At 49.5% G+C, this 57,671-nt stretch carries 44 protein-coding genes and 1 pseudogene (2 of these 45 only partly in view); 38 read left to right on the top strand and 7 right to left on the bottom strand.

Annotated features, from left to right (window positions below):
- The 13 genes from B4V02_RS20060 to B4V02_RS20000 all read left to right on the top strand — a co-directional run.
- Positions 1-640 carry the 3' end of a glycoside hydrolase family 32 protein gene (locus B4V02_RS20060; RefSeq protein ID WP_094156123.1) on the top strand. It extends 818 nt beyond the left edge of the window, so the window shows 640 of its 1,458 coding nt (coding positions 819-1,458); the start codon falls outside the window, past its left edge; it ends in the stop codon at positions 638-640.
- Between the two features lie 96 nt (positions 641-736).
- On the top strand, positions 737-4,018 hold the full coding sequence (locus tag B4V02_RS20055; RefSeq protein WP_094156122.1) for a glycoside hydrolase family 32 protein: 3,282 nt from the start codon (positions 737-739) through the stop codon (positions 4,016-4,018).
- Between the two features lie 293 nt (positions 4,019-4,311).
- Complete coding sequence (nifB, locus tag B4V02_RS20050; RefSeq protein ID WP_094156121.1) at positions 4,312-5,781, top strand: nitrogenase cofactor biosynthesis protein NifB; 1,470 nt, start codon at positions 4,312-4,314, stop codon at positions 5,779-5,781.
- 6 nt (positions 5,782-5,787) lie between these two features.
- Positions 5,788-6,654 (top strand): nitrogenase iron protein, encoded by an 867-nt coding sequence (gene nifH, locus B4V02_RS20045; RefSeq protein ID WP_007429042.1) that lies wholly within the window; start codon positions 5,788-5,790, stop codon positions 6,652-6,654.
- Between the two features lie 88 nt (positions 6,655-6,742).
- Entirely contained in the window at positions 6,743-8,191 is a 1,449-nt protein-coding gene (nifD, locus tag B4V02_RS20040) for a nitrogenase molybdenum-iron protein alpha chain (protein ID WP_094156120.1), read from the top strand.
- Entirely contained in the window at positions 8,188-9,717 is a 1,530-nt protein-coding gene (gene nifK / locus B4V02_RS20035) for a nitrogenase molybdenum-iron protein subunit beta (protein WP_094156119.1), read from the top strand. Before nifD ends, nifK begins: the two co-directional genes overlap by 4 nt.
- An 80-nt stretch (positions 9,718-9,797) precedes the next feature.
- Positions 9,798-11,159 (top strand): nitrogenase iron-molybdenum cofactor biosynthesis protein NifE, encoded by a 1,362-nt coding sequence (nifE, locus tag B4V02_RS20030; protein ID WP_094156118.1) that lies wholly within the window; start codon positions 9,798-9,800, stop codon positions 11,157-11,159.
- A complete protein-coding gene (nifN, locus tag B4V02_RS20025) occupies positions 11,149-12,456 on the top strand; it encodes a nitrogenase iron-molybdenum cofactor biosynthesis protein NifN (protein ID WP_094156117.1) in 1,308 nt (435 codons plus the stop codon). Before nifE ends, nifN begins: the two co-directional genes overlap by 11 nt.
- Positions 12,453-12,842: a NifB/NifX family molybdenum-iron cluster-binding protein gene (locus B4V02_RS20020; RefSeq protein WP_007429047.1), complete on the top strand. Its 390-nt coding sequence runs from the start codon at positions 12,453-12,455 to the stop codon at positions 12,840-12,842. The genes nifN and B4V02_RS20020 overlap by 4 nt, the downstream gene beginning before the upstream one ends.
- Positions 12,843-12,934: 92 nt before the next feature.
- Entirely contained in the window at positions 12,935-13,699 is a 765-nt protein-coding gene (locus B4V02_RS20015) for a HesA/MoeB/ThiF family protein (RefSeq protein WP_094156116.1), read from the top strand.
- Positions 13,677-14,813 carry a homocitrate synthase/isopropylmalate synthase family protein gene (locus tag B4V02_RS20010; RefSeq protein WP_094156115.1) on the top strand — a complete coding sequence of 379 codons (1,137 nt, stop codon included), beginning with the start codon at positions 13,677-13,679 and terminating at the stop codon, positions 14,811-14,813. The genes B4V02_RS20015 and B4V02_RS20010 overlap by 23 nt, the downstream gene beginning before the upstream one ends.
- A gap of 290 nt (positions 14,814-15,103) precedes the next feature.
- A complete protein-coding gene (locus B4V02_RS20005) occupies positions 15,104-16,840 on the top strand; it encodes an ABC transporter ATP-binding protein (RefSeq protein WP_094157048.1) in 1,737 nt (578 codons plus the stop codon).
- Positions 16,821-18,659 (top strand): ABC transporter ATP-binding protein, encoded by a 1,839-nt coding sequence (locus B4V02_RS20000; RefSeq protein ID WP_094156114.1) that lies wholly within the window; start codon positions 16,821-16,823, stop codon positions 18,657-18,659. The genes B4V02_RS20005 and B4V02_RS20000 overlap by 20 nt, the downstream gene beginning before the upstream one ends.
- A gap of 237 nt (positions 18,660-18,896) precedes the next feature.
- Here B4V02_RS20000 and B4V02_RS19995 read toward each other — a convergent pair whose 3' ends face one another.
- Both B4V02_RS19995 and B4V02_RS19990 read right to left on the bottom strand, forming a co-directional pair.
- Positions 18,897-20,201 carry a dicarboxylate/amino acid:cation symporter gene (locus tag B4V02_RS19995; RefSeq protein WP_094156113.1) on the bottom strand — a complete coding sequence of 435 codons (1,305 nt, stop codon included), beginning with the start codon at positions 20,199-20,201 and terminating at the stop codon, positions 18,897-18,899.
- Between the two features lie 115 nt (positions 20,202-20,316).
- Positions 20,317-21,351 (bottom strand): DctP family TRAP transporter solute-binding subunit, encoded by a 1,035-nt coding sequence (locus tag B4V02_RS19990; protein ID WP_094156112.1) that lies wholly within the window; start codon positions 21,349-21,351, stop codon positions 20,317-20,319.
- A gap of 86 nt (positions 21,352-21,437) precedes the next feature.
- Between B4V02_RS19990 and B4V02_RS19985 the strand changes: the two genes are divergently transcribed.
- The 12 genes and pseudogenes from B4V02_RS19985 (at position 21,438) to B4V02_RS19930 (ending at position 34,618) form a co-directional block, all read left to right on the top strand.
- Positions 21,438-23,036: an ATP-binding protein gene (locus B4V02_RS19985; RefSeq protein WP_094156111.1), complete on the top strand. Its 1,599-nt coding sequence runs from the start codon at positions 21,438-21,440 to the stop codon at positions 23,034-23,036.
- The gene (locus tag B4V02_RS19980) at positions 23,029-23,784 is read left to right on the top strand and encodes a response regulator (RefSeq protein ID WP_094156110.1); all 756 of its coding nucleotides are present in this window, start codon (positions 23,029-23,031) and stop codon (positions 23,782-23,784) included. Before B4V02_RS19985 ends, B4V02_RS19980 begins: the two co-directional genes overlap by 8 nt.
- 140 nt (positions 23,785-23,924) lie before the next feature.
- The gene (locus tag B4V02_RS19975; RefSeq protein WP_094156109.1) at positions 23,925-25,328 is read left to right on the top strand and encodes an NAD-dependent malic enzyme; all 1,404 of its coding nucleotides are present in this window, start codon (positions 23,925-23,927) and stop codon (positions 25,326-25,328) included.
- 127 nt (positions 25,329-25,455) lie between these two features.
- A complete protein-coding gene (locus tag B4V02_RS19970) occupies positions 25,456-26,364 on the top strand; it encodes an AraC family transcriptional regulator (protein WP_094156108.1) in 909 nt (302 codons plus the stop codon).
- A gap of 457 nt (positions 26,365-26,821) precedes the next feature.
- Positions 26,822-27,481 carry a hypothetical protein gene (locus tag B4V02_RS19965; RefSeq protein ID WP_094156107.1) on the top strand — a complete coding sequence of 220 codons (660 nt, stop codon included), beginning with the start codon at positions 26,822-26,824 and terminating at the stop codon, positions 27,479-27,481.
- The gene (locus B4V02_RS19960; protein ID WP_094156106.1) at positions 27,469-28,893 is read left to right on the top strand and encodes a hypothetical protein; all 1,425 of its coding nucleotides are present in this window, start codon (positions 27,469-27,471) and stop codon (positions 28,891-28,893) included. Before B4V02_RS19965 ends, B4V02_RS19960 begins: the two co-directional genes overlap by 13 nt.
- Positions 28,894-28,908: 15 nt before the next feature.
- Entirely contained in the window at positions 28,909-29,337 is a 429-nt protein-coding gene (locus B4V02_RS19955; RefSeq protein WP_007429064.1) for a DUF4280 domain-containing protein, read from the top strand.
- Positions 29,338-29,357: 20 nt separating this feature from the next.
- The gene (locus B4V02_RS19950; protein WP_094156105.1) at positions 29,358-32,555 is read left to right on the top strand and encodes a phage baseplate assembly protein V; all 3,198 of its coding nucleotides are present in this window, start codon (positions 29,358-29,360) and stop codon (positions 32,553-32,555) included.
- Positions 32,552-32,911, top strand: a complete 360-nt coding sequence (locus B4V02_RS19945) for a hypothetical protein (RefSeq protein ID WP_094156104.1) — start codon at positions 32,552-32,554, stop codon at positions 32,909-32,911. Before B4V02_RS19950 ends, B4V02_RS19945 begins: the two co-directional genes overlap by 4 nt.
- 221 nt (positions 32,912-33,132) lie before the next feature.
- Positions 33,133-33,597 (top strand): hypothetical protein, encoded by a 465-nt coding sequence (locus B4V02_RS19940; protein WP_094156103.1) that lies wholly within the window; start codon positions 33,133-33,135, stop codon positions 33,595-33,597.
- A 195-nt stretch (positions 33,598-33,792) separates the two neighbouring features.
- Positions 33,793-34,206, top strand: a pseudogene (locus tag B4V02_RS19935) (hypothetical protein); the annotation flags it as partial.
- A gap of 13 nt (positions 34,207-34,219) precedes the next feature.
- Complete coding sequence (locus tag B4V02_RS19930; RefSeq protein WP_094156102.1) at positions 34,220-34,618, top strand: hypothetical protein; 399 nt, start codon at positions 34,220-34,222, stop codon at positions 34,616-34,618.
- A gap of 443 nt (positions 34,619-35,061) precedes the next feature.
- On the opposite strand, the gene B4V02_RS27250 is transcribed toward B4V02_RS19930, so the two are convergent.
- Positions 35,062-35,238 (bottom strand): helix-turn-helix domain-containing protein, encoded by a 177-nt coding sequence (locus B4V02_RS27250; RefSeq protein ID WP_425270793.1) that lies wholly within the window; start codon positions 35,236-35,238, stop codon positions 35,062-35,064.
- Between the two features lie 152 nt (positions 35,239-35,390).
- On the opposite strand from B4V02_RS27250, the gene B4V02_RS19920 reads away from it, so the two are divergent.
- Complete coding sequence (locus tag B4V02_RS19920; RefSeq protein WP_094156100.1) at positions 35,391-35,723, top strand: Imm8 family immunity protein; 333 nt, start codon at positions 35,391-35,393, stop codon at positions 35,721-35,723.
- A 192-nt stretch (positions 35,724-35,915) separates the two neighbouring features.
- Positions 35,916-36,053: a hypothetical protein gene (locus B4V02_RS25965; protein ID WP_157739758.1), complete on the top strand. Its 138-nt coding sequence runs from the start codon at positions 35,916-35,918 to the stop codon at positions 36,051-36,053.
- Between the two features lie 207 nt (positions 36,054-36,260).
- Here B4V02_RS25965 and B4V02_RS19915 read toward each other — a convergent pair whose 3' ends face one another.
- From B4V02_RS19915 to B4V02_RS19900, 4 genes are all read right to left on the bottom strand, one after another.
- Positions 36,261-37,661 carry a sugar porter family MFS transporter gene (locus B4V02_RS19915; protein ID WP_094156099.1) on the bottom strand — a complete coding sequence of 467 codons (1,401 nt, stop codon included), beginning with the start codon at positions 37,659-37,661 and terminating at the stop codon, positions 36,261-36,263.
- A 228-nt stretch (positions 37,662-37,889) separates the two neighbouring features.
- On the bottom strand, positions 37,890-39,227 hold the full coding sequence (locus B4V02_RS19910; protein WP_094156098.1) for an AraC family transcriptional regulator: 1,338 nt from the start codon (positions 39,225-39,227) through the stop codon (positions 37,890-37,892).
- A complete protein-coding gene (locus B4V02_RS19905) occupies positions 39,202-40,647 on the bottom strand; it encodes a sensor histidine kinase (protein WP_094156097.1) in 1,446 nt (481 codons plus the stop codon). The genes B4V02_RS19910 and B4V02_RS19905 overlap by 26 nt, the downstream gene beginning before the upstream one ends.
- A complete protein-coding gene (locus B4V02_RS19900) occupies positions 40,644-41,642 on the bottom strand; it encodes a substrate-binding domain-containing protein (RefSeq protein WP_094156096.1) in 999 nt (332 codons plus the stop codon). Before B4V02_RS19900 ends, B4V02_RS19905 begins: the two co-directional genes overlap by 4 nt.
- Positions 41,643-41,953: 311 nt before the next feature.
- Between B4V02_RS19900 and melA the strand changes: the two genes are divergently transcribed.
- The 11 genes from melA to B4V02_RS19840 all read left to right on the top strand — a co-directional run.
- A complete protein-coding gene (gene melA / locus B4V02_RS19890) occupies positions 41,954-43,468 on the top strand; it encodes an alpha-glucosidase/alpha-galactosidase (protein WP_094156094.1) in 1,515 nt (504 codons plus the stop codon).
- Positions 43,469-44,095: 627 nt separating this feature from the next.
- A complete protein-coding gene (locus B4V02_RS19885) occupies positions 44,096-46,339 on the top strand; it encodes a glycoside hydrolase family 6 protein (RefSeq protein WP_094156093.1) in 2,244 nt (747 codons plus the stop codon).
- Between the two features lie 174 nt (positions 46,340-46,513).
- Entirely contained in the window at positions 46,514-47,449 is a 936-nt protein-coding gene (locus tag B4V02_RS19880; protein WP_094156092.1) for a nucleoside hydrolase, read from the top strand.
- Between the two features lie 95 nt (positions 47,450-47,544).
- The gene (locus B4V02_RS19875) at positions 47,545-50,220 is read left to right on the top strand and encodes a PAS domain S-box protein (RefSeq protein WP_094156091.1); all 2,676 of its coding nucleotides are present in this window, start codon (positions 47,545-47,547) and stop codon (positions 50,218-50,220) included.
- 160 nt (positions 50,221-50,380) lie between these two features.
- Positions 50,381-50,770: a GntR family transcriptional regulator gene (locus B4V02_RS19870; RefSeq protein WP_007429078.1), complete on the top strand. Its 390-nt coding sequence runs from the start codon at positions 50,381-50,383 to the stop codon at positions 50,768-50,770.
- A complete protein-coding gene (locus B4V02_RS19865; protein ID WP_094156090.1) occupies positions 50,763-51,665 on the top strand; it encodes an ABC transporter ATP-binding protein in 903 nt (300 codons plus the stop codon). The genes B4V02_RS19870 and B4V02_RS19865 overlap by 8 nt, the downstream gene beginning before the upstream one ends.
- On the top strand, positions 51,640-53,736 hold the full coding sequence (locus B4V02_RS19860; protein WP_094156089.1) for an ABC transporter permease: 2,097 nt from the start codon (positions 51,640-51,642) through the stop codon (positions 53,734-53,736). The genes B4V02_RS19865 and B4V02_RS19860 overlap by 26 nt, the downstream gene beginning before the upstream one ends.
- 181 nt (positions 53,737-53,917) lie before the next feature.
- Complete coding sequence (locus tag B4V02_RS19855) at positions 53,918-54,475, top strand: SAM-dependent methyltransferase (protein WP_244188367.1); 558 nt, start codon at positions 53,918-53,920, stop codon at positions 54,473-54,475.
- Positions 54,476-54,617: 142 nt separating this feature from the next.
- Positions 54,618-56,072: a PstS family phosphate ABC transporter substrate-binding protein gene (locus B4V02_RS19850; protein WP_094156088.1), complete on the top strand. Its 1,455-nt coding sequence runs from the start codon at positions 54,618-54,620 to the stop codon at positions 56,070-56,072.
- Positions 56,073-56,221: 149 nt separating this feature from the next.
- Positions 56,222-57,511, top strand: coding sequence for a beta propeller repeat protein (locus B4V02_RS19845; protein WP_094156087.1), 1,290 nt, complete (start codon positions 56,222-56,224; stop codon positions 57,509-57,511).
- Between the two features lie 26 nt (positions 57,512-57,537).
- Positions 57,538-57,671, top strand: the beginning of a protein-coding gene (locus B4V02_RS19840; RefSeq protein WP_094156086.1) for an aldo/keto reductase. Its footprint extends 742 nt past the window's final position; only the first 134 of its 876 coding nucleotides appear in the window; it begins with the start codon at positions 57,538-57,540; its stop codon lies off the right edge, out of view.

Below are 57,671 nucleotides of genomic sequence, written 5' to 3'. Positions count from 1 at the left end.
GTGCTGGTCGGATATCCCGGTGAGGGACGGACGACGCCTGTTTATTGGATGGATGAGCAACTGGAGATATGCCAATCTGACACCGACGGAACGCTGGAGAGGTGCCATGTCCATTCCGAGAGAGCTTACGCTTGAAACGAGAGAGGACAAAGTTGCACTTATTCAGCGGCCTGTCCGGGAACTGGAAGGACTGAGAACTCCCGTCCTGTCCCTGAAAGAGCCGTCTTTGGCGGAAATACGGGCCGCATTTTCGGCCCTGAGGTTGGACTGCTATGAGCTTGCAGCTGAGGTGGCGACCGTCGGAGACTTTGGTTTCAAGCTGCGGGTATCAGATCAGCAGGAGACACTCGTCGGTTATGCATCCGAAACACAGGAGGTATATGTAGACCGGACACGGTCAGGCTGTTCGGATTTTCATAAGGACTTTGCGGGAAGGCACGCCGTCTCGCTGGAAGCGGTAGAAAACCGATTGCACATTCATATCTATGTGGATCGGTCGTCTATTGAAGTGTTTTTTAACCACGGGCAGGTGGTGATTACCGATTTAATATTCCCTGATGCAGCCTCTAATGGTCTTGAAATATTCACAGCGGATGAACAGATTACGTTGTATTCGCTGGAGCTTTATGAGCTGAAATGAATGAGATGTTCTCGATATCAGCTCCACAGCGATTTTTTTCAGCATTTTGTAGTGAAAGCGCGGTATTGATCCGTACTGGAAGGTGGGAGGCTGGGGATGAAGGTGAAGTTGACAAACACGCGAACGAACCTGATCGATTGGCAGATTAAGGGACAGGGACACGTGGAGGATAACGTCCAGGGTCTTTTGCTGAGGTCGGGGCCACAGAAAATTGTGATGGCTATGTCTGGGACAATGTCTAGGGATTTTAGTTTTGAAGCGGATGTTATGATCGTGGACACACATGCAGATGCTGCGCTGGTATTCCGTTCCAGTGAGGATGGACACTCCTCCTATATGCTCCAGATCGCGCCGGGTGCCGGATTGTTGCGATTGCGGGATGCTGCCGGAGACACCGGAAGACTGAAAGAGGAGCACCGGGTAGATGTAGTGAAAGGAAACATTTATCATCTCAAGGTGAGCATGGAAGGATATCATCTTAAGGTGTATTGGAATGGGGGCTATAGTCCGATTATTGATGTGGTCGATACGACGTATACATCAGGATATTTGGGACTGAATGTTTGGAATGGATCGGCGTTATTTCAGAACATTCAGGTCAGTGATATGAATACCAATGTAGGCGAACCGCTTCTGATCCGTGGAAAATGGCAGCCTGACCTGCGGGGGCAGAGGGCCGAGGGAGCAAGCACAGAGGGAAGCACAGGGGGGAGTATAGAGGGTGCGTTGAAAATATATGGCTCTGCAGCTGCAGACCTGGTGCTGGAAGGGAGTGTGACCCTGGATCCTGCTGAACCGGGAATCGAAGCAGGATTATTTTTCAGAGGAAGCCAAGACGGGAAAGATGGATATGTTGCTTCTGTGCAGGGTGAAGGGAATCAGATTCGCGTGCAGTTGAAAAAGGCAGACGGAACGTTGATTACAAGCTCGGCACAGACGTATCTGGCTTCGTCGGGCGGTAGACACAGTTTGGAAATCAACGCACATGGAGAGCGGATTCGCGTGTTTATAGATGGCTATACTCCTGCGGCGATTGACATCGTGGATAACAGCTATGCCAGCGGTTTTACAGGCATGAAGGTGACTGGGGGGACGGCTTGTTTTCAGGATATCTACCTCACCCCCGCCCTGGATCACTATACAGAAAAGTATCGGCCGCAGTATCATTATTCCCCTGCCAGAGGTTCGGCAAGCGATCCGAATGGATTGGTTTATTTTGAAGGAGAGTACCACCTGTTCCATCAGGATGGAGGACAATGGGCGCATGCGGTCAGCCCCGATTTATTGGATTGGAAAGGGCTCCCGTTCGCATTGGAGTGGAATGATCTTGGACATATCTGGTCAGGATCGGCTGTAGCAGACCTGACCAATGTCTCTGGCTTATTCGGCGATTATGGTGGAAAAGGGCTGATCGTTTATTATACTTCCTTCAATCCAGATCAGCCGAGGGGGAACCAGAGGATTGGCCTTGCCTACAGCACGGACCGGGGGCGCACATGGCAATACTCGATAGACCGTCCCATTGTGATCGAGAATCCGGGCAAAAGGGAAGACGATCCCGGCAATTGGGATTTTCGTGATCCGAAGGTGGTATGGGACGAAACCTATCAGCGCTGGATCATGGTCGTGTCGGGAGGCGATCATATCCAGTTTTTTACCTCCACGAATCTGATCGATTGGGGATGGACGGATAATTTCGGTTATGGCGATTATATACGTGGCGGGGTATGGGAATGCCCGGATCTATTTCGGTTTCCGGTTAAAAACGAAGGTACCTATAAATGGGTACTCATGATTAGCACGGGAGCCAGTGCGAACACTCAGGGATCGGATGCAGAATATTTTATCGGTCAGCTGACGCCTGAGGGGAAATTCCAAAATGATCTTCCGCCGGGGAATGTGTTGAAAACCGATTGGGGCAAAGAATTCTATGCCTCCATGTCCTTCTCGAATGTACCCGATGGGCGGCGCATTATGCTGGCATGGATGACGAACTGGGACTACCCGTTCAGCTTTCCGACCTCTCCCTGGAAGGGGCAATTTACCATTCCAAGAGAGCTATCGCTAAAAACGACCACTGCGGGTATTCGTCTCATACAGCATCCCGTATCTGAGTTAAAATCGCTGCGTTCTCCTTTATTTTCGCTGGAGAACCACAGTGTTAACGAATCATCTCTGAATATACTGGAGGGCTTGAAGGCAAGTGCTTATGAAATCGAGGCAGAGTTCGAGTTGCCTTCCGCTGGAGCGGCTATAGAATTGGGGTTCCACCTGAGGAGCGGCGGAGATCAAAGAACAGTCGTCGGCTATACTACAGGATTGCAGCAGATGTTCGTGAACCGTGCCGATTCAGGGCTTACTGATTTCTCCAGTCTGTTTACGACGCTTCATAAAGCGCCGCTTGCATCCAGCGGCAACCGAATCCGCATGAGAATATTCGTGGACGAATCCTCAGTTGAGGTGTTTGGAAATAACGGAGAAGTCGTATTTTCGGAGATTATTTTCCCGGATTCGGCGCGAAGAGGGATGAGCTTGTACACCCAGGGCGGTGAGGTCAAAGTCGTTTCTCTCCATGTATATGCTTTACAAAACAGCTGGAGATTGCCAGCTGCTTCGTTCGCCAGAGTGATCATGGATCACGCATATGTGGAGCTTGCGAGGGGGCAGTCGAAGCGTATGTACGCGAGTGTGGAGGGTGAGTCTGGAATAAAAGAAAGCGAGCTGATTTGGGCTTCCAGTAATCCTGGAATTGTGAAGATCACCGCGTCTGGAGATGGGAGTGCACTAATGGAAGCGGTTTCGCCGGGAGAAGCAGTTATCACGGCTTTCGACCCTGAGGATAAGGTGGGCGGCAGTACCCTGGTGAAGGTGCACGGCGGGGTGTTTCATACCAACCTTACGGGCTGGAAGCCGGATGTTTCCGGTTCGCGGTGGATCGTGACAACGGACGGGGTTCGTGGAAGCTATACCATGGATGCAAACTACATGGCAAGCGAGCAAGCGAACGATTTCACGTATGAGGCAGATGTGAAGCTATCTGGGCATGGCAGTGCAGGCTCCATGCTTTTCCGCGCCAATGCTGACGGATCAAACGGCTATTATTTGAATCTGGACCCCAATATGAAATGCATCCGTTTGTTCTATAAAAAAGACGGCCGTTTCGAGGATCGGCAGGTGCTTGCCAAGGTTCCGAGGTTTGTCCTGCCGGATATGTTTTATCATATTAAAATCGTGGCGGAGGGCCTGCGCATTCGCGTTGACCTGGATGGCGAGCAAGCCATCGACCTGGAAGATGGAACGTTTACTGAGGGATATTTTGGTGTGAATGTATTTGGGGGGCAGGCTTTTTACCAAAATGTAAGGAATCAAAAAAATTAAATTTCCTATTTTGAGGATTTTGCAAAATCCTATTTTATCAGGAGAGCCGTGGTCGGACTCTCTTTTTTTACGGCTTAATGTCATTGAGAAAATGAAATGTAACCGCACACATGTGAAGGGGATGACATCTTACCTAACGCAGAAATTGACACATATGTGAAATGAGGACAAATGTCAGGATTTTTATGGAGAAGCGAATTGACTGGAATGGCCCCTGTCTCTAAGATGTAATTATATTCCAGGCTAAACAAGAGATTTGTGTAAGGGAATATAACGTGGAGAGGAGAGAATGAATGGACTCTTTAGCTGATCTCTCGGAGACCCCCTTAGCATTAGAAACCCTCAGACGACATCCCTGTTATAACGAAGAGGCGCATCGCTACTTTGCGCGCATTCATCTTCCGGTAGCTCCGGCCTGCAATATTCAGTGCCATTATTGCAACCGCAAATTCGATTGCGTCAATGAAAGCCGTCCCGGCGTGGTCAGTGAACTGCTCACGCCGGAGCAGGCGGCACGCAAGACCTATGGCGTAGCGGCACAGCTTATGCAGCTATCCGTCGTCGGCATTGCGGGACCTGGAGATCCGCTAGCCAATGCGGACGCAACCTTCGATACCTTCCGCCGGGTCCGTGAGACAGTTAAGGATGTCATTTTCTGTCTCAGTACGAATGGCCTTACCTTGATCAGGCATGTCGACAGGATTGTAGAGTTGGGCATTTCGCATGTCACGATCACGATCAATGCTGTAGATCCAGCCGTGGGGAGCCGCATTTATGGATGGGTCTACGATGAAGGAAAACGCTATGCGGGAGAGGAGGCCGCACGGTTGTTGATTCACCGCCAGCTGGCAGGCTTGAAGATGCTGGCTTCCAGAGGCGTTTTGTGCAAGGTGAACTCGGTGCTGATTCCCGAAGTCAACGATGCCCATCTGCCGGAGGTAGCCAGGGTGGTCAAGGAGCATGGCGCAGTGCTTCACAACATTATGCCGCTCATCATTGCTCCCGGCAGCCGGTATGAGCAGGAAGGGATGCGGGCACCCCGTCCCCGTCTGGTCCGGCAGCTGCAGGAGCAATGTGCGAACGCGGGAGCCGTCATTATGCGCCATTGCCGTCAGTGCAGGGCGGATGCGATCGGACTGCTGGGCGATGATCGCAATCAGGATTTTACATGGGAGAACATAGCGGCTGCTCCTCCCATGGATGAAGGGGCAAGGGCACAATTTCAGAAAGAACTGGATGAGAAGGTGAGAGTAAAAATGGAACGCAAGGAGGGACAATCGGGCCGTAAGCAATCGTCAACCGGGGCTGGCTGCAGCTGTCCGTTATCGGGAGATCAGCCTGAAGCAAGCTATGCCTCAAAGCCGGTCCTGATCGCCGTGGCCAGCCGTGGCGGAGGGAAGGTGAATCAGCATTTCGGCCGTGCCAAGGAGTTCATGATCTATGAAAGCGACGGGGCTATTGTACATTTCGTAGGCATTCGCAAGGTGCAATCCTACTGTCACGGGAAAGCCGATTGCAACGGGGACAAAGCTGAGACGATGAAGGAGATCCTTTCCATGGTGCATGACTGTGCATTGCTGCTGTCGTCCGGCATAGGCGAAGCCCCCAAAGAGGCACTGCAGGAAGCTGGCGTGCTGCCCATTGTATGTGGCGGAGATATTGAGGAATCCGTTTTGGAATACGTAAAATTTTTACGTTATATGTATCCTGTGCAGAGCAGTAAGGGAAGTAAGCATTCACCCATTGAACATTTTGGAGGCTGAGAAAATATGAGACAAATTGCGTTTTACGGCAAGGGCGGTATCGGCAAATCGACAACCTCGCAGAATACACTGGCTCAGCTCGCGACCAAATTCAAGCAAAAAATTATGATCGTTGGCTGTGATCCCAAGGCAGATTCCACCCGTCTTATTCTGAATACGAAGGCCCAGCAGACAGTACTGCATCTGGCGGCTGAAAGGGGCACGGTGGAGGATTTGGAGCTGGAGGATGTTGTCCAGAAGGGCTTCGGTGACATTCTGAATGTAGAATGCGGCGGGCCAGAGCCTGGTGTCGGCTGTGCAGGGCGCGGCATCATCACGGCCATTAATTTTCTGGAGGAAGAGGGGGCCTACGAAGGGCTGGATTTTGTGTCCTACGATGTACTGGGCGACGTCGTGTGCGGGGGCTTTGCCATGCCGATCCGGGAGAAGAAGGCTCAGGAAATCTACATTGTATGCTCAGGCGAGATGATGGCCATGTACGCTGCCAACAATATTGCGCGCGGGATACTGAAGTACGCCAACAGCGGTGGGGTGCGTTTGGGCGGCTTAATCTGCAACAGCCGGAATACAGACCGGGAAGCGGAATTGATTACAGAGCTTGCGAGAAGGCTGAACACGCAGATGATCCACTTTTTGCCGCGTGACAATGTTGTGCAGCACGCTGAGCTGCGGCGTATGACCGTTACTCAATACAACCCGGACCATAAGCAGGCTGCGGAGTATGAAGAGCTGGCAGGTAAAATTTTGAATAACGATATGCTGACGGTTCCCACTCCTATTTCCATGGAAGAGCTGGAGGAGCTATTGATGGAATTCGGCATTATTGAGGATGAAGAGACTGCAATGAACAAAGCCGAGGCGTCGGGACAGTAGACCACAGCCGGAAGGCTTAATGCCGGAATCATCGTGTGATTGATGGGGGAGCTGAACGCGCAGCTTGCAGGAGGGAGGAATAGGCCAAATGAGCAGTATTGTGGATAAGGGAAAGCAGATCGTAGAGGAGATATTGGAGGTATACCCCAAGAAGGCAAAGAAGGACCGGAGCAAGCATTTTGAGATCGCAGATGAGGAGCTTGTAAACTGCGGAACCTGTTCCATCAAGTCCAACATGAAATCACGGCCCGGCGTCATGACGGCGAGAGGCTGTGCCTTTGCAGGGTCCAAGGGTGTGGTATGGGGCCCGATTAAAGACATGGTGCACATTAGCCATGGTCCCATCGGCTGTGGACAATACAGCTGGGGCACCCGGCGCAATTATGCGAATGGGGTATTGGGGATCAACAATTTTACCGCCATGCAGATTACAAGCAACTTTCAGGAAAAGGATATTGTGTTCGGCGGAGATAAGAAGCTGGAGGTGATCTGCAGGGAAATTAAAGAGTTGTTCCCGCTGGTCAAAGGCATCTCCGTGCAATCCGAATGTCCGGTTGGACTGATTGGTGATGATATCGGGGCTGTAGCCAAGAAGATGACAGAGGAGCTGGGCATTCCGGTCATTCCTGTGCGCTGTGAGGGCTTTCGCGGGGTGAGTCAATCTCTGGGCCACCACATTGCCAATGATGCGATCCACGATTTTCTGATGGGTCGCCGGGAGCTGAAGGAGTGCGGGCCTTATGATGTTTCCATTATCGGGGACTACAATATCGGCGGTGATGCCTGGGCCTCGCGCATATTGCTGGAGGAAATGGGACTGCGGGTCATAGCGCAGTGGTCGGGTGACGGTACGATCAATGAGCTGGGGATTGCCCATAAATCCAAACTCAACCTGATCCATTGCCATCGTTCAATGAATTATATGTGCTCAACAATGGAGCAGGAATACGGAATTCCCTGGATGGAATATAACTTCTTTGGCCCGACCAAGACGGTGGAGAGCCTAAGGGCGATTGCCGCCCGTTTTGACGAGACGATTCAGGAAAAATGTGAGCAGGTCATCGCCCGATATATGCCGCAGATGGAGGCGGTTATCCGTAAATACCGTCCCCGTCTGGAGGGGAAAAAGGTGATGCTTCTGATTGGCGGGCTGCGGGCAAGGCATACCATCGGTGCCTATGAGGATCTGGGCATGGAAATTGTGGCTACAGGCTATGAATTTGCCCATAAGGATGATTACGAAAAGACGTATCCCGATGTAAAGGAAGGCACCATTCTGTACGATGATCCAACGGCCTATGAGCTGGAGGAATTGGCCCAGCGGCTGAATATTGACCTGATGGGTGCCGGAGTCAAAGAGAAATATGTGTATCACAAAATGGGCATTCCCTTCCGTCAAATGCACTCCTGGGATTACAGCGGGCCTTATCATGGCTTTGACGGCTTCAAGATTTTTGCACGTGATATGGATATGACCATCAACAGCCCAGTATGGAGCCTGCTGCCGTCCCGGCAGACTGTGGAGGTGTCGGTATGAGCGAGCGCCTGAATATTGTCGATCACAATCAGCTGTTTCGGCAGGAAAAGTATGTGCGCCAGCGTGAGGGGAAACGAGCCTTCGAAGCCCCTTGCTCGCCTGAGGAGGTTACTTCCACCCTGGAGTACACCAAGACCAAGGAATACAAGGACAAGAATTTTGCTCGTACAGCTGTAGTCGTGAATCCGGCCAAGGCTTGTCAGCCGCTGGGAGCGGTCATGGCTGCGCTGGGCTTCGAGAAAACACTCCCGTTCATTCATGGCTCACAGGGCTGTACGGCCTATTTCCGCAGCCATCTTGCCCGCCACTTCAAGGAGCCTGTTCCTGCCGTATCCACCTCGATGACCGAGGATGCCGCCGTATTCGGCGGCATGCGCAACCTGATTGACGGGATGGAGAACTGCATTGCCTTGTATCAGCCGCAGATGATTGCGGTATGCACGACCTGTATGGCAGAGGTGATCGGGGATGATCTGTCTGCCTTCCTGGCCAATGCCCGTCAGGAGGGAGCCCTTCCCGAGGATATGCCGGTTCCTTTTGCCAATACCCCCAGCTTCTCCGGTTCACATATTACAGGCTATGATGCCATGCTGCGCTCTGTGCTGGAGACCCTGTATAACAAGTCAGGCCGGACGCCGCAGCCTGGACACGAATTGAAGCTGAATGTACTGCTCGGGTTTGACGGGTATACGGGCAATTTTGCAGAAATGCGGCGCATACTGGGATTGTTTGGTGTACCGTATACCATTCTGGGTGACCACAGCAGCAATTTTGATTCAGGCGCTACCGGAGAGTACAGCTACTATTATGGGGGAACGCCGCTTGAGGATGTGCCCAAGGCTGCAGATGCTGCTGGTACGTTGGCGATTCAACAGCACTCTCTTCGCAAAACATTAGGTTATATGAAGCGAACCTGGGGGCAGCAGGTATCCTCTGTCTCCACGCCGCTGGGCATCCACGCTACAGATCGCTTGCTTGAAGAGATCAGCCGTCTGTCCGGAAGAGAAATTCCCGAGGCATTAAAGCAGGAGCGCGCCCGAATTCTGGATGCCATGATGGATTCGCATGCATATCTGCACGGCAAACGCGTGGCTATGGCGGGAGACCCGGATATGCTCATCGGCCTGATTGGCTTTTGTCTGGAGCTGGGCATGGAGCCGGTGCATATTGTCTGCTCCAATGGGGACCGGAAATTTGAGAAGGAAGCAGAGCTTCTGCTGAAGTCCAGCCCCTACGGTGCAGAAGCAACGGTGCATTGCGGCCAGGATTTGTGGCATATGCGTTCGCTGCTGTTCGAGGACCCGGTGGACCTGGCTATTGGCAGCTCCCATCTGAAGTTTGCGGCCAAAGAGGCGAAAATTCCTTTGCTCCGTGTGGGCTTCCCGATCTTCGACAGGCATCATATGCATCGTTATCCGATTATCGGCTACCAGGGTGCGCTGAATCTGCTTACCCAATTCGTAAATACCGTACTGGATGTCATGGAGGAGCAGGCTCCGGATCACAGCTTTGATCTGGTGCGCTAATTGCTGTAACGCGTACATGCATGTTGGCAGCTTGGCTTGTGATTTCAATGGATTCTATCTGAAATAAGGGGGTTGTACGGATGGAGGCGGCTGTGCCTAGCGGAAGGCTGGAAATATCCTGCGGCAACAAAATTCCCAAAAGCACGCCCTGTCCCCGGCCTGTGCCGGGGGAGGCTTCGGGTGGCTGCTCTTTTGACGGGGCCCAGATTACACTGATTCCCATTGCAGATGCGGCTCATCTGGTGCACGGGCCGATGGCGTGTCTCGGCAACAGCTGGGAGAGCAGAGGCAGCCTGTCTAGCGGTCCGGAGTTGTCGGCGTACGGCTTCACTACTGATCTTGGAGAACAGGACATCATTTTTGGCGGTGAACAGAAGCTGCATGAATCGATTCACTACATTGTCAGCCGTTTTGCACCTCCGGCTGTGTTCGTCTATACAACTTGTGTCACAGCTCTCACTGGTGAAGATATCGAGGGGGTCTGCAAGGCTGAATCCGAGCGGCTGGGAACGCCGATCATTCCGGTGAACAGTCCGGGGTTTGTGGGCAGCAAGAATCTCGGGACCCGGCTGGCCGGAGATGTGCTGTTCCAGCATATTATCGGCACCACCGAGCCGGAACAGACAACCTCCCATGATGTCAATCTCATCGGGGAATACAATATTGCGGGTGAGATGTGGTATATCGAGCGGCTGATGCAGCAGACGGGAATGAGTATCCTGTCCCGAATTACCGGGGACGGCCGGTTCCGCGAGATAGGCTGGGCGCACCGTGCCAAGGCCAATATGGTCGTATGCAGCCGGGCTTTGCTGGGCCTGGCAGTCCAAATGGAGCGCAAATACGGTATTCCTTATTTTGAAGGTTCATTTTACGGGGCAAAGGAAACGAGTTATTCCTTGCGGCAGATGGCTTATCTGACCGGAGATCGAGATGTGGAGCGACGGGTGGATAAGCTGGCCGCACGGGAGGAAATGAGGCTTTCACTGGAGCTGGAGCCTTACCGCAAGCAGCTGAAAGGAAAACGGGCAGTGCTCTATACCGGAGGTGTGAAGAGCTGGTCTGTCATTACGGCTTTGCAGGAGCTGGGCATTAAGGTGGTGGGTGTAGGCACGAACAAGAGCACTGCCGAGGATGTATCCCGGATTGCTGCCCGGATCGGGGATGATGCGGAATACATCCCGGAAGGCGGCGCCCGGCAGATTCTCAAGACCGTACGGAGCCGCAAAGCAGACATGGTCATTGCCGGGGGGCGTAACATGTATATGGCGCTTAAGGAGCAGATTCCTTTTGTGGACATCAATCAGGAGCGGCACAAGGCCTATGCGGGCTATGACGGGCTGCTGTCCCTGGCCAAACAGCTTGTGCATACGCTGCAGCATCCGGTATGGGAGCTGACCGCCAAATTGGCTCCATGGGAGGAGGAGACGGAATTTGCCGATTAAATCCGCCACGAAGCCTGTCAGTGTCAACCCGCTCAAGGTAGGACAGCCTTTGGGCGGCGTGCTGGCTCTGCAGGGGATATATCGCTCCATGCCTTTGCTGCACGGAGCTCAGGGCTGCTCGGCCTTTTCCAAGGCGTTGCTGACCCGCCATTTTCGAGAGCCGATCGCCGTTCAGACCTCTGCGCTGCAAGAGATGGACGTTATATTTGACGCAGACCGGAATCTGGAGGAGGCCCTGGATCATATCTGGTCCAAGCACCATCCTGATGTCATCGGCGTTATCAGTACGGCCCTCACCGAGGTGGCAGGCGTTGATTTTCAATCCAGGGTAAAGGCGTTCAAGCGAGAACGGGCATTAAAGGACAATCTGCTGTTTTCTGTATCGCTGCCTGATTTTCAAGGTTCCCTGGAGACGGGCTACAGCAGCACAGTAGAGTCGCTAATGGATGCCATACTCGTGTCGGCCGGAGGCAAGTCCCCCAAAAAACAGCGCCGGACGCAGGTCAATCTGCTGCCGGCTTCTTATCTGACAGCCGGAGACGTCATGGAAATCAAGGATATGATCGCCTCCTTCGGCCTGGAGGTGATTACGCTCCCCGATATTTCCACTTCCTTGTCCGGTCACCTGCTGACAGGCTTTTCCCCTTTAACAAGAGGGGGAACTCCGCTGGATTCAGCCTGCCAGATGCTGGAGTCTTCCTGCACCATTGCCATTGGCGCGAGCATGGAGCGTCCGGCGCGCAGACTGGCTCATGCCGCAGGCATTCCCTACCACTTGTTCGCTGGTCTGTCTGGTTTGGCTGCGAGCGATGCGTTCATACATTTTCTGCAGAAGATCAGTCGCGAGCCGGCTCCCGTCCGCTTTCGCTGGCAGCGTGAAAATCTGTTGGACAGCATGCTGGATGCCCATTTCTATTTTTCCGGCGCTTCGGCTGTAGTGGCGCTTGAACCGGATCATATGTTGTCGACCGCAGCCTGGCTAGAGGAGATGGGAGTGGAACTGAAGCGGCTCATTGCACCCTGCAGCACGCCCGCGCTGCAAAAGACAGAACGGGAAGTCTGGATCGGTGATCTGGATGATGCAGAGGAGAGCGCGCAGGGCGTGGATTTATGGATCAGCAATTCGCATGGAAGAAAGGGAGCGGCACGGGCCGGTGCCTCCTTCGTATCGGCAGGCTTGCCGGTGTATGACGAACTGGGTGCGCACACATCCGTAAGCGTCGGATACCGAGGGAGCATGGAGTGGGTGAACAAGGTGGGCAATGTATTGCTTGCCGAGAGGGGGAAGGGAGGATGAAGGTTGCATTTGCGACGGAAGACGGGGTACTTGTGAATGCTCATTTTGGGCAGAGTCCCATGTTCACTGTGTTCGAAATCCGGCTCTCAGGTGTTCAGTTCCTGGAGCATCGGCGGATAGCCCCAGGGAGCGATGAGCACGAAGCGGGCAAGATTGCCAGCCGAATTGGCCTGATCGAGGACTGTGCCCTGATCTTCCTGGTACAGATCGGCGCTTCGGCTGCCGCACAGGTTACCAAGCGGACCATTATGCCTGTGAAGGTAGCCTATGGCAGCTCCATTGAGGAGCAGGTCCAGCGTCTCCAGCATATGCTGGCACGCAATCCGCCCATGTGGCTTGCCAAAATCCTGCATGCTGAGGAAGGCAGCAGCAAAACCGAAGCATGAGCATGCTGTAAGGAAGAACAGTGATATAGGGGTGTAAAGCATGTGCAACAAATATCAAAAAGGCGGGAGTCGTACATGGAGGGGGTGGACGAATGGTACAGCTGCTGGAGGACAGCAGATACGAACGCCAGCTGAAGCTGCTGGGCATGGAAGGTCAGAACAGACTCAAGCAGGCCACTGTCATGGTCGCAGGCATCGGAGGCTTGGGAGGGACAGCGGCCATGTACCTGGCCGCTGCCGGAGTGGGCAAGCTGATATTGGCCCATGAGGGCGTAATTCATCTGCCTGATATGAACCGACAGGTGCTGATGGACAGCGGACGAATCGGTGAGGAGCGGATGGAGACAGCATTGCAGCATTTGCATCGTATCAATCCGGAGACCGAGCTTGAGGGCCACGCCCACAGAATTACGGAAGAATCCTCCGGACCATGGGTGGAAGCGGCAGATCTCGTGATTGATGCACGCTATGACTTTCCGGAAAGATATACGCTGAACAGGCTATGTGTTCGCTATGACAGACCGATGATAGAAGCCGCCATGTACGGCTATGAAGTATCGTTGATGACCATTGTTCCCGGCAGGACGGCATGCCTGGAATGTCTCTACCCGGAAGGAGGACAGCCTTGGGAGCCTCTGGGATTTCCTGTTCTGGGAGCCACCTCCGGCTTGATTGGCTGCATGGCCGCACTGGAAGCGGTCAAATGGATTACAGCTGCGGGTAATCTGTTCACTGACCGCATGTACCGTATGAATGTGCTGGATATGAGCAGCTACAGCATAGCGGTCAAGCGCAATCCGCGTTGTCCGTGCTGTGGAACAGGAGGGGATACAGATGAGTCGGTTGCGCGTTTGTGATACAACGCTTCGTGACGGAGAACAGGCTCCGGGGGTTGCCTTTTCGGCCGAGGAGAAGACTGAAATCGCGGTTATGCTGGATCTGGCAGGGGTGGAGCAGGCTGAGATCGGAATTCCGGCAATGGGGAAGGCAGAGTGCAGGTCTATTGCCAGGATTGCTGCTCTCGGACTTCAGATGAAGCTAATGACCTGGAATCGCGCAGTGTTCTCGGATATTGATGCAGCGGAATCGACGGGTGTCGGCTGGGCCCATATTTCGGTTCCCGTATCGACGGTACAGATAAAGGCCAAGCTGGGTATGACTTCTGCACAGGTGACGGAGCTGATCCGCAGGTCTGTCGATTACGGTTTGTGTAAAGGATTGACTGTCTCCGTAGGCTTTGAGGATGCTTCAAGGGCAGATGGCCTGTTCCTGGAGCAGCTGACGAATCAGCTCTATAGGGATGGCGTTCGGCGGTTCAGATATGCTGATACGCTGTCTGTTCACCATCCCGCTGCCATAGCTGCCCGTATAAACAGGCTTGTAGCGCGCGTGCCGCAGGATGTGGAGCTTGAGATCCACTGCCATAATGATTATGGTCTGGCGCTTGCCAATACTCTGGCAGCTTTGCAGGCGGGAGCTGTCTGGGCCAGCACCACCGTTTCGGGTCTTGGGGAAAGGGCAGGCAATACGGCGCTGGAGGAGGTCGTGATGTCGTGGAAAGACTTGTATCAAGGAACCTGTAGCGTCCGTCCCGAACTGCTGAACCCGCTGGCTGCACTGGTGTCCAAAGCCTCCAACCGAATCATTCCCGAAGGCAAGCCAATTGTGGGAGACATGGTATTCGTCCATGAATCCGGCATACATATCAATGGTCTGCTGAAGGAGCGCGCCGCCTATCAGGCCCTCGATCCGACCGAACTGGGCACTGACCATTCATTCGTGCTCGGCAAGCATTCGGGCAGAAGTGCAGTTCAATATATGCTGGAGCAGGAGGGGATCAAGGCAGGCCCCGATGAGATCAAATTCCTGCTGGAGCGGCTTCGCCTGGTCGGTGAAGACCCCAAGCGGGTCATCCGCAGCACGGACTTAAAGCACTGGCTGCAGCATTATCCGGCAGAGCTGTCAAAATAACCAAAAAAGCGTTCCTGTACGGTAAGTGTGACCGTGACTGGAACGCTTTCTTTTATATAAACCTCCACGCCAATGAAGGTTTATTCGTTCTGCTGTTTTTTACATATCTTTTAGGGCTGCAACCGAAGTCTCCAACTTACTGGTTAAACGAAGTCGTTCAGAGGGGTATAATACAATACAGTGCTGTATAAAGTGCGCATAGATAGTTTTACGGCAGGTTCGATTTATATGATGATTGGATGCTGATCTGGAAGGACGGCTGTCTGGCAATTGGAGGAATGCTTGTGGGGATGATGTTCTCTTTTCTAAAAAAATATCGGGTTCCGGCCATTGCAGCGCTCGTGATGATGCTGCTGGAACTGACGGTGGAGTTATCGCAGCCGTATTTGATCTCCAAAATCATTGATGAAGGAATCCGTCAGCAGGATTTGTCCATTGTCTGGTTCTGGGGCGGTGTGTTGGTAGGGAGTGCAGTTGTCGCCTTTATGGCAGGTATTTCCAGCTCCTTTTTTGCCTCACATGCAAGTCAGGGCTTTGGCTATGACCTGCGGGAAAAGCTGTACCGCAAGGTCCAGGCCTTTTCCTATCCGGTGTTCAAGCGTTTTGCCACCTCATCGCTGATTACGCGTTTGACGGGGGATGTTACGCAAGTACAGGATACGGTGTTTATGAGCCTGCGGTTTATGACACGGGTGCCGCTGGTGGTCATCGGCAGTATTGTGATGGCGTTGGTCGTACATTTCAGGCTCGGCCTGCTGCTGGCGGTTATGGCTCCGGTGCTGTTTGTATTTGTGCTGGTGATGATGCGGCGAACGGTCAGTTTGTTCAAGGACGTTCAGCGTCGTCTGGATGATGTTAACGGGGTGATTCAGGAGAATCTGACCGGAATTCGGCTGATTCGGGTGTTTGTGCGGATGCGGCATGAAATCGAGCGTTTTGCCCATTATGGAGGCGAATTGATGAAAGGGACGGTATCTGCTCTACGCTGGACGGAAACGACGATGCCGTTCATTTTGTTTACGATGAATGTGGGAATTATCGCGGTGCTTTGGTTCGGAAGAGGGCAAATTTCCACAGGGGATGCGAGTGTAGGGCAGGTGGTCGCAGTCGTCAATTATTCCTTGCGGACGATTGGGGCCTTGTCTGCCTTGTCCGGTATCGTGGTCGTGTTTTCCCGGGCGACCGCATCTACGGGACGGATTCGAGAGGTGCTGGAAACACAACATGAAGAACATGGAGAGGCAGCGTCTACTCCAACAAATAACACGCGAATTGAAGGGCAGGTAGAATTGGAGCGGGTGAGCTTTCATTATCCGGGCAGCGATTTGGCTGTACTGAAGGATATTTCTTTTAAGGCTGGGTCGGGTGAGCGTATAGCGATCATGGGGGCTACGGGCTCGGGCAAATCCTCGCTTGTGCAGCTGATTACACGTCTGTATGAGGAAGATGCCGGTCATGTGCGCTTTGATGGAAAGGACGCGCATGAGCTGGACGCTTCCATACTGCGTGAGGCCATCGGCTATGTACCGCAGGAGGTGCTGTTATTCACCGGCTCGATTCGGGACAATATCGCTTGGGGGCTGGAGAATGCCAGCCTGGAGCAGATTCAGGAGGCCGCCCGGATGGCGCAAATTCATGATACGATTGAACGCCTGCCACAAGGCTATGACACCTTGCTCGGGCAGCGTGGCGTCAATCTGTCCGGCGGTCAGAAGCAGCGGCTATCCATTGCCCGCGCACTGGTGCGCCATCCGGCGGTGCTTATTCTGGACGATAGCACGAGTGCGCTGGATGTGCGGACAGAGGCAGCCCTGCTGAAAGCGCTGGATGGCCTGTCCTGCACGACATTTCTCATTACGCAGAAGATCAGCTCGACTGCATCGGCGGATCAGATTTTACTGCTGGATGAGGGTCGTCTGATCGGGAGCGGGAGTCATGAGCATCTGCTGAATAGCTCAGAACTGTATCGCCGCATCTATGAATCACAATATGGAAAGGAGGAGCCGCATGCTCAAGAAACTCATTGAGCCATTCCGTCAGCCAACACCATCGTCCGGTGTGCTGCGTAATCCGGCAGGAGCCGAAGGACGCAGCAAGGCCAAAGCGAAGAACTGGTCCGGCACGTTAGGCCGGATATGGGCTTATCTGGCCCGCCGCAAGGCCAAGCTGATGCTGGTGCTGTTTATGGTCATGCTCAGCTCCGGGCTGGCTCTGCTAGGTCCATATTTGGTCGGCGTAGCGGTGGATGATTTTCTCGAAGGTCCGGGTGGAAGAACGTGGATTTATTTTCTTATTGGATTAGGGGCTGTATTTCTGCTTAATTCGCTGACCTCCTGGCTGCAAAACATCTGGATGATTGAAATCGCCCAAGAGACCGTTTACCGGATGCGGTTTGATCTGTTTTCGCATTTGCATAGGCTGCCGATTCCTTTTTACGGCAAACGTCAACAGGGAGAAATCATGAGCCGTCTGACCAATGATATCGAAAGTGTCAGCTCTACACTGAACAGCTCGGCTATTCAAATTTTTTCGAGCATCTTGACGCTGGTCGGTACGCTTGCAGTTATGCTGTGGTTAAGTCCTTTGATGACACTATTGACCTTTATTGTAGTGCCGCTAATGGCGGCCGGGATGCGCTGGATTACACGCCGTACCGGGCCTTTATACAAGGAACGCCAGCAGAACCTGGGCGAACTGAACGGTTATATTGAAGAAACGTTGTCCGGGCAGCAGATTATTAAAGCATTTTCGCAGGAAAAGAGGGTTATCCACGGTTTTGGTGAGCGGAATGATCGCATTCGTCTGTCGGGGTTCTGGGCACAAACCATTTCCGGCTTTATCCCCAAGCTGATGAACGGACTGAATAATCTCAGCTTTGCCATGGTAGCGGGGATCGGCGGGATTTTGGCCATTCACGGCTCGATTACCATAGGTACGATTATCGTATTCGTAGAGTATGCCCGCCAGTTCACGAGACCGCTGAACGATTTGGCGAACCAGTGGAACACGCTGTTGTCTGCCATTGCCGGAGCTGAGCGTGTATTCGAGATATTGGACGAGGATGAAGAGTCCAAGGACGAGCAAGGGGCGATAGCTCTGAAGCATGTAAAAGGGGCTGTACGGTTTGCCGATGTTTCCTTCGCTTATGATGAAGGGAGCGATACGTTGGAAGGCATTTCGTTTGAAGCCCAGCCCGGTGAAATGATCGCATTGGTCGGTCCAACCGGGGCTGGAAAAACAACGCTGATTCAGCTGCTTTCCAGGTTCTACACTCCCGACAAGGGAACGATTACGCTGGACGGGCGCGACATTACGACCATACAGCGTGAAAGCTTGCGCTCCCATATGGCGTTTGTACTGCAGGATTCCTTCCTGTTTCAGGGAACCATCCGTGAAAATATCCGCTTCGGCAGGCTGGATGCCACCGATGAGGAGATTGAGCAGGCATCCAGGCTGGCGAATGCTCATTCCTTTATCATGCGGATGAAGGACGGATACGATAAGGTGTTGGAGGCTAACGGCAGCGGCATCAGCCAAGGACAAAAACAGCTGCTGGCGATCGCGCGCGCTATTTTGGCCAACCCTTCAATTCTTGTCCTCGACGAGGCAACCAGCAGCATCGACACCATTACCGAGCTGAAAATACAGGAAGGGCTGGAACGGCTCATGCAGGGTCGCACAAGTTTCGTTATCGCGCATCGGCTGAATACCATTCGTCAGGCTGACCGGATTCTGGTCTTGAAGGATGGTCGTCTGGAGGAGCAGGGCTCTCATGATGCATTGCTGGCCCATAAAGGCTTTTACAGCGATTTATATGAGGGTCAGTTGAAAAAGCAAAGCACTTAAGCTGGCTCTCGATAGGCAGTTTGGCCTTGTGTTTGCTGTCACGGCCTCCGTCGGGGTAGGCTACGTCTAAGATGGAGTCGTCCAGCCGATGAATAGCGTCATTGACGACATGAACGAGGTGGTTAGGTGGGATGTTTTAAAACAACGGGGGTGTCCCAGCAGCCATTTTATGGCTTTTGGGACACCCCCAAACCGACACAATATATCTTTTAATAGTTTCAAAAAAGTATTGCCTTATTATACAGATTCAGTAACCGGGCTGTTTAAGGGACTGGATTTTTCAAACTCAGTCGCTGCCGGAATCATCTCCACTTGTTTGTCGGGATGAAACTCCTTTTCCGATTTGGCGACGATGACGGTAGCGACTCCGTTACCAATCAGATTGGTGATGGCGCGTGCTTCCGACATGAAGCGGTCCACACCGAGCAGCAGCGCCATTCCCGCCAGCGGAATGGAAGGGAAGGCCGCGAGTGTGGCTGCCAGCGTGATAAATCCAGAGCCCGTGACGCCTGCTGCTCCTTTCGAGGTCAGCATGAGAATGCCGAGCAGTGTCAGCTGCTGCCATAGAGTCATATCGACACCAGAGGCCTGAGCCACGAATATGGCGGCCATGGACAAATAGATCGCCGTACCATCCAGGTTAAACGAATAGCCCGTCGGAATAACCAGACCGACCACTGACTTGGAGCAGCCGTATTTCTCCATTTTGTCCATCATACGTGGCAGGGCAGATTCGGATGATGAAGTACCGAGTACAAGCAAAATTTCTTCTTTGATATAAGCAATAAACTTGAAAATACTGAACCCGTACATGCGAGCAATCAGACCGAGTACAATGATAACAAATAAAGCCATGGTCAGGTAAACGGAGCCCATCAGCTTGCCGAGAGAGGTCAATGACCCGATGCCGAATTTGCCAATGGTATAGGACATGGCACCAAATGCGGCGATTGGTGATAATTTCATGACCATATTGACGATGCCAAAGAAGGCGTGCGACAGCTTGTCGAACAGGACAATGACGGGTTTGGCTTGCTCTCCCATGGCCGTCAGTGACAGCCCGAAGAGAATGGCAAAGAGCAGGATAGGCAGCAGCTCTCCACCTGCCATAGCGCTGACTACATTTTCAGGAATAATGCCGACGATGAAATCAACGAATCCATGACTTGATTCCGCTGCTTTTTGAGCATATTGAGATACGTCTCCGGTAGCCTTGCTCACATCAATGCCAGCTCCCGGTCTTACGAGGTTAACCACAAGCAGACCAATAGCCAGCGCAATCGTGGTAACGATTTCAAAATAAAGAAGCGCCTTTCCGCCGATACGACCGACCTTTTTCATGTCCCCCATACTGGCAATGCCGTGCACAACCGTAAAAAATACAATGGGTGCGATGACCATCTTGATGAGCTTGATAAAAGAGTCTCCGAGCACTTTGAGCTTTTCACCTGTTGTAGGAAAAAAGTGGCCCAGTAGAATGCCCAGAACAATAGCGATAACGACCTGAACCGTCAAGTTTTTAAAATTAATTCTCAGTTTCATAGGGATACGCTCTCGCTTTCCTTTGATTTTTGAAAACGCTTTATTTTTTGTATCCCCAGTGTAAAAGCTACGATCTTGGCAAACAAGAATACGGTCATAACGTTCTTTTTGGTCTTTAAGGTCCCTGAATCATATTCATCAGATCCGACCCGATGACAGGGATGAACTCCGGATAGAGTGCGCGCAGACGTTTCCTCCAAAGCATACGCTCATCCTCGGACAGACGGGTAATAGTAATATCTCCGGCCTGTTGCAGCTGGCTAAGCCGATTGGCATTTTCATTTGTTTCCCGTTTGTTCCAGCGTGTCGTTTCCTCAAGTGCCTCCTGCAGCACCAGCTTGGCATCACTTGGGAGGCTATCCCAATAGGATTTGTTAAATACGACGGCATACCCCAGATAGCTGTGATTGCTGATGGTCATATATCGTTGCACCTGGTAAAACCGTTTGGTAAGGATGTTGGATATTGTGTTCTCCTGTCCATCTGCTGTGCCCGTCTCCAGGTTGTGGTATATTTCATTGAAAGGAGTACTAATGGTCGATGCCCCAAGTGCTTCAAACTGACGCTCCAACACCTTGCTTGGCTGAATACGGAATTTCAAGCCCACAAAGTCTGCGGGCTGGCTAATGGGATGGGTGTTGTTAGTGATCTGTCGAAAGCCGTTGGACCAGAAAGCGACGCCTTTCATTCCATGGGGTTCAAGTGTTTGCGATAGCCGCTTGCCCAATTGCCCGTTCAGTGCCTGATCGACCCCAGCTTGATTCTCGAAGGCAAATGGAAGATCCATCACCAGCCAGGCCGGATCAATCGCATTCAAATTGGAAAATGAAGGCGCGATCATCTGGATTTCTCCCCGTTGAAGTGCAGCCACTTCGGTGGATTCTGAGTAGCGCATTCCATTAGGGAACACCTGAATCTCAATCCGGTCATGGGATTTTTCTTTAACAAGCTGGGCAAAACGAGCGGCAGCCAGCCCTTTGGGCGAGTTCTCAGCCACGACGTGGCTGAATTTGATCACGATCCTTTCCTTCAGACCAGTAAATTCATCATCATAAGGGAGCTCTTCACCAAAATTTTTTTGAAAACCGATCACATAAGCCGTTAGAATGCCCAGTATGAGCAAAACGGAGAATCCAACAGCTCTTTTCACAAATTAACCCCCTCTGTTGCTATTTTAGACCCATTATTCCACAATGATATTCAAAGGTAAACGCTTTAATAGGGAAGGAACAAATGATGAACAGACTTCGCATGTATTGGAAAATTATGATCCTTTCATTTGGGGTCGTGCTTTTTGCTCTTTTGATCGGCGGTCTTTTTTTGCTGGGTATCGCTACCCGGATCAAGGAAGAAGAACTCAAACAGCGGCTTACGATTACGGCTCAGACGGTTGCCAACCTGCCGGACGTCGTGGAACGAATTGATGACCCGAATGCTTCTGCCGTGATTGCGCCTATGGCGGACAAAATTCGGATATTAAACAATACGGCTTATATTGTCGTGCTCGATATGAACCGCAAACGGTTGTCTCATCCGCTTTCGGAGCGAATCGGCGGAACGTTTGAGGCTCGGGACGATGATGCCGCATTTGCTGAACATACGTATGTCTCCAAAGTTCGCAGCGAAGCGGGGATTGGCTTGCGTTCCTTTGTGCCGATTATGAATGCTTCCTCGGAGCAGGTGGGCGTCGTTGTAGCGGGCGGCTTGCTGCCAAGCGTGACGGAAATCATCCGGCAGGAAAAACAATCCATCATCATGACTTCGCTGCTGTCGATGATGTTTGGTGTGATTGGCTCTGCCCTGCTGGCCCGTCATATTAAGCTCCAGATGTTCAACCTGGAGCCGCAGGAGATTGCGAGAATGTTTCGCGAGCGAAGTGCGGCCTTTCAGGCAATGCACGAGGGTGTCATTGCCATTGACCGCAACTGCATGATTACCATTTTCAACGAACGAGCCAAGCAAATCTTCCACGTACACCGTGATGTAGTGGGCTTGCCGATCCGTGAGGTCATTCCGGATACCCGTTTGCCGGAAGTGCTGGATTCGGGAGTCGCGATTCTGAGCCAGGAGCTAAAAATTGGCGGGACCATTATTTGGAGCAACCGGATTCCCATTCGCGAACAGGGAGTTACGATGGGGGCGATCTCCATATTTCAGGATAAAACCGAAGTAACGAGAATGGCCGAGGAGCTCACAGGTGTCAAAGAGTTTGTTCATGCGCTTCGTGCACAAAATCATGAGCATATGAACAAAATGCATACTGTTGCTGGTTTGCTCCAGCTAGGACAGCAGAACGAGGCTTTGAGCTATCTGTTTGAGGTGACCGAGCAACAGGAGGAGATTACACGCTTCCTGCAACGGCATTTCGATGACGACGGAGTTGCAGGTTTGCTGTTGGGTAAAATTAGCCGTGGCAAAGAGCTTGGCATTGATATTAGGATTGATCCTGACAGCAGAATGAATCAATTTCCCCGGCTAATTGACCGACATGATTTTGTTCTGTTACTCGGAAATCTGATTGAGAACGCCTTTGATGCACTGGAGGATACAGAGGTCGGCTCCAAGGAGGTTTATGTCAGCATCCGGCAGGATGACGAATATATGTCCATATTGGTCGAGGATAATGGCTGTGGCATGTCGGAGACCACGAAGAAACGAATGCTCGAACGCGGATTTACGACCAAGGACGGAGAGAGCCGCGGCATGGGGCTGCATTTACTGAGCGGGATTGTCACCAAGGGGAATGGCCGCCTGACATGCGAACCTTCACTTGGCTTGGGAACTTCCATAGAGATTCTATTTCCGTTGAAGGAGAGAGGGAGCGACGATGAGTAAACCTATCAAATCACTTTTTCGTGTGCTGCTGGTCGAGGATGATCCAATGGTACAAGAGGTGAATCGGCAGTTTATCGAACAGGTTGACGGATTTCAGGTCGTAGGTCTGGCTTCCAATGGGCTGCGGGGGCTGGAGTTGATCGAGGAGCTAAAGCCTGATCTGGTTTTTCTTGACGTGTTTATGCCGTCGCTGGGCGGGATAACAACCCTGCAGCGCATCCGTTCCATGGTATTGCCTGTAGATGTAGTTGTCGTGACGGCTGCGAAGGATACGGAGACGATCCGCGAAATGATGCGAAACGGAGCGTTCGATTATATCATGAAGCCGTTCAAGGTAGAGCGTATCCACCATACATTGGAGCGCTACCGGGTACAGCAGGCTGGATTATGGGCGAAAGAAGTAGGAACCCAGGAAGAGCTGGACCTCATTATGCAAAATAGAGAAGCTGCCAAGGAAGAGGTAGTCCCTGCTCCAGTATACGAAGAATGGGCGATGTCTTACGATGAGCTGCCAAAAGGCTTGAATGCAGCGACTCTGAAGCAGGTGCTTGCGGTCATGGAGCAGCATGGCGGCAAACTGTCTGCTGAAGAAACGGCGGAGGGAGTGGGGATTGCCCGTGTAACGGCAAGAAGATACCTGGATTATCTGGAGAAAAAAGGGATCGTGCGCCTTGTTGTGCATTACGGCGGGGTCGGTCGTCCCGTTAATCGGTATGAGCTGCTGCGTGACCAAAATGACCATAAGTAACAATATGGACAAAAGCTTCCCAACGCTTTTATGAAAGCGGTAACATGTGAAAGCAGGGAACAGCATGATTATATGAATAACCATACACGTGTCTGCCTTAGGGCGGCACTGTACTATGAATAGAATAGGAGTAGATGCCCGTGGCCTTTAATAGTCTGATTCTTCGATTGGAGCTTGTCCATTCCAAAGTAAACTTTGGTGATGTCGCATCAACCATCAGCCATGCCGGGGGAGATATTACTTCTATTGATGTTATTCGTCCCGGACAGGATTCATCCGTTCGTGACATCACAGTCCACGTCGCTGAAGTAGCAGAGGCATCGCTAATCGAATCACTCAAGTTGTTAGCAGGTGTTCAACTGATTAACGTTTCTGACCGCACGTTTCTCGCGCACCTGGGAGGGAAAATATCCATCCGGCCCAATTTGCCGATTAAAAATCGGGATGATCTATCGCGGGTATATACGCCGGGAGTGGCCCGGGTCTGTACGGCCATTCATGAAAATCCGAAAAAAGCGTACTCCCTGACCATCAAACGAAATACCGTCGCGGTTGTTACCGATGGCACCGCCGTGCTTGGGCTCGGCGATATCGGTCCGCATGCGGCTGCACCCGTGATGGAGGGCAAAGCGATGCTGTTCAAGCAGCTGGCAGGAGTAGATGCATTCCCCATTTGTCTGGACACAAAGGATACAGAGGAAATCATTCGTACGATTAAGGCGATCAGCCCGATTTTCGGGGGCATTAATTTAGAGGACATCAGCTCTCCACGCTGTTTTGAGATTGAAACCCGGCTGGCGGAAGAACTGGATATTCCTGTCTTCCACGATGATCAGCATGGGACGGCGGTGGTTGTGATTGCCGGGCTGCTGAATGCGCTGAAAGTAGTTGGCAAGCGGATCGAAAATGTTCGGGTTGTTGTGAACGGAATCGGGGCCGCAGGTGTGTCGATATGCAAAATGCTGCTCGCCGCAGGGGTAAGCCGCCTTGTTCCGGTAGACCGGGATGGAGCCATTGTGCGAGGTGGAACCTATCAATATCCAATGTGGCAGTGGCTGGCAGATCAGCCTCAGGTAGAGTCACAGTCAGGCACATTAAAGGATGTCATTGCGGATGCGGATGTGTTCATCGGCGTATCCCGGGGTAATCTGCTCGATGCCTCAGATGTACAACGTATGGCTGCAGACAGCATTGTTTTTGCCATGGCCAATCCGCAGCCGGAAATTGCTCCCGAGGAAGCCATTCCGCATGTCCGTGTATTTGCAACAGGGCGTAGCGACTATCCCAACCAAATCAACAATGTGCTGGTGTTTCCGGGGATATTCAGAGGAGCGCTCGATTGCCGGGCACGCCACATCAACGAGCCGATGAAGTTAGCCGCCGCCCGTGCCATTGCTTCCGTCGTAAGTGAACGGGAATTGAACGAGCAGTATATTATCCCGAGCATATTCAACGAACAGGTCGTTACCGAGGTGAGGAAGTCTGTGATTGAAGCGGCTATTCTGACCGGAACGGCCCGGCGTATTCCACCGGATTTTAGATAGCCAAAGGATTTTAGATCGTCCGGTGGAGCAAAATAGAATAACACGACCAGGTCTGTTAAACTGTGAAAATAGAACGGCTGCAGATACGCTGCCGTGTTAGCCTTATCTATTTTGCGGAGGTGCGGGGATGAACGGAAGTCTGTTTGAGCTGCGTTTGCGGAACGGGGATTATATTCCCCGTTTCTTTGCTTACTATTACAAGCAGTGGCGCGACTATACGATGCCGTACCACGATCATCGTTCCACGGAGATCATGTACATGATTTCCGGCCTGTGCCGGGTGGATGTACAAACGGGAGGAAAGGCGGAAAGCATTACGCTGCGTAAAGGCGAGTTTATTATGCTGGACGCAGGCGTACCGCACCGACTGGTGGTGGAGGGAGAACAATCGTGCCGGATGCTGAACGTAGAGTTTGGTTTTATGGAGGGGATGAGTGTAGGACCGTCAATCCGGCAAATGGCAGCGGAGGAGCAGGAGATCACAGCCTTTATGTCGCGTCCATTCCCGTATCTGGTATTGTCGGACCCGGAAGAGGTATATTTTACGCTGAAAAGTCTCGTGCTGGAGCTGGATCAACGAAAAGAACATCCGGGTGCAATGGCAGAACTGCTTTTTATGCAGCTGCTGGTGCGAATTGCGCGTTTGCGGGAAGAGGCAGCGCACAGCAACACGCAGCAAACGGATATGTACGTCAAACGCTGCCTTGAATTTCTCCATCTGAACTATGATCGGGATATTGTGGTCCAGGATATGGCGGCAGCCGTGAATCTGCATCCGGGGTATTTGCACCGTATTTTCAAAAAACATACCGGACAAACACTTACCGCTTATTTGACCATGCTGCGAATGGACAAGGCCCGAATGCTGCTTCAGCAAACGGACATTCCCATTCAGGAAATTGCCGATTATGTGGGTGTGGGCAGCAGGCAGTATTTTCATATGTTGTTCAAAAAGCACACAGGCAAGACACCAGTTGAATACCGTTCTGCTGTGGAACGCCATGTATGGAACTATGCGGAGGAGGAAGGGGACTGAATATATAGGAAGTTTTATGATTTATTCATATTCGTGAGGAGCTTACCTGGTAGCAAAGGTAGGCTTTTTTGTTTTCGAAAATAGGCATTTTGATTCAGGTTCTAAAGAATCATTTTTAGGAGTTTAAAATTTATATGATTATATTAAATTAAAGAGGTTCATAGGGAAATCAGCTTTATTTTTATGAAAATGAAGACGTGTTTTCACAAGTATGGAGGCTTGCTCTGGGTAAAAAGAATCTGAATGATAGTAAATCTTTCATTTTTATGCATGATAATAGGTCTAATATCTTGTTTGTTTTATAAAAGTTATAAATTGACAATAACAAAGACACTCCGTATGATACCTATAATGTAAGGTATAAATTGGAATTCAAATGGTTCTTTGGATTCAATTATATTATAGAGTTCCACGAAATGAATATTGAGATTGGACATATAAAGGAGTTTTATCGACGATGGAACATATGGATGAGCAAATTGCAGACATGATTAATGCTGCACGGAAGGAACAACAGGGTGCATCAGGTCTTCCAAAATCGGATTTACACAATTACATAGAGTCTGAGAGCAGCTTGGAACTTCATCCACTTATGATGCTGGACGGAGAACGAATCGCTTTTGCAGAACGTCCTTTGCTGAACGACAAAATTTCGATATGGCTGCCCCGGACATTCACCGAGATGGGCGAGCGGGAGATTGAACTTAAATATCCTTCGAGTTATCGCCCACCGCTCATTTTGACCGATCCAACGGGGGAGATCAATTTTTCTTTTAACCTGACAGCAAGCGAACTGACGGATGAGGAGCTAGAGGCGTTCACCAGCGAGATGATCTACATTTTGCACCACACACAAAAGTTGACGGAATGGTATGCAGACGGTGTGTGCAAGGTGTATGGACGACGGGTCGGATACTGTGAATTTATGACTCCGGCTTTGAATACGCGTCTGTATAATTTGACCTTTTTTACAGCTCTGGAAGGGCAGGCTCTTATATGCTCATTTAACTGTACGGAGGAACGTATGGATACATGGCGTCCGGTCGCTCAACGTATGATGACCACACTAAAAATCCTGCCCAGTGAGGCCGAAGGAGGAGAAGCATGGAGCAGATAAGCACCACCTATTCTAATCTCAAAATCACGCCTTATCAGCTTGTTAATGTACAGGAGCTTTATCTGGTCAAGCGTCTGAATGACCATACCCGGCTTCGTTTTACCGCTGTCGTGCCTGAGGAACTAAAGGACACGTATGTGGATATGACCCAATTTGACTCACCTGTCGGAATCTCACAGCTGGCAGAGGATGGCACGGAGGTTCCCTTGTTTAGCGGAACAGTGCTGGCGATTGAAGTGAAGGCGGTACGAGATGTGTACTACCTGGAGGTAGAGGCTGTGTCGCATACCTACAGGCTGGATGTACGGCCCCAAAGCCGTTCTTTTCAGGACAAAAATATGAAGGTGGATGAACTGCTGCGTCGTATTTCGCTTCTTTATCCTAGCTTGGACATCATGGATTCGGCCACCGGGGGAGCGTCGATCGGGCGGATGTGGGTGCAGTACCGCGAGACTGATTGGGCTTTTCTCAAGCGACTGGCTTCCTATTACCATACCTCCCTTATGCCCGCGGCCATATTTGATACCCCAAAGTTCTATTTTGGCATTGAGGAAAGCGGAACAGCCGTTCAACTGGACAATTATCATTACACGGTAAGCAAAAGAATCTCGGCATATCGCTACTTTGCAGGCAATGATACAGCTTCGGTGGATGAGCAGGATTTTCTCGATTATACCGTTGAAACAGAGCAGGTGCTGGAACTGGGCAATGAAATCCAATTCCGTGGCAAAACGCTATATGTATACGAGGCACAAACTCGTATGACCCAGGGAGTCTTGCTGCACACATATACCTTGACGACGCATAAGGGGTTGCGACAGAAAACGTATTATAACGAGCAACTGACGGGTCTGTCTCTGGAGGGGAAAGTGATCGCTGTCGAACGCGATCGGGTTAAAGCACATCTGGATATTGATCCGGAGCAGGACAAAAATACAGCCCACTGGTTTCCTTATGCAACAGGGTATAGTGCAGAGGGGCATAGTGGCTGGTATGTGATGCCTGAGCTGGGGGATAAAGTACGTATTTATTTCCCGAACCAACATGATGACGAGGGTATCGCCAGTAGCTCGGCCCGGCAGGATCGAGGGGATGGTGGTCACAATCATTTGAAGCAGCCGGACGTAAAAATATTCCGGACGCCACATGGTAAGGAAATCCGTTTGACACCGGACGAGGTGGTAATCACCGGCAAGGATGGTGCTGTTTTCATCAAGCTGAATCAAGGCGACGGTATACATATGGTGAGCAACAAAGATATTCATTTTTCGGCAGGCGGCAACATCCATATGGAAGCGGGGCAAAAGGTGACTATTTCCGCCGGTCAGGAAATCAACCTGTCCAGCCGCAGCAGCCATATTACACTCGGTGGTGACACATCGGTCGTTGGCAGCGAAGTCAAAACGAATTGACGGAGGAAGCAGACCATGGCAAAAGAAAAAGCATCCATGACCATTCAGGCCGGATCAGGTGCAAAAAAAGGATATGTGGTTGCAGGGGCTATTTTGAAATGCAATTGCGGTACACAACCCACCCGGCTCAAGCGTCCGCTTAGCCACGGTGTTTATATCAAGGACAAGGCCCAGATGAATGTGGGGGATCACGAACCGGGAGTTCATATATCCGGGTTTGGTAATTGTTTTAGCCCAGCGAATCCGGCGGTGCAAAATAGCCAGATGGTGGACATTTTCGGTGTGAAGAAGGCGCCTTGTGTTCCAGTTATTCTTCGACCCTGGATTGGGGGCAAGCAGGATGTGCTCGTCGAGGGACAGCCCGCCTTGCTGGAGCATTGTACCAATGCCTGCCTGTATTGCGGAGCAATCACGATTGAAAATGACGGGCAGAATCTGGACTGATAGTGGGGGTTTCTCATCAAATGGACAAGGTGCAGGAAACATCCGGTTACCGTCATGTGGAATTACTGAGTAAAGTTCCGCTGCAAACCATGACGGACATTCGCATCGAGCGCAGATTGGGCGACCATGTGCGTTTGGTAGTGAGTGGCATCGTGCCGGAGGAAAAGCAGGAACGGTTTATGGAGTTGGAGAGTGAAGCCGAACCGGTGGAAGTCATCGAAAAGGACAAGGATGGCCAGCGGCTGCGTACGTTGTTCCATGGACAAATGACGCGTATCACGCTAAAGCAGGTACACGGTATTCATTACGTACAGATAGAGGCCATATCGCATACGATTCAACTCGATGTGAGGCCTGTGACCCGGTCTTTTCAAGATCATACCATGACGTATGGGCAACTGCTGAAGCAGGTGCTTGCTGGTTATACAGGAGCAGATGTGATCGATACAGTCAGCGGGGATACCCGACTGGGCGCTTTGACATTGCAGTACAGAGAAACAGACTGGGCATTTTTGAAAAGGATGGCTTCCAGATTTGGAGCTGTGCTTGTGCCTGAGGCTGCCGCAGATGGCCCCAAGTTCTGGTTCGGTATTCCCGAGGGACGACCCGCAACACTGGATGAGGCCCCGTATCACTCAAGAAAAAGTTTTGTCGGCGCAGATGGAGCTTTTTCTGACGGGGACGGTTTGTCATATGGAGCATCGTCGGTGTACGAAGCCGAAGCAATCCTCGGCGGCCCTCTTCCAGGATCGGGGCATGTGGACGACGGAATAAAATATTTTTGGAGTGATTCAAGCAGCAGTGAGTGGCTATCTGCTGTCAGCGTAGATGGCTTCATGGGTAGAGCATTGCCTGGGGGAGCAGACCTGTGGCATAGACAGCCGGGGATTCAAACAGGTATGCGCCATAACGAAGCCAACACCTCCTATGGTACGTCCTATACTGTGGAAAGTGCACGATATTTCCGCCCCGGAGATGTACTCTCTTTTCAAGACAAGGAACTGCTCGTTGCGGATATCGTGTCCCGGATGGACCGGGGGTTGTTTTTACATACCTATACACTGGTTTCTGAAGATGAAATTCGGCAAAAGCCGATCTGGAACCATTCAGTGAGAGGGGCCTCTCTAGAGGGCCGGGTACTGGAAGTTGAGCGGGATCAGGTACGTGTACATCTCACCATAGATGCTGTACAGGAACGGGAAAAGGCATGCTGGTTCCCCTATGCAACAGGCTATAGTGCAGAGGGCCATAGCGGCTGGTATGTGATGCCCGAAAAAGGAGACATGGTGCAGGTACAGTTCCCGACCCTGCAGGAGTCGGATGGTTTTGCAGCCAGGTCTGTGAGGCGCAGTGGCAAGCCTGTACCCGAGCTGAGCAATCCGGACATTAAATACTGGGGCACTCCTCATGACAAGCTGGTTAAGCTAAGCGCGCAAGAGTTGCTGGTATCGGCTAAAATGAATAGCGTATATATTTCACTTGATACGAAGGGAATACAGGTACACAGTGACCATGCGCTGTCAATTGCAGCCAAACGGGGGCTAACGATCCACGCGGAGGACACACTGAATATTGCGGCAGGCGAGGCCATTTATTTGCAAGCAGGCAGCAGCAGTATGGTGATAGACGGAGAGACGGATATTCGTTCGTCGCAAGTGAAGCTGGATGGGATAATCAAGCGTCCGGTTTTCGTCGCTGATCTGGAACCCGTGCCAGAACCGCCGCTAATGTCGATCAAGGCGTATCAGGCCGCCCATGCGCCGAAGAGTACTGGCGGATCTGGAGCGGGCTCAACTAACGGGGGAAGCTCAGGTGGTGGCCAGGCGGGGAAGGCAGGTGCTTCCTCCGCCACACCTGCATCGCCCAAGGCAAATTTGCTGGGCGGGATACTGAACGTAGCTCAGAAGGCGCTGAGTATCATCGGTACGGTTCCCGTATTGGGAACGCCTGCCCGGATAGTGAGCAGCAAGCTCACCTCCATTCGCCGCGACGTTGCCAAGGGAGGGCCAGCCCGTGCCTTGAAGTACGCGGCAGCAGGGTTATCCATGCTGGCTGGCGTGCCATCAGGAGGCTGGGCTGTGCTGGGCGGAAGGAATCTGGCGCGGGAAGCCGCAGCCTTTAACCGCCGGGTAGCTGCTTATAAAAAGAACGGCGTCGGACAACGCTACGCCGCTGCTTACAGAGGCAAAGTATGGACGGCAGCCCGCAACGTCGCCAGCTCCAGATCATTAGGGGAGCTAGTGAAAAGTCTAGCCCATAATATGGACAAGCTGAACACGGAGTATCACAAAATTCCGCTTGAAGTAAGAGCGGGCTGGAAGCCCAAGAATATAGAACAGCCTCCAAGGCAGCCTTGGGGAAAGATGAGTGTGCAGGAAAGGATAGAGCCTACTGAGGAAGATAAAAAGAAGTGGGGGATTCGTGGAACGTATGTTTATATAACAGTTAATGAAGACTACAGACCTGATATACCGGAAGGAAGTTATTGGGCAGCAGATCGAGTGGTGCGCACAGCAAATGGCGATCCTGATATTAAATATTATGAGGATTGGAAAAAAAGTTATCCTGGCGACTTTTTGATTTTATCGAATAAAGAAGGTATATCTCAAGAAGAGCAAAAGTGGATGTCATTATCTAACATGACGGAAGGTCCTTTTGTATTTGATGGACGAGGAGGAGGACGTGGCCCAAGTGCAGAAGAATTTAAACAGTTTTTCTCACAGGCGAGCAAGAAACAAATAACCGAGGAAATAATTTCCGATAGTGTCCCATTGAAACAGCAATCGAAAAATATACTCGAACAAGAAGTTAATATTGGGACTAAGGGGACGGGAAAAATTAAAGGGATGCCTCCTATTGTTCAGTCAAGAGTAAACTTAAGAAATGGAAGTGCAGAAGAGGGGGCAGGTTTTAATCATGTTTTAGATAGGCATTTTAATCCTTCAAAGAATGCTTCCCAATTCTCAATTACGCCTGACAAACTAAAGGGTATTCTTCAAGGTAAAGAAGTTGTGAACACTCCAGTGTCAAGAGTTTTGTACTCAGACATAAAGTTAGTAGATGGGACAGTTGAAAAACAGGCTAGATATGTAAGGGAAGTTACATTAAACTCAAACATAGGTATTGACAAGTTTAGTAATTCTCCTACAAATATTATGACAGTATTAACAGATAAGCATGGGAATCTAGTTACTGCTACTCCGGGGGTGATTAAATGAAATTGATAGGAAGCAAACAAGAACAGGATTTCAGAAAGGAATTAGAAGGTTCAAATATAATTTCGGCTCAAGATGGTAAAGCAAAAGCAATATTGGATGTGTTAAGAACTACTTTTGGAGAAGTAAAAACTGCATACATTTTGAATTGGACACCCGAACAAGGCGAAGATATATTCACTATTCTAGTTGACCTTGATAAAATTGCTAAAGTTGAAATTAGCAGAGTTAATCTTTCGGAAGTTCCTATAATTGAAACTTTTAATCTAAAGGATTTCCAAAAACGGTTGAGCAAAATATTCCAAATTAAATTAGCCGTGGCGATTGATTTGGCGAAAAAAGAACACCAAAATGGTTAATTACTGTATAAAACCTTGATTGGCTCTATGCCTTTCAAGGTTTCTTTTTGGAGAGGGGGGACGAGTGAATCAATCATACAACCAGTAACAATCTAACCCATGTAGTAACTGTGTAAAGATTTCTTCATTTTTGATGTACGCACAACAAAGTTTGAATTTTATACTCTAAAGAACAGATTACATAATTTTATCAGCAAGCTAAAGAATTAAGAAGGCAAGAAATGCGAGAAGGAGACAAGGGATTAGCAGAGGAAAAAGAACGGTTACGCAGTTACTATGAAAGGTTATATGAATATGGTTCAAATAAAGATTTTGAAACCTGGTTTGCTCGATTAACACAAACAAGTAAAGTCGAAAGTAACTCAGAGACAAATGCACAAAGAGCCTATATGGAAATGGTTCTGATGAAAAAAGATCCTACACCTAAACTGATAAACACGGAGCTTAAAGGAAAAAACGAAGTAGATTTTATGCTAGAAGTTGCAGCTAATAATAAAACAGACAGGAGTAAAAAAGATTGGGCTAAAAATGCCTTAAGTCCTTTATATGAAAATCTTTATAAGGGAAAACAAAAGCAAACATTTGAACAGTGGTACAATCAGCTTACAAGTAGCGATAAAATAGAATCAGACAGGGCATTGAATGAGTTCCGTGAAAAGATCGCAATGGAAAAAGCGATTATGTAAGCGGGGTTTGAACTAATTACTTCGGTTGTATCTGTTGCAACATTACGACAGGGGAATCGTCCAAGTCTGGGTATTGTACCAGGTGGCATGTCTAGTAGGACAGGCTCTGTTAATAAAAGTCCTAAATTACCGAATACAAGTAAGCTTCCTGAGGGGACGGGTGATGGTGTTGGCTCGGTATCTAAACAACCAGTTCAAATAATTCAAAACAGATATCCAAATGAGATTCAGCAAGGAAAGACTTTTGAATATGTTTTGGAGAATGGTCAAGTTAGGATTCGAGATGGAATTAAAGAAGTTGACTTCATCATTGATGTAAATGGTAACTTAAAGGTTGGACGAGGACATTCTCATTTAGCTAATGGAGCTAATGTTCAAGCTGCTGGAAAACTAAAAGTCGATGCTAATGGAAATGTTAGAAAAATAACAAATGAATCAGGACACTATACTCCAACAGCTGAGCAAGCTAAAAACTATGAGCAAATATTTAATAGTGCTGGAATAAAGACAGAAAACGCTTGGTTAGAAACATATCAATTAGAACTAACGAGCAACGGTTATGTTGATTTAGGAAAATTAAAGAAAATACAATCAACTAAATTGAAATAAAGGAGGAGATATTTTGATTAAAGTTACTCAAATGAATGAAGAAATTTTTTCAACAAATTTATCTAAAGCAGTTGATAAGATAAAAGAAGCTAGGAAAATTTCAAGCGATATAGTTAAATTTGTTATAGAGCCTATGGAGGAACATGGGAAAATGTTAGATGGTGGCGATGAAATGATGAAACGTCTTGTGTTATCTAAAGAGAATATTGGTGGTAAAAAACTACTATTAGAAGATGTTGTTGGGGTTTTAGGAGGGCTTTTTCCGAAAGCTCCCATATGGATTAATATATCTTTTATGGAGATGGAAGGAGATACCGCTATATTCAAATTGGAAACTAGTTTACGTTTTAGAAAACCAACATTATTAAGGAATGCTGAAACAGGTCATGCACCTTTTAACGTCATTGTATAAGGTCTATAAAGATTTTTGTGTAATCTCTTTACAGACTCAATGGGGCTACCCAGTGCCGAATGAACCACTTTACCTCATCATTACCAACATAACCTTTGTTCTACCTGTAGGAAAATTTCATGATTTGAAATGTACGCACATAATGTTTGTAAAAAGTATACCTAATTTAACGCATTAGCGTTACATGAAGCAGGCCAATTATGGTCAGATACTACCATAATTGACCTGTTTTTTTGTTATCTTCGTTTTATTGCGTTTTTTTCAAATATGTTTGCAACTTTGTACACACATAGAGCGATAGATCGGGTGAAAGGAACATGATGCAACTTTTGAGTGAGGTATACCGACCATAAAGATTGTCAGAAACCTACTGAGAGTTTACTAATAATGGGAAGGTCATGTGTTAAAGGCTAGCCGCCTTGCCCTCTAATTAAGCCCGAAATTCATGAAAAAATTCGAGAGAGGGTGGACACATGAAAGGGGTCACTGTATCCATTGACCGTATTGTCATTGACTTTACAGACGTATATTGGGACTTCTTCATTAACTTTATCGGAGCAAAGATGGCTAACCGTACTTGGACGGATGTTCATTCTACGAGCCAATTCCCGTTGACTAATACCTCCTTCTTCAAGAATTTCTCTAAGTCGTAATCGAACAAGAAAGTATCATGATTAGGACAGAACGTAACTATTACGACTATAATAAGACTTGGGCACCAAAGCAAATTAGAAATGTCCATATCGATATTTTAGATTAGGAGGGCATTTAAATGCTTGTAATAAAGGCTCTAACAAAGATATTTGAGGATTGGGGCGATGATATAGACGATTTTTATATCACTTATCATGTAGATATTAGCCCAAAGGAGATAAATGGAGCATCAGACTTATTTTCGTTTGAATTAATTAGTCCTAGAAGGTTAGAAAGGATGGTAGGTCAAGGTGATATCATCATAGGACGTGGGCATATTATAACAGGTGACTTTAATGAAAAAAAACTTGAAGAAACATTAAGGCATATTATTAATAAGTGTTCAGATGGTGATATTAATAAGGCAAACCATAATCTTTCTAAATACTTCCGTTGGGAGATGGACGAGTAGCTAGAGTCTGTAAACGGAGTTTACTAGCCCAACAAAAAGATCGTACAATACAACCAACAAACCAAACACAAAATGATTCAAACACTTGATAAACTTTCAAAGCTCTTTCCAACTTGAACCATGAGTAGGAATGGGCTTTTTTTGCATGCTCAAATCAAATGTTTGAATTCCAAATAATGCTATGAGGACACATTGGACATTATGGTAGGCGAGACCATTTATTTGCAAGCAGGCAGCAGCAGTATGGTGATGGATGCGAGACGGATATTCGTGCATCCCGAGTTAAGTTGGATGGACTTACGAAACATCCTGTTTTCGTATCGGATCTGAAGCCCGTTCCGGAGCCGACGCTATCCATTAATCAAAAACAGCCCATTCATAATTTCAAGTGATTTAAGGAGAAGCGGGCGGGTAAATTACAAATAAGCAAAAAAAAGCCTCTGAAGCATTGCCGATTTTAAGTCGGCATGACTTCAGAGGTTATATGTTTTCAAGCATTATAACACGTGTCCGGGCTTCTTGAGAGCTAAAGCCGGGTCATTTCCCGAGCCACATATTTTCCATCTGTTCAAGCGATCTCCCCTTGGTTTCGGGAACCTTGCGCCATATAAAGAATACGACGAACAACGAGATGGCTCCGAATGTCCAGAAGGTATTGGACGGACCGGCTGAACTCAGCAGGGGAGGGAATGCCTGGGATACCAGATAATCGCCGGCCCACAATGCCATCGAAGCGATGGCGACCGCTTTGCCGCGAACGCGGTTTGGAAAGATCTCCGAGATCATAACCCATACGATCGGCCCAAGCGATATAGCGTAGGCGGCCACGTAGATCAATATCATGATGAGCACGAGCGGTCCGGTGGTCAAACCCATTTTGAATGCGGCTCCGATAATGATCAAACAGAGGGTCATCAACGAGGTGCCGATCATCAGCAGGACTTTTCGCCCCGCTTTGTCGATCAGCCATACGGATACGATGGTGAACAACACATTGATCAACCCGATCCAGATGGTTTGGGTCAAAGAGGCATCTGTACCGAGTCCCATTCCTTTAAAGATAACCGGCGCGTAATACAAAATGGCATTGATACCGGTAATATGCTGCATAATGGCGAGCATGACACCGATAAAGAGAGCGACCCGAATACCAGGAGCGAACACTTGTTTAAGTGAGTCATTCTCATTTTTGAACGATTCCTTGATATCAAGCACTTCCTGTTTAGCGGCTTCTTCACCGTGAATTTTCAGTAAAATTGGCAGCGCTTCATATGGCCGATTCTGTTTAATAAGCCATCTCGGGCTTTCGGGTATGAAGAGCATCAAGAGCATAAAGATCAGTCCCGGAACGGCTCCCACTCCGAACATCCAGCGCCAGGCCGTCGAGACACCCCAGGCTTCATCCCCCAGGCTGACGATCCACGAATTCTGAAAATAAACCAGGAAAATGCCCGTTACGATCGCCAGCTGATTTAAAGCAACCAAACGGCCACGGTATTTGGCGGGAGCGATCTCCGCATTGTACACTGGACAAATGGTGGAAGTGATTCCTATGCCGACGCCGCCGATCATGCGAAAGATCACATACCCGGTGAACGTATCTTGAAGCGCAGAACAGATCGAGCCGACGACGAATAAAAATCCGGCGGCCAGCAATACCTTTTTTCTGCCGATCCTTTCACTCATGTAGCCGGAGAGAGCCGCTCCCGTGACACTCCCGACAATCAGACTCGACACCGCCCAACCAACCTGAAATTCGCTCAGCGAAAAACGCTGCTGTAGGAATTCGACTGCTCCCGAAACAACCGCGATATCAAAACCGAACAGGATGCCTCCAAGCGCAGCTACGATGGATACCAGCGTCACAAAAAGCATATTGGGTTTTTCCGATTGAAGCGCTTTCTGTTGAGCGCTTTCATTATTGATGATTACTGCCATATGATCATCTCCCTTCCAGATTCCTGGAACCTCATTCCATTCTTCGAGGAGAAGTATAACACGCGCTTATAAGAGAAAGGCCGGTTATCGTCTTCAATAAACGGACCTTTTCATGCACGATTTTGGCTTCGATTTTCTGAATTGGAGACGGAGGGGCTAAACCTAGCATTACCTTGTCATTCGAGCTTAAAAAAATCCATGCCGATGGTCGGCATGGATGAATCTCTACTATTTTTGGCCTTTAAACTCAGTGGGAGGAACACCCGTTATCTTCTTAAAGACACGGCTAAAATAGTTCGGGTCCTTATAACCCACTTCAAAGCTGATTTCTTTAAGAGCAAGGTTGCCGGACTTAATCAAAGAAATGGCTTTATCAATCCGCAGCCGGGTTACGAAGTCGATGAACGTTTCTCCGTATTCTTGTTTGAAAATCTTGCTGAAATAGTGAGGATTCAAATGGACGAAATCAGCTACTTCTTCCAGCGAAAGATCATCGTTGAATCGTTCCTCAATATACATTTTCGCCCTGCCTAGCATAGTCAGTGTTTGAACCTCCCGCTGTTCGCGTATCCGTTGCAGTGCTGACATGACGTACGTCTGCTGAAGCATTCCTTTCTCCGCTTTGACGGCAAGTAAACCAGCGTTTCCGGCCTCTGACGACTTCAGTTCGTCAAAGTGGCAGTAACCCCCATCCCGCTTGCGTAGGGTGGAGGCAAAAACGGCTTCAAAATAGGACTTGCGAAGTCCTTCCTCGCCGCTATGCAGCGATCCGATTCCAATGGCAGTCTTTATGCCAAGCTGCTGCCGGGCAAGCTCGGAAAGCTGCTGGACAAGGTGTTTAACCAGCTGCCGCCAGTCGTTTTCGCCGGTGGCAGGCGGCTTTCGTAAAAAAGTGGCTACATGATGGTCGATCAAGGAGCTTACAATGGAATTCGGGCCATGCGTTTTTACATAGCTTCGGAAATGATCATAAATTTTCTTTTTATCCTGCTCGTCCGTATATCCGTCAAAGGCGGCAATGATGGCGCTTCCCTGATCAAGAGGAAAGTCCAGCCATTCCGACAACTGTGAAGCGCTCGAATCCACTGTCTGGTCGACCATAAGCATTAAAGCCAGCTCATTTTCTGCGAGCGGCATCAACTGCGAGATTTTGTGTCTAAGCTCTAATTCTTCCGTACGTGCCCGCTTCTCGCGCTCAATTTCTTCAATCAGTTGTTTCAGTGTATCGATGACTAGTTCCCGCTTCGCCGGCTTCAGAATATATTCTTTTACGCCCAAAGAGAGCGCCTCCCGGGCATAGGCAAAATAATCATAGGCGGTGACGAGCACGAATCGGGTATCGGGAAGCCGCTCCTTCAATTCACGAAGCGCTTCAAGCCCGTCGATTCCGGGCATATTGATATCCAGAATGGCAATATGGGGACGGTGCTCTTCCGCGCATTCAATTGCCATGCGGCCATTGCCGGCATGAATGAACCGGAATACCCCCGGCATCGCCCGTTCCACTGTCAATTCCAATCCTTCCCTCTCCAAAGCCTCGTCATCCGCGATCAACAACCGATACATCAGTCCGCTCACTCTCCTTCTTGACAGGAATTCGTATTGTTATGGCAGTACCTTGTCCGGTATTGCTGCTGATTTCAACCATTCCTTCCTTTCCGTAAAACAACTGCAGCCGCTTAAACACGTTTTGCATTCCAAGTCCCGTTGAACTGCCGCTTTCGGCTCCACCTTCAAGACGGAGCACGGACAGTCGGGTTTCCTCCGCCATGCCCTTTCCGTTGTCCGAAATTTCAATTTGCACATCCTCGTTCGCTCTCGACAGCGTCAACGCGATAATGGCTCCGGTTTCCATATCTGCCACACCGTGAAGAAAAGCGTTTTCAATGAACGGCTGGATCGTCAGGGCCGGAATTTGCTGCTGAAGTACGGAAGCGTCAAAATGAAGATCAAAGCGAATTCTGTCCCGGAAGCGCGCCTGCTGGATTGTTACGTATTCGCGGATATGATCCAGTTCCTCCTGTAGAGTTACAGGTTTGTCCAGCTTCTGCAGGCTGTACCGCAGCAGATTGGACAGCGAAACAATCAGGTCACTGGTCTTCTCCGCCCCTTCCAGGATCGCCAGCTTGGAGAGCACATTTAAGGTATTGAACAAAAAGTGTGGGTTCATTTGATTTTGCAGGGCCAGAAGCTCCAGTTCCTTCACAAGCCGCCGCATTTCCAGACTCTGTTTATCCTTCTCGATGAGGATGCTCAAATCGGCGGACATCTGCGAAATGGCGTCCGACAGTACGCCTAGCTCGTCATCCCGTCGCAGTTGGGGCTCGATATTCAGATCGCCTGTGGCGATTTGCTTCGCCAGTGCGACAAGTCTGCCGACAGGGCCGGTAATGCTGCGTGAGACCCAGATTGCAAGCAAAACCCCCATCAGCGCGTTCATGCCGAACAACGCCACTCCCAATCCGTTCATTCGCTCATTCTTGTTCCGGATGTTCTCGATGATCGGCCGGTAATAAGCCAGTTCAGCATCAATCAGTCGCTGTCCCTCCTCGTGGATATAGCTGACAGTTTTCTCCGCTTCAATATAATGTTCAAAGGCCGATTGAGGATCTTGTGCATTTGCGTCCAGAACAGCGGATTGCTTCTGTTCAAGAAATGTGGCCAACAGATTCACGTAGTCCTCCTCGGCGAAAGAAGGGGCGGCCGAGTCGGAAACTTCCTGAATTCTGCCCTTCAACTGCATCAATTGGCGTTCTGTCGGGCCCTGTACAGCCTTATCGTCTCTCGGATTAAGCAGATAGGCGTATAGGAGCTTTAAGTTGCTCTCTGCCGATTCGGAGGTTTGCTCGATGAGCAGAATTCGGCCAAGCATTTCATCGTAGCTCTGTTGTACGACCTTTCCGCTTTGGAATACAAAATAAGCGATGATATTGGCGAATACAACTAAGAGGGGAATGAACAGAAGCAGCTTCTTTCTGATCGTCATTGTCCATCATCTCCGGCCATGTTGTCGGGAGTGTCCGCATGCACTTCGTATACCCTGGTGTATGTTAATTCCTGAGGATCATTCCCCTTTAAATAATCATTCAGCAGTTTTATGGCCTTAGCCCCCATTTCCACGGGCTGCTGAACAAGGGTCAGTTTGATTTTGCTATCTCTGATGGCTTCCAACGTATCGGCCATATCGTCAAAAGCGAAAATCTGCAAACTCCGCGCTCCGCTCCGCTCCGAAGCTTCCAGAATGCCAGGGCCGTCCAGCGCACTGAATCCGACCATGTAGCGGATCTGCGGATACCGGATGAGCATGTTCTGAGCTTGCTGAGCTGCCTGAAGCCGCGAAATGTCCGAGGAGCGAATCTCCACAATGCGGAGCTTGGGATAGCGGCTGATCACGGAACGAAAGCCGGCAAGCCTGAGCCGCTGATTCTCGACGCGCTCGTTGCTGATCATAACTCCAATGTCGCCACGCTCTCCGGAGGCTTTTGCCAACAGCACGCCCATCCGCTTTCCTGCTCCTTCATTATCCGTTCCGACGTAAGCCAGTCTTTGGGAGTCCGGCTCATCCGTATCAATCGTGATGACAGGTATGCCAAGTCCGGCCGCTTTGTTGATTAATCGGCGATACTCCGGATCATTTATCCCTTGAACCAGAATTGCATCCGCCTTGGCGGCGATCGCTTTATCCAGCAGTTTAATCTGCTCGGACGGATTAATGCGGTCCGGCCCGATATAATCGAGCCGCATACCGTACTGTTCCGCTTCCTTTCGGGCTCCTTGTTCGATTGACCGCCAGTAATAATTGTCCAACTCCTGCGATATCAATACCACTTTTGTATCGGAAGCTCCGTCTTTTTGTGAAACCGTTTTCAATTGCTCTGCAAATTGGTGAATTTGAAGAGAAGACAGAGTGAACTGAAACAGCAGCCAGGCAAATGGCAGGAAGACGGGGATAAGGATAAATGTCCATTTACGGTTTGACATGTCTTGCTCCTTTGGGAATATTTACAGACTCAACTCATTATACAGCAACAAAACCACCGCAGCTATCGTCAGCACACGCGCGGTCATTGAGGAGGAATTGCAAATTGAAATCATTCCTGAACATTCCCAAATGCTGAATCAACTTTTGAGTAAAACGGGAATTAAAAGAAGGGGAACTAGCTTTTTTCGATATGAAAGTTAGGATTTTTGACACCTAAACACGAATCTGGTCATAATTTTGATAACGCTTTCCACAGGCATGTTGCTACAATGGCGGTATATTACAATTCTCATACCGGAGGTTGATTGCCGTGTCATTTAAAGTAGCTTTTATTGGAGCGGGAAGCATAGGTTTTACCCGTGGAATTTTGCGAGACCTGTTGGCAGTGCCTGAATTTAACGAAATTGAAGTGGCTTTTACGGACATTAGCCAGCACAATCTGGATATGGTCACTGAGCTGTGCCAGCGGGATATTCGGGAGAACGGTTTGTCCATACAAATACAGTCCTCTACGGATCGAAAGATAGCTTTAAAGGATGCCATATACGTTATTTGTACGATCCGGGTCGGTGGTCTGGAAGGCTTTGCGACTGATGTGGATATACCGCTGAAATATGGCGTAGATCAATGCGTAGGAGATACGCTGTGTGCAGGAGGGATCATGTACGGGCAGCGCGGGATCGCTGAAATGCTGGACATTTGCAAGGATATCCGTGAGCTGAGTGCACCGGATGTGCTGCTGCTGAACTACTCGAATCCGATGGCGATGATGACCTGGGCCTGTAACAAGTACGGCGGCGTGCGTACGATTGGTCTATGTCACGGCGTCCAGCACGGTCATCACCAAATTGCCGAGGTGTACGGCCTGGAGAAGCAGGATGTGGACATTGTGTGTGCCGGAATCAATCACCAGACATGGTACATTCAGGCATCCCATAAAGGGAAGGATCTGACGGCAGGACTGCTGGAGGCTTTTGAAAAGCATCCCGAATATAGCCGCACCGAAAAGGTACGAATCGACATGCTTCGCCGTTTTGGCTATTACAGCACAGAATCAAACGGTCATTTAAGTGAATATGTCCCTTGGTACCGGAAGCGTCCGGATGAAATTCTAGACTGGATTGATCTGGGGAGCTGGATCAACGGAGAAACAGGTGGCTATCTGCGTGTATGTACGGAAGGACGCAACTGGTTCGAGACAGATTTTCCAAACTGGATGAAAGAAGATCCATTAGTGTATACGGCGGAGAATCGTGGTGAGGAGCACGGCTCGTACATTATCGAAGGGCTGGAAACCGGGCGTGTATACCGTGGGCATTTTAATGTCGTCAATAACGGAGTAATCTCCAATTTGCCGGACGATGCGATCATTGAAGCACCGGGATACGTGGATCGGAACGGTATTTCCATGCCACATGTCGGGGAGCTTCCGCTCGGTCCTGCGGCCGTCTGCAATGTAAGTATTTCCGTCCAGCGTTTGGCTGTCGAAGCGGCTGTGCATGGGGATGATAAGCTGCTGCGCCAGGCGTTTATGATGGACCCGCTGGTGGGTGCGGTTTGTAACCCGAAAGAGATTTGGCAGATGGTTGATGAAATGCTGGTAGCGCAGGAAGCATGGCTTCCACAATACAAAGCAGCGATTGCCGAGGCGCGTCAGCGTCTGGCTGCAGGTGATCTTGTCCCAACTCGTCCTTATGAGGGAGCGGCAAGGCTTAAGGTCAAGACGATTGAGGAAATGCAACTGGACCGGGAGGCGGCCAACAAAAATGCGGGCGAATCCGACAAAGGCAAGGAACGTGAAAAGGTGCAGCCAAGCCAAGCCTAGCAGCTTGGTATCATCGCATTAGCGTTCACTGCATGTATGTAGTCAGGATTTTGCAAAATCCTCACATGCATGATGAATGACCGTGAGGCTGTCCAACGATAACTATACAACAAGAAAGGGTATTTTCATGGCTATGAGGCCTGAAAATACCCTTTTATTGTTGATAGATTTAACCATTTGGCATGGATCGCAGTCCAAGATTTATAATGTCGATTTTAGCTGACGGAAATTAAAGAATGCACCCTAATTTTTAGGAATCTGCTCCTTTTTTTGTCGAACTCGAATCTTGGAAAAGCTTGTAACATCAGGGATAATTCATCATACGAGGGACTCGGCGATCAGTAACGGGGAGACGGAAAGAACTGGAAGTGTGGCAATCCAATGCCTAATTTATAATCTAGACCTTAATTTATTCAATTTACAGCAGATTTCAGGGTTACTATAATCTAACATAGGAGGTGACAAAAAGGGGATAATACGAAAATTCGGGCGCGAGGAAACACAGAATGCGCTTACCTTTGCGGCTATGCACGCTACTTTTTTTGAGGAAAGAGGGTGCAATCACGCAAAATCGTGTAACAATCAGGTGACGACATAGGATGAGTAAACAAAATTTAAGAAAGATAGGTGAAACAATTGAAAACAAAGCAAGTGCTTCGTAAAGGCATGAAGTATGCTTTTGCGTTATCACTCGTCGCAGGTAGTTTTTTACCAGGTACAGGATTGACAGGTAAAATAAATGCAGAATCCCATGTGGACAACCCTTATATCGGGGCAACAAAATATATTAGTCCTGATTACGCCGCTTTCGTCGATTCGTCAATTGCCAAGGTTACCGATGCTAATCTGAAAGCGAAAATGCAAACCGTCAAAACGTTCCCGACATCCGTATGGCTCGATCGCATCGCTGCCATTAAAGGAACTCCAGGCAATCTTGGTCTGGAAGAGCATCTGGATCAAGTATTGGCCCAAAAGAAAGGCGACACGCCGATTACGGCAGAGTTTATTATATATGATCTGCCCGGACGGGATTGTCATGCCTTGGCTTCCAACGGTGAGCTTCCGCTGACCCAGGCAGGTCTGGAAACGTACAAAAAGGATTATGTCGACAAGATTGCTGAGATCCTTGCCAACCCCAAATATAAGGACATTCGTATCGTAACGATCATTGAACCGGACAGTTTACCGAACCTGGTAACCAATATGAGCGATCCAAAATGTGCTCAAGCCAAATCCACCGGTATCTATGAAACCGGCATTCAGTACACAATCAACAAACTGAACGAAATTCCTAACGTATACAAATACGTAGATATCGGTCACTCCGGCTGGCTCGGTTGGGATAACAACCGTTCAGCAACAGTTTCTCTGTATACCAACGTTTTCAGAAACACATCTAAAGGATTGTCCAGCGTAGACGGCTTTATCACCAATACAGCCAACACTACGCCGCTGGTTGAGCCTAATCTGCCTGATTCCAACCTGAATATTAACGGACAGCCGATCAAGTCTTCCAAGTATTACGAATGGAACCCTTACTTCGATGAGCTGCATTTCACAGAAGGTCTGCACAGAGATTTTGTAAATGCAGGCTGGCCAAGTTCTCTCGGTATGCTGATTGATACCGGCCGTAACGGCTGGGGTGGACCGAACCGTCCAACTAAAGCTACAGGTAACGATATCAATTCGTACGTGAACTCAGGCCGTGTGGACAGACGCGACCATCGCGGTAACTGGTGTAACAACAGTGGCGCAGGTATGGGGACACCTCCTCAAACCGCTCCAGCTTCCCATGTCGATGCATATGTATGGGCGAAGCCTCCGGGTGCTTCCGACGGCTCCAGCTCGCTCATTCCGAACGATGAGGGCAAAGGCTTTGACCGGATGTGTGATCCTACTTACACAACCAGTGACGGCGTATTGACAGGCGCATTGCCAAATGCTCCGATTTCCGGTGCGTGGTTCCATGATCAGTTCGTTATGCTCGTGAACAATGCATATCCAGCAATCAAAGCTGCCGATGGTAGCGTAGAACCAACTCCAACACCTACACCTACACCAACACCAGAAGCTCCGGCAGTACCGGCAGACTTACAGGGAAAATTGGGTGTGAAGCTGACTTGGGCTGCTTCCACTGGTGCCCAAAGCTACACAGTGAAGCGTGCTACCAGTGAGGAAGGTCCTTTTACAACGATTGCGTCTCGTGTAACAGGCACAGAATACACGGATACAGATTTGACGAATGGAACGACTTACTACTATGTAATAAGTGCTACGAATGCAAATGGTTCAAGCAAGGATTCGGCTGTAGTGAAAGTGACTGTTGGATCGAAGGCTACTACACCAACAGATCCAACTCCAACACCTACACCAACTCCAACAGATCCAACTGACCCAACAGATCCAACACCTACACCAACTCCGACTCCAACAGAACCTGCAGGTGATCTGGCTGTTCTGTACCGGGCTGGAGATACCGATCCAACGAATAATGCAATTAAACCATTTTTTAACGTAAAAAATAACGGGACAACTCCTGTAAAGCTGAGTGACCTGAAAATCCGCTACTATTTCACTAAAGAGGGTAGCCAGGAAATGCAGTCTGCAGTGGACTGGGCACAAATAGGTAATGATAACGTGCTGCGTACCTTTACAGACAAATATATTGAAATTGGTTTCAGTCCTGCTGCCGGCACGCTTGCTGCTGGAGCACAAACAGGTGAAATTCAGGTCCGCATTAACAAAAGCGACTGGTCTAACCACGACGAATCCAATGACTACTCGTTCGATCCAACCAAAAGCTCTTATACAGAATGGAACAAAGTAACATTGTACCAAAATGATAAGCTGGTATGGGGAATCGAGCCTTAAGATCAAGACAGAAGATGTGCGCTTAAACAATAGAAGAAACCCTGAAGGAAAAGCTACGGCGTAACTGCCGTAGCTTTTTTGATCGTCTTCAGCTAAAGAACCTCATGATCAAGGGAATCAGCATTCAAATTGTGTATAATGAGAAAAGAATGCTGTTCTACTGTGGAGGTCATCATGAGTAAAAAGTTAATTTTAGATGTAGATACGGGGATCGACGACGCACTTGCCATTGCATACGCTGTCCATTCTCCAGAATTGGAACTGCTCGGCATTACAACCACCTTTGGCAATATCTCGGTGGAGGAGGCAACACGCAACTCACTGATCCTGCTGGAAAAGCTGGGTGTAGAGGCTCCGGTCGTGTCCGGCGCTCACAAGCCGTATGCCCGTGAGCTGTTCAAGCCGTATTCCCGCCATATTCATGGTGAGGACGGGATTGGCAATCAGCTCAAAGAAGCGCCGTCACACCAGGCCGCGCCTGGGGATGCGGCTGATTTTATAATTGGACAGGCTTGTCGCTATGAGGGCAAGCTTACCCTGGTAGCTGTGGGACCGCTGACCAATCTTGCGATTGCACTGGATCGCTGCCCCGAATTGCCGAAATTGCTTGACCGCCTGATCATTATGGGCGGAGCGGTTACAGTACGAGGGAATGTAACCGAGGCCGCTGAAGCGAATATTTACGCTGATCCGGAAGCCGCAGCCTATGTGCTGGGAGCGGGTTTCCCGCTTACACTCGTCGGGCTGGACGTGACCATGCAGACGCTGCTTCCCCAGCATGATGTAGACAAGTGGCGAGAGCAAGGAACCGAGCTGGGCAAGTTTATGGCAGATATGACGGACTTTTATATGGAAGCCTATCGCAATTTCAGACCTGGTATTGCAGGCTGTGCTTTGCATGATCCATTGGCCGTTGGACTAGCCATAGATTCCAGTTTTGTGCAGACGCGTCCGATGCGTATTGCTGTTGAGGTGGGGGATTCCCCTGAAGTCGGTCGCACCCGTGAGGTGCAAAACGAGCACGAAGCTCAGGCGCTGCCCTCTGTCGATGTGGCACTAGAGGTCGATGCGGAGCGATTTTTGCGTCATTTTCTTAGCCGGGTGGTATAAACAAATAGCTCTAGGATTGTCGATGGAGCTGCATCGGCAATCTTTTGTACATACATGTTGTAAGGCTGCCGGCCCCCCAAAGGAGGAGATTCATTGTGTTTTCTGCTGCTCAACGACTGCCTTTGCTGGAACATATGTATAACCACGCCCCGACAGGAATTGCCATTTTGTCGAGGCAGGGAAAATGCTTGTATGTTAATCCTGCTTTTTGCCAAATGGTTGGATACGAGCAGGAGGAATTGCAGGACACCCGATATTACCAGCTTTTATATGAAGAAGCTCAGGATCAGCAAGGTCTGAGAGATGCCTATGTCGGCTGGCTGGGGGCTAAGGATCAAGTATACAAGGCAGAACTGCGTTTAAAACATAAGCGGGGAACATCAGTCTGGCTGTCGCTGGAATTAACGATATTTGATGATGAGGCTAGCGGACAATCGTATCTGATTGCCTATGCGACGGACATAACGGAGAAAAAAGACATACAGCAGGTGCTTTCGGACAACGAGGATTTATACATGCTGATTACGGAAAATACACCGGATGTGATCTCATTCAGCACGCCGGATGGCAGGCTTGAGTACGTCTCTCCTTCGGTAGAGAAGCTTTTGGGTTATACCAGACAGGAGATGCTCGGCAGAAAGCGGCTCGATTTCTATCATACAGAAGATGCCGATTATATGCGGGTACATGGAAGCTACAAGGAAACAGGCATTATGAAGCAGCGTGTACGCCACAAGGACGGGCATTATTTATGGATGGAAGTGTCCTTCCGCATTATTCGAGATGAAAGCGGCGGGATCAAACGCATTTTGGCCATAGGCCGTAATATTACAGAGCGCCAGAAGAGTGAGGAGAATTTGGCAAAGGCGCAGCAGCTGGCCATGTTCGGTTCATGGGACTGGGATCTGGTCGACAATGTTATGCATTTTTCCAAAGAATTCCGCAGCATTTTCGGCTATCGTGTTAAGTCGGTTGAAACGAGTATTGACGCCTTCATGGCGGCTGTCCACCCCGAGGATACGGAGCGGATGCAGCAGATCATCACGAACGTCATATTAAAGGGAATCCATGAAGAGACCTTTTACCGAATTGTGCTGCCGAACGGTGAACAAAAAGTGCTGCGCTCAATCTGGGAAGCCGAAATAGACGAGCATGCAAGCAAGCCCATTCAAGTTGTGGGGATGGTACAGGATGTTACGGAGCATCGGGAAATGGAGCAGCGTCTTCGGGCAAGTGAAAATCGTTATAAGTCGCTGTTCCAGCATAACCCGCTCGGTATATGCGCCATGAATATGGAGGGCCAAATCCTGAGCGTGAATCCGAGTTTGGAGGAACTAACTGGCTATACAAGCGGAGAATTGCTTGGAGCTGAAATACTTGCAATGGCTTCTGCCGAGGAACAGGACAAGATCAGGCACCACATGGAGTTGGCCAAGCAGGGAGAGACGCAAACCTATGAATCGCAATTCATACATAAGAAGGGGGAGCGTCTGTTCATCAAGATGACCCATATCCCCATTTTTGTGCAAGAGGAAATTGTGGGCTGCTACGGGATTGTTGAAAATGTTACCCCTCTAAAAAGCTACATTGCGCAAATTGAAAAGCTCAGCAACGAGCATTCGCTTATTTTGAACGCGGTATCCGAAGGGATTGTAGGTTTAAGCACCGAAGGACACGTCCGTTTTATGAATCCGGCGGCTGCCGAGATGTTTGGCGTGGGATTGGAAAATACGCTGGATGATGCATGTATAGGCATAATACGACATGCTGATGAGATTGGGAGTCATTATCCAGATGAGCAGTCTTCTATTCTCCAGGCGGTCCGCAACGGTGCTTCCTATCAGGCGGAGGAAGCTGTTTTTTGGAAAAAGGATGGGTCCAGCTTCCTTGCCTCTTATCGAATCAGTCCATTGATGGATAATGGCGAGCGAAAAGGGGCCGTAATGGTTTTTGTAGACATCACGAACGAAAAGGAAATCATTCGTGCCAAGGAATCTGCTGAGCGCGCTGATCGGGCCAAGTCCGAGTTTCTTTCCGTGATGAGTCATGAGCTTCGTACACCAATGAACGGCATTATCGGCATGGCGGGACTGCTCGCCGACACCGAGTTGGATGAGGAACAGCGGAGCTATATAGATATTATTACCAGCAGTAGCTCGGCCCTTATGCAGATCCTCAATGAGATTCTGGATTTGAGCAAAATCGAAGCTGGAAAAATGGCGTTGCTGCACGAGCCTTTTGAGCTTGAGCGTGTGATGGGCAGTGTGGCAGACCTATTTCTTAGGCAGGCTATGGAAAAAGGCGTTCTACTGGAGTGGCACGTGGATCAGGAACTGCCGGGAGTACTCGTCGGCGACCATGTGCGTATCCGGCAGGTGCTGGTGAATTTGGTGAGCAATGCGATCAAATTTACGGAGCGAGGGCGTGTAAACATCTTTGCCGAGCAAAAGGCTTACAGCCGCCGTAAAAGGAAATGCTTGATTGAGTTCAGCGTAACCGATACCGGCATCGGTATTCCCGTCGATCGCCAGCATCTATTGTTTCAGCCCTTTTCCCAGCTCCATCCCGCACTGAACCGGAAATATGGAGGCACAGGTCTGGGGCTGTCCATTTGCAAAAACCTGGTTAGGCTGATGGGGGGTTCCATTGGTGTGGATAGTGAAGAGGCCCAGGGATCGACGTTCCGGTTTCAGCTAGATCTCATGCTGCCAGAAAAGGAAGCGCTGGTGAATATGAGCCGTGATGAGCCTTATGAGTCGAAGGAATGTTAAAAGAAATAGCCGTGATGCATCATGCATCACGGCTATTTTTTGTAATAATAACCAAACAAATGATTGACAAACTGTCCTAACTGTACTATTAATGATAATACAGTTAGGACAGTTTGAAATATGCAGATACATCTGACCAGGTTTTGAAAGGAGGAAGTCCATGTTCGATCTGGATATCCGCAGCCGCAAGCCAATCTACGAGCAGCTAATGGACAGGGTGAAGGAAATGATCGTGTACGGATCACTTGAGCCGGATGAGCAATTGCCTTCCGTGCGGGCATTGTCCGCTCAGCTAACAGTGAATCCGAATACGATTCAGAAGGCGTATCGTGAGCTGGAACGCGAAGGATATATCTATTCTGTCCAGGGCAAGGGCAGCTTTGTCACACCTGCCGAGCAGCAGCCGCAGCAAATGAAGCGGGATGAGATTCGGGCAGCACTGTTAAAGCAGATGATCGAAGCCGTCCATTTTGGTTTTACGCAGCCGGAAGTGGACGCCATATACGTGGAAGCGATGCAATTGAAGGAAAGGGGGATGTCCCTTGATTGAATTAAGGGAAGTCACAAAGACATTTGCAGAAGAAAAGGCGGTGGATCAACTCGCCCTTATGGTGAAGAAAGGCTCCATTTTTGGATTGCTGGGCTCGAATGGGGCGGGTAAAACGACACTGCTCAAAATGATTGCCGGAATCTATCGACCGGATACAGGGAAGGTGCTGATCGGGGGGCAAGCTGTATATGAGCAGCCCGAAGTCAAGCAGCGCATTCTGTTTATGCCGGACACACCCTATTTTTTTCCGCAGGCGACGATTCAACAGATGGCCCGTTTTTATCGCTCCATTTATCCAAGCTGGAGTGAGGAGCGCTACATGCAGCTTACGGGCATTTTCAAGCTGGACCCCAAACGTAAACTACATCGTTTTTCCAAAGGGATGAAGCGGCAGGCCGCATTTTTACTTGCCTTGAGCTGTATGCCTGAGCTGTTGATTTTGGATGAGCCGATTGATGGATTGGACCCCGTGATGCGGCGAATGATCAAAAATCTGCTGTTCCAGGAAACGGCTGCACGCGAGCTGACCGTTGTGATTTCATCCCATAATTTGCGTGAGATCGAAGACATGTGTGATCACGTCGGTATTATGCACCAGGGACGCATGCTGCTGGAAAAGGAAGTCGACGACCTCAAGTCCGATACCCATAAGGTGCAGGTTGCTTTTCGTGAAAGCGCGCATGAGGAAGCCGTATACAAGCAACTTTCGGTTGTACATAAGGAGCGGAGAGGCAGTGTTCTGCTGCTGATTATCCGTGGGGAACGAGAGCGGATTGCAGAAACGATTCAAGCGTATGAGCCGCATGTGTTCGATCTGCTGCCGTTGACGCTGGAGGAAATTTTCATTTATGAAATGGAGGACGCGGGTTATGACATCCAACCGATTCTTCTATAGCGGCGGCGTGGTTCGCCAAAGCCTGAGACAGCATGGCTGGATCGGTCTGTTGTACTTGGCGGGATTACTGTTTACAGTGCCGCTGCCGTTATTTATGAGTACTGGAAACGAGCAAGTGCCCACGGTTTTGAGAAGCCTGTTCGATGGTACGAGCTCAGGTGATGGATTGCAAAATATCGTTTTTTTGACTGTACCTGTGCTGGCGGGTGTGATGCTGCTTCGCTTTATTCAGCGGAAGGGTTCATCAGATTTATACCACAGTCTTCCTTTGCGCAGAGAGCATCTGTTAACGGCACATTTAATTAGCGGTCTGATCCTTTTGATTGTACCCATATGGCTGACTGCGGGAGTAACGGCTCTGTTAAACACGTCGGTTGAATTGCCTTTTATTTTTCATATCAATGATATTGGATCATGGGCTTTGGTTGTATCGGTTATTTCGATTTTCCTGTTTGCTTTTACCGTGTTTGTAGGCATCTGTGTAGGGCAATCGCTGTTGCAATCCGTTGTAGTGTATGCTTTGCTGCTGTTGCCCTTTTTTTTGTACTCCATGATTAGTCGTTTTCTGGGGCACAATCTATATGGCTACACTCAGATTACTGGAACCATTGTCCAATATAGTAATGGCGTGGAGTTGCGTAGCAGCAATAATATTTGGTATAGTTTATCGCCATTCGCCCGCATTATGGAATTGGCGATTAATGCATTTTCATATGTGGAGCTGGTTATTTATATTGGTGTTTCCTTGCTGTTTGTGATTTTAAGCTATGTGTTATATCGCAAACGGCTGGTAGAGAAGGCGACACAGGCCATGGCCTTTACTTTCTTCCAACCCTTATTTAAGGCAGGAGTCATGGTATGTGCCATGCTGCTGATAGGGGAATATTTTTATAGCACAGGAGGCCAGAGGAAAGACTGGGCGATCTTCGGGTATGTGCTTGGAGCTATTTTGGGCTATATTGCTGTGGAGATGGTAATCCGCAAAACGTGGCAAATTGTGCGTATTCGTGCTTTGCTGGAGTTGGTCGCATACGGTGCAGTTTTGGGTCTGGCAATGTACATCCCCACGTCTAGTTGGATAGGCTTCGAGGAACGGATTCCAACCGCGCATTCAGTCGAGCAAGTCTATGCTGGGCCAAATTTATATCTGGACGGGGGAGCAACACGGAAAAATCTTTATTTTTCGCAAGAAAAAGATTTTATCGCCGCTGTTCTGAATTTACAGCGTGAGCTTGTAAGAGCACATTCAGCTGGAGAGACGTCCGGGTCCAATAAAGAACCTCAACAAAGGATATCCATTGCCTATTGTTTGGATGATGGTACCATTATGACTCGCAGCTATACATTTCCCGAGCAGCCTTTCCGGGCAGCGCTGGCGAAAGTGATGCTGTCTGAGCCGTACAAAACAGTAAGCTACTCACTTGATAAGCTGTATGGTACAGCGGAGACAATCAGCATTCAATCGGCAGATGATAACGAACGACGAGTTGTTCTGACTGATCCGAAAGATATTCGTGAATTTGAAGCAGTACTGAAAGAAGAAGTTTTGGACATGAGCTATATTGAAATGCAGGCAGGCTCTTATGCGTTGGGGAATATTGAAATTCTGAACAAACCTTCATCTATTTCAGCAGAAGAACCGGAATGGACTCGCAACGTCTCCTATAATTGGCATTTATCCTTCCACAAGCTGAATGCTTGGCTGGAACGCAAAGGATACGCCGACAAGGTGATTATCACGACGAAAGACATTTTATCGGTTCGAGCTATTCCGATGATTTCTCAAGAGAAGGAGCCGTATCAACCTGGCAAGTATATTGATGAAGTGAATTTATTCAGGATATTGCAGCAGAAGTATAAAGTCACCACAATTGAAGATCCAAAACTTTGGAATACTGTGCTGGATAACCGTAATAATTATAGCTATGATCCACAAGTGGAGAAAGGCACTTATCTATTCCAAGTCAAAATCAAGTCCATCAGCGGTTCCGGCTTTCATACAGTTTATTACTTATTAACTCCAAAAGACATCACACCGGAGCTTGCGAAGGCTTTACCGACAGCTCCTTAAGCGGTTCGGAACAACAGGCAAGAGCTTCTCCACATTTGGACTGACGTAAATAGAGGCATAGAGAGAGACAACGTAGAACATTAAAGAGAAAAAAAGTCATTAGCGCACAGGTCAATTGTGGAGGAGCAGCAAGCTATGAAATATACAGAAGATCGTGAGTTTCTACAGCTACTAAAGCATCATGAAGAGTCCTTTTCCAGAGGCCGTATATGCGACAGAAGCGTATGCACCGAATGTTCCTGTTGCCAAAAAACGACTGGATCCGCTGGGCGTACATGTTATCGCTATAGATGATGACGACGCCCTTCCGTTTGACGATGCCGGGTTCGATCTTGTGCTGAATAAGCACGAGTCATTTTCGCCAGCGGAAGTACGTCGCATTTTGCGTCCGGGCGGGACGTTTTTGACCCAACAGGTGGGGGGCCTGGATTGTGCGGGCATCAACGAACGCCTGGGAGCGCCTGATTACGAGTACGCGGATTGGACTCTTTCTCAAGCGCTTGCAGGTCTGGAAAGCAACGGCTTCGAAATCGTGGACCAGCAGGAGCAGTTTCCGATACAGCGGTTTTACGATATCGGAGCGCTCGTCTATTATTTAAAAGCTATTGAATGGCAGATTGCAGACTTTCAGCCACAGAAATATATAGAACAGCTGTATGGTCTGTATTTGGACATCCAACGTGATGGATATTGGGACGTGAAGCAGCACCGTTTTTTGATCCATGCCAGAGCAATCTAAAGAAGATCCGATACCAAAAAGGCCTTTCCTGCAGGGGAGGCCTTTTTACCATCTCCTCGTATACTAATCTTTACCATAATTGTACAATGAAGAAGCAATTGCTTACAGTCTCATTTCATATACTAGGTATAGGGGGATGTACATGTCTGATCCAAAGGGAGTTATAGCTGATACGGAGAAAGGCGCTGCTGTGCGGATAGCGTGGTTTTGGCCATGGCTGGGCGGTACGTTTATGTTTGGATTGTTTTCAGTCATGTTTAATGTTATTTGGAGTATCGTTGTGGCATCCAATGTGCAGCTTCTGCTGAGACATGAAGGTGTAACAGATACAGCCGTGATTGTGATGCTGGTGCTATACGCATGGATTGTTGGACTGATTTTTGCGGCTTACGGTGCCTTGAGTGCGCGTATTTCCAGCATGCATCAGCTTCCACTGATGCTGACCGGACTGTTATCATTATTGTGCGGACTGTGCCTGTGGATTGTGGGGCTACAGGGATCTGGCGGTCAACCTGCTGAGGTGTGGGGAGGTTCGTGGGAGCTCTTTTCACTTTATCACGCTTGGGCGGCGCCTGTGCTGGAGGTATTGGAGCCCTATACACAGCATAGTGAAATCTGGTTTCTGCTGACTGCACTGCTGCCGATAGCTGGCATGGTGATAGGTGTGGGGGTAGATCGTTATCCAGCGGTGACCGACAAGGACGGAAAGGTGGATCATAGATGGCAATGGGTTGTCGTTTCGATGTCCGCTGCGCTCATCATTGTACTGACGGTTGCATTGAGGCTTCCTCAACATCCATACATTGCCGAGACGGATTTTCCGGTAGTTGACGGAGCTACAGCGGCCATTCCGTTCGCACAGGATATGCTGCATGAATTGACTGGAATGAGCAAGGCGCGCGCAGCACACGAACTGAGATTCAATACGACACATCAGGCATATGTAAATTTGATCGAAAAGAAGGCGGATCTGATTCTGGTGGCCGGACCCTCCGATGAGGAGCTGCGTCTGGCGAAAAGCCGTGGGGTGCAAATGAAGCTCGACCCCATTGGACGGGATGCGTTTATTTTTCTCGTTCATCAGGACAATCCGGTTAAGGGACTTTCTTCAGAGCAGGTTCGCCGCATATATGAAGGATCTATTCATAATTGGAATGAAGTAGGGGGAAAGGATCAGCCGATCATTGCTTATCAGCGAGAGGAAAATTCAGGTAGCCAGACATATATGCAAAAGAAAGTAATGGCAGGCCATGCGATGACTCAACCGCCTCGAGAACTCCAAATTGGCATTATGGGTGGTATGATTAATGCAGTCGCAGATTTTAACAAGGATCACAACGCGCTTGGCTATTCATTTTATTATTTTGCCAATGTGATGCATAATCGACAAGAGGTCAAGTTTCTGCCTATTGATGGGGTGGAGCCTAACAAAGAACATATTCGTTCGGGGCAATATCCATTTACGGCTCAACTATTCGCGATCACACGGGAAGGCGAGAAGCCACGCCCTTCGCTGCAGCGATTACTCGAATGGCTGCAAAGCGAAGACGGAACCCGGGCCATTGAAAGAGGGGGCTTTGTTGCTCTGAGCTCGTAAATCTGCAATGATGATTTGCATACCGTTGATTCCGTATTTTCACCCGCAAGAGTGAAACGAAGACAGCAGGGTAATACATAGAATATGCCCTGCTGTGATCACGATACCCGCACAGCATGTATATCAACAACTTAAGGGGATGAACGAAAATGAAGAAAAAAACATCGGCCTGGCTGCTTTTGCTCGCCATAGTCATAATGACAGCGGGATGTGAAACCGGTGCACAAAACGGACCGAAAAAAACGGATGGGCAAGTGACTCAGAATGAGCAGCCAGGTTCAACGTCGGCACAAGCGAACGGTTCGGGAGCGGCTGTACATACACCAGAACAGCAGACAGCTTCTGACGGGAGCAATACTACATCACCATCCGCCACGGGACAAGCATCTACAGACACTAATGTAGCAAAGGTCCGCATGGACAATATTACTGCCCTGCGTCTGATCGACGGCAAGTCCGGCTGGATCGGCGGCAACGGCTGGATTGCCCGGACAGATGCGGGACCATCCGGCTCCGTCGGATCGGTTTGGAATGTGCAATATCAGGGTCAAGGTGCGGTGCAGCAGATTTTTGCCTTGAATGGGCAGCAGGCTTGGGCTGTTATGGCCGATAGCGGGTCGTTGCTGGCAACGCGCGATGGCGGCAAACGCTGGGAGACTGTAGGGACAGTGCCTAAGCAAGGAACAGCAGGCTTTTTACACTTTGTATCATCCAAAGAAGGATTCAGCGGCAGCCAATATACGAAGGATGGCGGACAAAGCTGGTCTGCGCTTCCTGTGCCTGATCATACGGTGGGACAGCCCTATTTTCATGATCGGCAAAACGGCTGGGTGGTAACGCAGAACACAGACCGCTCATTTCAGATTTTACACACCGTTAACGGAGGGCAAAAGTGGACTGCCGTCATGTCACGGACAACCGAGGAGCCTCTGAACGGGGCCATTATCCGTTCGGTGGAACGGGGCAACGCATGGATCGAGCTGATTGGAGGCACAGGCATGAATCAGACTTCGTATTCGCTTTGGCATACGGCCGATAGCGGTCAAAGCTGGCGCGCTGTACTGGCCAATGCCACCGCTGGCGGCGGTCCCGCACCCGGTATTAGCCAGCAGGACAATCAGGTTCCCAAAAATGAAGGGGTGGCGCCGGGGATGCTCTATGCGGTCAACAGCCATACGGCATTGATGGGCGGCTACTGCGCACCGTGCGACAAGCCCAATACGATTGGCTGGACGAATGACGGCGGCAAGACGTGGAACAATGGCAAGCAAAGCTTTGGCGGCTACGGCAGCCAGCAAATCGGGATGGCGAACGCCAAGGAAGGCTGGGCTATTTTCTCGGATTCGGAGCAGGCACCTGTGATGTATACGACCTCAGATGGTGGGCAGCATTGGACTCAGAGCCATGTTTTTGACAAGCCAGCGGCATCTGGCCACTGAATCGGTATAGAAGGAAGGGAACGCACATGAGCCAACAAAAGAGCCAGCAAAAGATAAATACGATCACATGGACTGGCGGGCGTAAAGTGCCGCTCATTGGGCAAGGTACATGGCATATGGGCGAAAAAGCTTCGCTCCGGCAGGAGGAGGTGCGTGCGCT

The organism is Paenibacillus kribbensis, assembly GCF_002240415.1.
In the GTDB taxonomy this organism is placed as follows: domain Bacteria; phylum Bacillota; class Bacilli; order Paenibacillales; family Paenibacillaceae; genus Paenibacillus; species Paenibacillus kribbensis.
Note: the sequence above shows the minus strand (reverse complement) of the source record. Positions and strands in the feature narration are given on the sequence as shown.

What these genes read in the sequence shown, in the direction of transcription:
- nifH (WP_007429042.1), top strand. Translation starts at nt 5,788, where the DNA reads ATGAGACAAATTGCGTTTTACGGCAAGGGCGGTATCGGCAAATCGACA.
- B4V02_RS19995 (WP_094156113.1), bottom strand. Translation starts at nt 20,201, where the DNA reads ATGAAACTGAGAATTAATTTTAAAAACTTGACGGTTCAGGTCGTTATC.
- B4V02_RS19950 (WP_094156105.1), top strand. Translation starts at nt 29,358, where the DNA reads ATGGACAAGGTGCAGGAAACATCCGGTTACCGTCATGTGGAATTACTG.
- B4V02_RS19845 (WP_094156087.1), top strand. Translation starts at nt 56,222, where the DNA reads ATGAAGAAAAAAACATCGGCCTGGCTGCTTTTGCTCGCCATAGTCATA.
- B4V02_RS20015 (WP_094156116.1), top strand. Translation starts at nt 12,935, where the DNA reads ATGGTACAGCTGCTGGAGGACAGCAGATACGAACGCCAGCTGAAGCTG.
- B4V02_RS19850 (WP_094156088.1), top strand. Translation starts at nt 54,618, where the DNA reads ATGTCTGATCCAAAGGGAGTTATAGCTGATACGGAGAAAGGCGCTGCT.
- B4V02_RS19880 (WP_094156092.1), top strand. Translation starts at nt 46,514, where the DNA reads ATGAGTAAAAAGTTAATTTTAGATGTAGATACGGGGATCGACGACGCA.
- B4V02_RS19945 (WP_094156104.1), top strand. Translation starts at nt 32,552, where the DNA reads ATGAAATTGATAGGAAGCAAACAAGAACAGGATTTCAGAAAGGAATTA.
- B4V02_RS19985 (WP_094156111.1), top strand. Translation starts at nt 21,438, where the DNA reads ATGAACAGACTTCGCATGTATTGGAAAATTATGATCCTTTCATTTGGG.
- B4V02_RS19970 (WP_094156108.1), top strand. Translation starts at nt 25,456, where the DNA reads ATGAACGGAAGTCTGTTTGAGCTGCGTTTGCGGAACGGGGATTATATT.
- B4V02_RS19860 (WP_094156089.1), top strand. Translation starts at nt 51,640, where the DNA reads ATGACATCCAACCGATTCTTCTATAGCGGCGGCGTGGTTCGCCAAAGC.
- B4V02_RS19920 (WP_094156100.1), top strand. Translation starts at nt 35,391, where the DNA reads ATGCTTGTAATAAAGGCTCTAACAAAGATATTTGAGGATTGGGGCGAT.
- nifB (WP_094156121.1), top strand. Translation starts at nt 4,312, where the DNA reads ATGGACTCTTTAGCTGATCTCTCGGAGACCCCCTTAGCATTAGAAACC.
- nifE (WP_094156118.1), top strand. Translation starts at nt 9,798, where the DNA reads ATGGAGGCGGCTGTGCCTAGCGGAAGGCTGGAAATATCCTGCGGCAAC.
- B4V02_RS19960 (WP_094156106.1), top strand. Translation starts at nt 27,469, where the DNA reads ATGGAGCAGATAAGCACCACCTATTCTAATCTCAAAATCACGCCTTAT.
- nifK (WP_094156119.1), top strand. Translation starts at nt 8,188, where the DNA reads ATGAGCGAGCGCCTGAATATTGTCGATCACAATCAGCTGTTTCGGCAG.
- B4V02_RS20020 (WP_007429047.1), top strand. Translation starts at nt 12,453, where the DNA reads ATGAAGGTTGCATTTGCGACGGAAGACGGGGTACTTGTGAATGCTCAT.
- B4V02_RS19870 (WP_007429078.1), top strand. Translation starts at nt 50,381, where the DNA reads ATGTTCGATCTGGATATCCGCAGCCGCAAGCCAATCTACGAGCAGCTA.
- B4V02_RS20000 (WP_094156114.1), top strand. Translation starts at nt 16,821, where the DNA reads ATGCTCAAGAAACTCATTGAGCCATTCCGTCAGCCAACACCATCGTCC.
- B4V02_RS19910 (WP_094156098.1), bottom strand. Translation starts at nt 39,227, where the DNA reads ATGTATCGGTTGTTGATCGCGGATGACGAGGCTTTGGAGAGGGAAGGA.
- nifD (WP_094156120.1), top strand. Translation starts at nt 6,743, where the DNA reads ATGAGCAGTATTGTGGATAAGGGAAAGCAGATCGTAGAGGAGATATTG.
- B4V02_RS19940 (WP_094156103.1), top strand. Translation starts at nt 33,133, where the DNA reads ATGCGAGAAGGAGACAAGGGATTAGCAGAGGAAAAAGAACGGTTACGC.
- B4V02_RS19980 (WP_094156110.1), top strand. Translation starts at nt 23,029, where the DNA reads ATGAGTAAACCTATCAAATCACTTTTTCGTGTGCTGCTGGTCGAGGAT.
- B4V02_RS19855 (WP_244188367.1), top strand. Translation starts at nt 53,918, where the DNA reads ATGAAGAGTCCTTTTCCAGAGGCCGTATATGCGACAGAAGCGTATGCA.
- B4V02_RS20005 (WP_094157048.1), top strand. Translation starts at nt 15,104, where the DNA reads ATGATGTTCTCTTTTCTAAAAAAATATCGGGTTCCGGCCATTGCAGCG.
- B4V02_RS20055 (WP_094156122.1), top strand. Translation starts at nt 737, where the DNA reads ATGAAGGTGAAGTTGACAAACACGCGAACGAACCTGATCGATTGGCAG.
- B4V02_RS19915 (WP_094156099.1), bottom strand. Translation starts at nt 37,661, where the DNA reads ATGGCAGTAATCATCAATAATGAAAGCGCTCAACAGAAAGCGCTTCAA.
- B4V02_RS19965 (WP_094156107.1), top strand. Translation starts at nt 26,822, where the DNA reads ATGGAACATATGGATGAGCAAATTGCAGACATGATTAATGCTGCACGG.
- B4V02_RS19955 (WP_007429064.1), top strand. Translation starts at nt 28,909, where the DNA reads ATGGCAAAAGAAAAAGCATCCATGACCATTCAGGCCGGATCAGGTGCA.
- B4V02_RS19905 (WP_094156097.1), bottom strand. Translation starts at nt 40,647, where the DNA reads ATGACGATCAGAAAGAAGCTGCTTCTGTTCATTCCCCTCTTAGTTGTA.
- B4V02_RS19900 (WP_094156096.1), bottom strand. Translation starts at nt 41,642, where the DNA reads ATGTCAAACCGTAAATGGACATTTATCCTTATCCCCGTCTTCCTGCCA.
- B4V02_RS20010 (WP_094156115.1), top strand. Translation starts at nt 13,677, where the DNA reads ATGAGTCGGTTGCGCGTTTGTGATACAACGCTTCGTGACGGAGAACAG.